52 protein-coding genes, 1 tRNA gene and 1 riboswitch (2 of these 54 cut by a window edge) are annotated in these 55,631 nt (G+C 71.9%); of the genes, 18 read left to right on the forward strand and 35 right to left on the reverse strand.

Annotation, left to right across the window (positions count from 1 at the left end; genetic code table 11):
* Positions 1–958: the 3' portion of an oligopeptide:H+ symporter gene (locus ACIQJT_RS35990; RefSeq protein ID WP_365451754.1), read on the forward strand. 539 nt of this gene lie to the left of the window's left edge; 958 of the gene's 1,497 nt are visible here — the last part of the coding sequence; the start codon falls outside the window, past its left edge; its stop codon occupies positions 956–958.
* Between the two features lie 96 nt (positions 959–1,054).
* Here ACIQJT_RS35990 and ACIQJT_RS35995 read toward each other — a convergent pair whose 3' ends face one another.
* The 5 genes from ACIQJT_RS35995 to ACIQJT_RS36015 form a co-directional block, all read right to left on the reverse strand.
* Complete coding sequence (locus ACIQJT_RS35995; RefSeq protein ID WP_402649948.1) at positions 1,055–2,371, reverse strand: hypothetical protein; 1,317 nt, start codon at positions 2,369–2,371, stop codon at positions 1,055–1,057.
* The gene (locus ACIQJT_RS36000) at positions 2,368–3,459 is read right to left on the reverse strand and encodes a hypothetical protein (protein ID WP_402649949.1); all 1,092 of its coding nucleotides are present in this window, start codon (positions 3,457–3,459) and stop codon (positions 2,368–2,370) included. Before ACIQJT_RS36000 ends, ACIQJT_RS35995 begins: the two co-directional genes overlap by 4 nt.
* 203 nt (positions 3,460–3,662) lie before the next feature.
* A complete protein-coding gene (locus ACIQJT_RS36005) occupies positions 3,663–4,361 on the reverse strand; it encodes an LPXTG cell wall anchor domain-containing protein (RefSeq protein ID WP_402649950.1) in 699 nt (232 codons plus the stop codon).
* Between the two features lie 157 nt (positions 4,362–4,518).
* Complete coding sequence (locus tag ACIQJT_RS36010; RefSeq protein ID WP_365451762.1) at positions 4,519–5,013, reverse strand: ATP-binding protein; 495 nt, start codon at positions 5,011–5,013, stop codon at positions 4,519–4,521.
* A gap of 225 nt (positions 5,014–5,238) precedes the next feature.
* On the reverse strand, positions 5,239–5,619 hold the full coding sequence (locus tag ACIQJT_RS36015) for an STAS domain-containing protein (protein WP_053851730.1): 381 nt from the start codon (positions 5,617–5,619) through the stop codon (positions 5,239–5,241).
* Positions 5,620–5,857: 238 nt separating this feature from the next.
* On the opposite strand from ACIQJT_RS36015, the gene ACIQJT_RS36020 reads away from it, so the two are divergent.
* Both ACIQJT_RS36020 and ACIQJT_RS36025 read left to right on the forward strand, forming a co-directional pair.
* Positions 5,858–6,772, forward strand: coding sequence for an RNA polymerase sigma factor SigF (locus tag ACIQJT_RS36020; protein ID WP_402649951.1), 915 nt, complete (start codon positions 5,858–5,860; stop codon positions 6,770–6,772).
* Between the two features lie 165 nt (positions 6,773–6,937).
* The gene (locus ACIQJT_RS36025; RefSeq protein WP_365451764.1) at positions 6,938–8,455 is read left to right on the forward strand and encodes a ricin-type beta-trefoil lectin domain protein; all 1,518 of its coding nucleotides are present in this window, start codon (positions 6,938–6,940) and stop codon (positions 8,453–8,455) included.
* A gap of 28 nt (positions 8,456–8,483) precedes the next feature.
* Here ACIQJT_RS36025 and hutI read toward each other — a convergent pair whose 3' ends face one another.
* The 4 genes from hutI to hutU all read right to left on the reverse strand — a co-directional run bounded on the left by hutI (position 8,484) and on the right by hutU (position 14,156).
* Positions 8,484–9,773, reverse strand: coding sequence for an imidazolonepropionase (gene hutI, locus ACIQJT_RS36030; protein ID WP_402649952.1), 1,290 nt, complete (start codon positions 9,771–9,773; stop codon positions 8,484–8,486).
* Entirely contained in the window at positions 9,770–11,131 is a 1,362-nt protein-coding gene (locus ACIQJT_RS36035) for a formimidoylglutamate deiminase (RefSeq protein WP_402649953.1), read from the reverse strand. The genes hutI and ACIQJT_RS36035 overlap by 4 nt, the downstream gene beginning before the upstream one ends.
* A complete protein-coding gene (locus ACIQJT_RS36040) occupies positions 11,128–12,330 on the reverse strand; it encodes an allantoate amidohydrolase (RefSeq protein ID WP_402650018.1) in 1,203 nt (400 codons plus the stop codon). The genes ACIQJT_RS36035 and ACIQJT_RS36040 overlap by 4 nt, the downstream gene beginning before the upstream one ends.
* Positions 12,331–12,491: 161 nt before the next feature.
* On the reverse strand, positions 12,492–14,156 hold the full coding sequence (gene hutU / locus ACIQJT_RS36045; RefSeq protein WP_402649954.1) for a urocanate hydratase: 1,665 nt from the start codon (positions 14,154–14,156) through the stop codon (positions 12,492–12,494).
* A gap of 123 nt (positions 14,157–14,279) precedes the next feature.
* On the opposite strand from hutU, the gene ACIQJT_RS36050 reads away from it, so the two are divergent.
* From ACIQJT_RS36050 to ACIQJT_RS36070, 5 genes are all read left to right on the forward strand, one after another.
* On the forward strand, positions 14,280–15,686 hold the full coding sequence (locus ACIQJT_RS36050; protein ID WP_402649955.1) for a diaminopimelate decarboxylase: 1,407 nt from the start codon (positions 14,280–14,282) through the stop codon (positions 15,684–15,686).
* Positions 15,687–15,855: 169 nt separating this feature from the next.
* A complete protein-coding gene (locus ACIQJT_RS36055) occupies positions 15,856–16,299 on the forward strand; it encodes a hypothetical protein (RefSeq protein ID WP_402649956.1) in 444 nt (147 codons plus the stop codon).
* Entirely contained in the window at positions 16,296–17,249 is a 954-nt protein-coding gene (locus ACIQJT_RS36060) for a hypothetical protein (protein WP_402649957.1), read from the forward strand. The genes ACIQJT_RS36055 and ACIQJT_RS36060 overlap by 4 nt, the downstream gene beginning before the upstream one ends.
* A 34-nt stretch (positions 17,250–17,283) precedes the next feature.
* On the forward strand, positions 17,284–17,805 hold the full coding sequence (locus tag ACIQJT_RS36065; protein WP_402649958.1) for a roadblock/LC7 domain-containing protein: 522 nt from the start codon (positions 17,284–17,286) through the stop codon (positions 17,803–17,805).
* A 20-nt stretch (positions 17,806–17,825) separates the two neighbouring features.
* Positions 17,826–18,200, forward strand: coding sequence for a hypothetical protein (locus ACIQJT_RS36070; protein ID WP_365451780.1), 375 nt, complete (start codon positions 17,826–17,828; stop codon positions 18,198–18,200).
* A 37-nt stretch (positions 18,201–18,237) separates the two neighbouring features.
* On the opposite strand, the gene ACIQJT_RS36075 is transcribed toward ACIQJT_RS36070, so the two are convergent.
* The 3 genes from ACIQJT_RS36075 to ACIQJT_RS36085 all read right to left on the reverse strand — a co-directional run bounded on the left by ACIQJT_RS36075 (position 18,238) and on the right by ACIQJT_RS36085 (position 21,317).
* Entirely contained in the window at positions 18,238–18,831 is a 594-nt protein-coding gene (locus ACIQJT_RS36075; protein ID WP_402649959.1) for a hypothetical protein, read from the reverse strand.
* An 84-nt stretch (positions 18,832–18,915) separates the two neighbouring features.
* On the reverse strand, positions 18,916–19,767 hold the full coding sequence (locus tag ACIQJT_RS36080) for a MurR/RpiR family transcriptional regulator (RefSeq protein WP_402650019.1): 852 nt from the start codon (positions 19,765–19,767) through the stop codon (positions 18,916–18,918).
* Between the two features lie 5 nt (positions 19,768–19,772).
* Positions 19,773–21,317, reverse strand: a complete 1,545-nt coding sequence (locus ACIQJT_RS36085; RefSeq protein ID WP_402649960.1) for an aromatic amino acid ammonia-lyase — start codon at positions 21,315–21,317, stop codon at positions 19,773–19,775.
* 201 nt (positions 21,318–21,518) lie between these two features.
* Here ACIQJT_RS36085 and ACIQJT_RS36090 point away from each other — a divergent pair, with 201 nt between their 5' ends.
* Positions 21,519–21,950 carry a hypothetical protein gene (locus tag ACIQJT_RS36090; protein ID WP_402650020.1) on the forward strand — a complete coding sequence of 144 codons (432 nt, stop codon included), beginning with the start codon at positions 21,519–21,521 and terminating at the stop codon, positions 21,948–21,950.
* Positions 21,951–21,958: 8 nt separating this feature from the next.
* Here ACIQJT_RS36090 and ACIQJT_RS36095 read toward each other — a convergent pair whose 3' ends face one another.
* Positions 21,959–22,723 carry an SDR family oxidoreductase gene (locus tag ACIQJT_RS36095; RefSeq protein ID WP_402649961.1) on the reverse strand — a complete coding sequence of 255 codons (765 nt, stop codon included), beginning with the start codon at positions 22,721–22,723 and terminating at the stop codon, positions 21,959–21,961.
* 151 nt (positions 22,724–22,874) lie between these two features.
* Between ACIQJT_RS36095 and ACIQJT_RS36100 the strand changes: the two genes are divergently transcribed.
* Positions 22,875–23,729, forward strand: coding sequence for a helix-turn-helix transcriptional regulator (locus ACIQJT_RS36100; protein WP_402649962.1), 855 nt, complete (start codon positions 22,875–22,877; stop codon positions 23,727–23,729).
* Positions 23,730–24,067: 338 nt separating this feature from the next.
* Here ACIQJT_RS36100 and ACIQJT_RS36105 read toward each other — a convergent pair whose 3' ends face one another.
* On the reverse strand, positions 24,068–25,456 hold the full coding sequence (locus tag ACIQJT_RS36105) for a cystathionine beta-synthase (RefSeq protein WP_053852639.1): 1,389 nt from the start codon (positions 25,454–25,456) through the stop codon (positions 24,068–24,070).
* Between the two features lie 162 nt (positions 25,457–25,618).
* On the opposite strand from ACIQJT_RS36105, the gene ACIQJT_RS36110 reads away from it, so the two are divergent.
* From ACIQJT_RS36110 to ACIQJT_RS36120, 3 genes are all read left to right on the forward strand, one after another.
* A complete protein-coding gene (locus ACIQJT_RS36110) occupies positions 25,619–26,671 on the forward strand; it encodes an SGNH/GDSL hydrolase family protein (protein WP_365451790.1) in 1,053 nt (350 codons plus the stop codon).
* 231 nt (positions 26,672–26,902) lie between these two features.
* Positions 26,903–28,123, forward strand: a complete 1,221-nt coding sequence (locus ACIQJT_RS36115; protein ID WP_402649963.1) for an acetyl-CoA C-acetyltransferase — start codon at positions 26,903–26,905, stop codon at positions 28,121–28,123.
* A 285-nt stretch (positions 28,124–28,408) separates the two neighbouring features.
* The gene (locus ACIQJT_RS36120) at positions 28,409–29,191 is read left to right on the forward strand and encodes a hypothetical protein (protein ID WP_365452546.1); all 783 of its coding nucleotides are present in this window, start codon (positions 28,409–28,411) and stop codon (positions 29,189–29,191) included.
* 15 nt (positions 29,192–29,206) lie between these two features.
* On the opposite strand, the gene ACIQJT_RS36125 is transcribed toward ACIQJT_RS36120, so the two are convergent.
* Complete coding sequence (locus ACIQJT_RS36125) at positions 29,207–29,518, reverse strand: hypothetical protein (RefSeq protein ID WP_402649964.1); 312 nt, start codon at positions 29,516–29,518, stop codon at positions 29,207–29,209.
* A 104-nt stretch (positions 29,519–29,622) separates the two neighbouring features.
* Here ACIQJT_RS36125 and ACIQJT_RS36130 point away from each other — a divergent pair, with 104 nt between their 5' ends.
* Positions 29,623–29,853, forward strand: coding sequence for a DUF4287 domain-containing protein (locus ACIQJT_RS36130; protein ID WP_020120819.1), 231 nt, complete (start codon positions 29,623–29,625; stop codon positions 29,851–29,853).
* 62 nt (positions 29,854–29,915) lie between these two features.
* On the opposite strand, the gene ACIQJT_RS36135 is transcribed toward ACIQJT_RS36130, so the two are convergent.
* From ACIQJT_RS36135 to ACIQJT_RS36160, 6 genes are all read right to left on the reverse strand, one after another.
* Positions 29,916–30,800, reverse strand: a complete 885-nt coding sequence (locus tag ACIQJT_RS36135) for a Bax inhibitor-1/YccA family protein (protein ID WP_402649965.1) — start codon at positions 30,798–30,800, stop codon at positions 29,916–29,918.
* Positions 30,801–30,947: 147 nt separating this feature from the next.
* The gene (locus tag ACIQJT_RS36140) at positions 30,948–32,123 is read right to left on the reverse strand and encodes a 4-hydroxybenzoate 3-monooxygenase (protein WP_402649966.1); all 1,176 of its coding nucleotides are present in this window, start codon (positions 32,121–32,123) and stop codon (positions 30,948–30,950) included.
* A 151-nt stretch (positions 32,124–32,274) separates the two neighbouring features.
* On the reverse strand, positions 32,275–32,952 hold the full coding sequence (locus ACIQJT_RS36145) for a hypothetical protein (RefSeq protein WP_402649967.1): 678 nt from the start codon (positions 32,950–32,952) through the stop codon (positions 32,275–32,277).
* Positions 32,953–33,329: 377 nt separating this feature from the next.
* Entirely contained in the window at positions 33,330–35,258 is a 1,929-nt protein-coding gene (locus ACIQJT_RS36150) for a hypothetical protein (RefSeq protein WP_402649968.1), read from the reverse strand.
* 302 nt (positions 35,259–35,560) lie between these two features.
* Positions 35,561–35,779 (reverse strand): hypothetical protein, encoded by a 219-nt coding sequence (locus ACIQJT_RS36155; protein WP_053848216.1) that lies wholly within the window; start codon positions 35,777–35,779, stop codon positions 35,561–35,563.
* A gap of 52 nt (positions 35,780–35,831) precedes the next feature.
* The gene (locus tag ACIQJT_RS36160) at positions 35,832–36,047 is read right to left on the reverse strand and encodes a hypothetical protein (RefSeq protein WP_234358534.1); all 216 of its coding nucleotides are present in this window, start codon (positions 36,045–36,047) and stop codon (positions 35,832–35,834) included.
* A 232-nt stretch (positions 36,048–36,279) separates the two neighbouring features.
* Between ACIQJT_RS36160 and ACIQJT_RS36165 the strand changes: the two genes are divergently transcribed.
* Both ACIQJT_RS36165 and ACIQJT_RS36170 read left to right on the forward strand, forming a co-directional pair.
* The gene (locus tag ACIQJT_RS36165; protein ID WP_365451804.1) at positions 36,280–36,657 is read left to right on the forward strand and encodes a helix-turn-helix transcriptional regulator; all 378 of its coding nucleotides are present in this window, start codon (positions 36,280–36,282) and stop codon (positions 36,655–36,657) included.
* 282 nt (positions 36,658–36,939) lie between these two features.
* Positions 36,940–37,200 (forward strand): hypothetical protein, encoded by a 261-nt coding sequence (locus ACIQJT_RS36170; RefSeq protein WP_365451806.1) that lies wholly within the window; start codon positions 36,940–36,942, stop codon positions 37,198–37,200.
* 49 nt (positions 37,201–37,249) lie between these two features.
* Here the strand turns inward: ACIQJT_RS36170 and ACIQJT_RS36175 are convergent.
* Positions 37,250–37,333, reverse strand: a tRNA-Leu gene (locus ACIQJT_RS36175).
* A 391-nt stretch (positions 37,334–37,724) separates the two neighbouring features.
* Between ACIQJT_RS36175 and ACIQJT_RS36180 the strand changes: the two genes are divergently transcribed.
* A complete protein-coding gene (locus ACIQJT_RS36180) occupies positions 37,725–38,495 on the forward strand; it encodes an ABC transporter ATP-binding protein (protein ID WP_402649969.1) in 771 nt (256 codons plus the stop codon).
* Positions 38,495–41,023 (forward strand): ABC transporter permease, encoded by a 2,529-nt coding sequence (locus ACIQJT_RS36185; protein ID WP_402649970.1) that lies wholly within the window; start codon positions 38,495–38,497, stop codon positions 41,021–41,023. Before ACIQJT_RS36180 ends, ACIQJT_RS36185 begins: the two co-directional genes overlap by 1 nt.
* 61 nt (positions 41,024–41,084) lie before the next feature.
* On the opposite strand, the gene ACIQJT_RS36190 is transcribed toward ACIQJT_RS36185, so the two are convergent.
* The 13 genes from ACIQJT_RS36190 to ACIQJT_RS36250 form a co-directional block, all read right to left on the reverse strand.
* Positions 41,085–42,374 (reverse strand): class I SAM-dependent methyltransferase, encoded by a 1,290-nt coding sequence (locus ACIQJT_RS36190; protein ID WP_402649971.1) that lies wholly within the window; start codon positions 42,372–42,374, stop codon positions 41,085–41,087.
* 144 nt (positions 42,375–42,518) lie between these two features.
* Positions 42,519–43,895 (reverse strand): NAD(P)/FAD-dependent oxidoreductase, encoded by a 1,377-nt coding sequence (locus ACIQJT_RS36195; RefSeq protein WP_078959856.1) that lies wholly within the window; start codon positions 43,893–43,895, stop codon positions 42,519–42,521.
* 432 nt (positions 43,896–44,327) lie between these two features.
* Positions 44,328–45,269: an exopolyphosphatase gene (locus tag ACIQJT_RS36200; protein WP_402649972.1), complete on the reverse strand. Its 942-nt coding sequence runs from the start codon at positions 45,267–45,269 to the stop codon at positions 44,328–44,330.
* Positions 45,266–45,802 (reverse strand): DUF501 domain-containing protein, encoded by a 537-nt coding sequence (locus ACIQJT_RS36205; protein ID WP_365451815.1) that lies wholly within the window; start codon positions 45,800–45,802, stop codon positions 45,266–45,268. The genes ACIQJT_RS36200 and ACIQJT_RS36205 overlap by 4 nt, the downstream gene beginning before the upstream one ends.
* 30 nt (positions 45,803–45,832) lie before the next feature.
* Positions 45,833–46,309, reverse strand: coding sequence for a septum formation initiator family protein (locus tag ACIQJT_RS36210; RefSeq protein ID WP_365451817.1), 477 nt, complete (start codon positions 46,307–46,309; stop codon positions 45,833–45,835).
* 111 nt (positions 46,310–46,420) lie between these two features.
* On the reverse strand, positions 46,421–47,707 hold the full coding sequence (gene eno, locus ACIQJT_RS36215; protein WP_007382562.1) for a phosphopyruvate hydratase: 1,287 nt from the start codon (positions 47,705–47,707) through the stop codon (positions 46,421–46,423).
* A gap of 295 nt (positions 47,708–48,002) precedes the next feature.
* Positions 48,003–48,686 (reverse strand): transglycosylase family protein, encoded by a 684-nt coding sequence (locus ACIQJT_RS36220; RefSeq protein WP_365451819.1) that lies wholly within the window; start codon positions 48,684–48,686, stop codon positions 48,003–48,005.
* A gap of 4 nt (positions 48,687–48,690) precedes the next feature.
* Positions 48,691–48,868: riboswitch (cyclic di-AMP (ydaO/yuaA leader) on the reverse strand.
* 205 nt (positions 48,869–49,073) lie between these two features.
* Positions 49,074–50,078 carry a transglycosylase family protein gene (locus tag ACIQJT_RS36225; RefSeq protein ID WP_365451821.1) on the reverse strand — a complete coding sequence of 335 codons (1,005 nt, stop codon included), beginning with the start codon at positions 50,076–50,078 and terminating at the stop codon, positions 49,074–49,076.
* A 190-nt stretch (positions 50,079–50,268) separates the two neighbouring features.
* Entirely contained in the window at positions 50,269–51,606 is a 1,338-nt protein-coding gene (locus tag ACIQJT_RS36230; RefSeq protein WP_402649973.1) for a cytochrome P450, read from the reverse strand.
* 257 nt (positions 51,607–51,863) lie between these two features.
* On the reverse strand, positions 51,864–52,868 hold the full coding sequence (locus tag ACIQJT_RS36235; protein ID WP_402649974.1) for a nucleoside triphosphate pyrophosphohydrolase: 1,005 nt from the start codon (positions 52,866–52,868) through the stop codon (positions 51,864–51,866).
* A 209-nt stretch (positions 52,869–53,077) separates the two neighbouring features.
* Positions 53,078–53,725 (reverse strand): SurA N-terminal domain-containing protein, encoded by a 648-nt coding sequence (locus ACIQJT_RS36240; RefSeq protein ID WP_365451827.1) that lies wholly within the window; start codon positions 53,723–53,725, stop codon positions 53,078–53,080.
* Between the two features lie 219 nt (positions 53,726–53,944).
* Positions 53,945–55,438, reverse strand: a complete 1,494-nt coding sequence (locus ACIQJT_RS36245) for a serine/threonine-protein kinase (protein ID WP_365452548.1) — start codon at positions 55,436–55,438, stop codon at positions 53,945–53,947.
* Positions 55,439–55,476: 38 nt separating this feature from the next.
* Positions 55,477–55,631 carry the end of a hypothetical protein gene (locus ACIQJT_RS36250; protein WP_365451829.1) on the reverse strand. It continues 463 nt past the right edge of the window, so 155 of the gene's 618 nt are visible here — the last part of the coding sequence; its start codon lies off the right edge, out of view; its stop codon occupies positions 55,477–55,479.

Below are 55,631 nucleotides of genomic sequence, written 5' to 3' on the forward strand. Positions count from 1 at the left end.
CGAGAACGTCAACTGGCACCTGGGCTTCGCGCTCGCCGCCCTCGGCATGGCCCTGGGGCTCGCCCAGTTCCTGATCGGCAGCCGCCACCTGGCCGACCGCTCCAGCGTCGTCCCGACGCCGCTGTCCGACGCGGAGAGGTCCGCCACCCTGCGCAAGGCCGCGATCTGGGCCGGCATCGCCGCCGTCTTCTACGCGATCGTCGGCTTCTCCGGCCACTACACGCTGAACTGGATCCTGGTCCCGCTGACCCTGCTCGGCGTGATCATCCCGGTGATGGTCCTGGTCAACATCAAGCGCGACAAGGACCTGGACCGCACCGAGCAGAAGTCGATGTCCGCGTACATCTGGTTCTTCGTCGCCGCGGCCGTGTTCTGGATGATCTACGACCAGGGCGGCTCGACCCTGTCGATCTTCGCGGACTCCTCCGCCGAGAACAGCGTCCTCGGCTGGACGTTCCCGGTCTCCTGGTACCAGTCGGTCAACCCGGTCCTGATCATGGCCCTGGCCCCGGTCTTCGCCTGGTTCTGGCTGGCGCTGAACCGCCGCGGCAAGGAGCCGGGCACGGCCGTGAAGTTCGCCTCCGGCCTGGTGCTCGTCGGTGCGTCCTTCTTCCTGTTCCTCGCTCCGCTGTCCATCGCGGACGGTGGTCACAAGGCCGCCGCGATGTGGCTGGTCGCGATCTACTTCGTGCAGACCGTGGGTGAGCTGATGCTGTCGCCGGTGGGTCTGTCGGTGACCACGAAGATGGCCCCCGCGAAGTACGCCTCGCAGATGATGGGCGTGTGGTTCCTCGCGGTCACCGCGGGTGACGCGACGACCGGGCTGCTCTCCATCGCCGGGGTCGACCTCAACAAGACCGGGATCGTCGCCCTGGAGGCGACGCTCGCCGTACTCGCCGGTGTCGCGGTGTGGATGTACCGCAACCGGGTCAAGGAGCTCATGGGCAGCGTGCGCTGACCCGACGAGCACCGGGCGCTGCAACCGCGGGGCGCCGGGATCCCGGTGGATCCCGGCGCCCCGTCCGTTTTCCCGCCGTGGCGGTTCCGCGCGCTCTCAGAGCCTCCTGCGGCCGGGCAGGAACGTGAAGACCGCGCCGCCCAGCAGCACCGCTGTCCCCGCCACCAGACCCAGAGCCTTCAGCGCCGCGTGGTCGTCCGCGCCCGTCGCCGCCAGGCCGCCGCCGGTCGACGTACCGCCCGAGCCGCTCGTCCCTCCGGAGCCGGCGGAACCGCCCGAGGCGCCGCCCTCCTGCTCCTCCGTGGTCAGGGTGAGGGAGACCGCCGTGCTGTCCGGCTTGCAGGTGGTCGTGGTGCCCAGTGCCTCGATCGTCAGGACCCCCGGCGACAGCGTCGACTCACCGGTCGAGCCCGGCTTGTACGTGCCCGTCATGTCGGGGATCTCTATGGGGTCGCCCGCCTTGATGGCCGCGGAGTTGGTCGGGCCCTCGACGTGGACCGACCCCGTGTCGTCGCCGCCCAGCAGCACCTCCATGGAGGGCTTGACCGAGTCCGCGGGGATGTCGGCGGGACTGTCCATCGGGGAGTTCTTGAACTGCACGGTGACGCCGTAACCGCCGCCGTCCTTCTTGGCGTTGATCTGGATATCGGAGGTCGCCTTCTTCTCACCGAGGGGCGACTGGCAGGTGTAGGGGATGGCGACGGCCTTGCCGGTGAAGTCGGTCTGGCCGCCGCCCGGGGACTGCGTGGGGCTGGGGGTGGGATCCGGGCTCCCGGTGTCGGTGGGGGTCGGCGTCGGGGTGGGGGTGTCCGTCGGGTCCGGGGTGGGTGTCGGCGTCCCGTCACCGGCCGCCACGGTCAGCGTCGCCGCCGTCGGCACCGTGCCCGTCGGCGTGCACACCGTGTTCGTGCCCATCGCGTTCACCGTGTACGCGCCCGGCGTCAGCGTCAGCTGCCCGGCCGCCGTCAGCTTCAGCGTGCCCTTCATGTCGGACAGCACCATGGCGCCGCCCTTGGGGATGGCCGGGTTCTCACGCGGTCCGGTCATCGCGATGTCGGCGCTCTGCGCTCCGGCCGCCTTCAGGGCGCCGGTCGGCTGGACCGAGTTCGCCGGCAGATCGATGATGTCCGGGTTCTTGGAGGCGGCCTGGGTGAACTTCCACACCACGTCGATCTCGTCGCCGACCTTCGCGGTGGCCGGTGCGGTGATCTGCACCTTGGTGGTGCCGTCGACGGGGTCGAGCCCGACGCCCGCGGGCGGCACGCACCGGGTCGCGAACGACACCTCCGCGGCCTGCGCGGGCCCGGCGGCGAGGCCGAGCACCACGCCCGCTCCGGCCAGCACCAGCGCGGCACCGGCCGCGCCCGCTCTTCTCGGCCCGCCGGCCGGGGGGACTCTCCTTCGCATGCTCACGTGGAACCCTCTCTGGTGGGAGTCGTGGGACTCGTCGGGCTGTCGTCGTGCGGTGCGGAGAGCCGGCCACCGGCCGCGCCCGGATCGGCGTCCGGGGTGAACCACGGCAGGGTGGACGTGGGAGGGGCCGCGTGCGCGGCCGTGGAGGGCTTGACCCCCGGAAGGCGCAGGGCGAGTTCGGGCAGTCGCAGTCCGCGGTGCCGGAGACCTCCGGCGGGCCGTGGCCGTACCCGGTCCACCACCGCCATGCCGATGCGGAACAGCGCCGCCGGCACGACCAGGAGGACCAGCGCCCAGAACAGGGTCACGCCCCAGGGCCGGCCCACGCCCCAGGGCTGCTCGGCCAGCACCTTGCCGCCGTACTTCAGCGAGACGGTGTACTCGCCGTGCGCGCCGCCGGTGAGTTCGACGGGCAGTTCGATCCGCGCCCTCCCGCCCGGCCGGATCGTGCCGCGCCACTGCTGTTCGTCCCACTGCGGGGCGAACACCCCGTGGGCGGTGCCGACCTGGAAGACGGGGTCCTTGACCGCGGAGGTGCCGACATTGCCGACGGTGAGGACGAGGGTGCGGGCGGGGGGTGCCCCGAACCAGGTCAGCAGGCCCCCCGAGCCGTCGAGCCGGGTGTCGGAGAGGACGGACAGCCGCCCGCCCTCGGTCTCGGCGGGCAACGGCTCCACGGCGTGCCCGGCCACCTGGAAGGTCGCGTCGGCCTCGGCCTTGGCCCCGGTCACCGTCGCCACGTGCACCACGCAGGGGCAGGGCACCGGGGGTTCGGCGACGGGCAGTTGCCTGCTGAAGCGTCCCTTGCCGTCCGTGGTGACGGCCCGGCCGTCCGCGTTGGCACAGGAGTCGGTGCCGCCCGGCACCCCGCGCGAGGGCACCGCCTGTCCGCAGACCAGGATCATCAGCAGTGCCCGCGCCCGCCAGCCGCCGCCGCTCACGGTGATCGAACCACCGGTCCCCGCCTGGGAATTGGACAGCTTCACACTCGGCCCGTCCGCCGCGGCCGCCGTCCCCGCCGTCGCGGTGAGCAGCAGCGCGCACACCGCCATCAGCACCGCCCACCGCACCCTGCCGCTCGGCCTCACGTCGTCGCTCCCGTCAACTCGGCTTCCGTACACGGGGATTCGGGCGCGGGTCCGGCCGTACGACACCGTGGACGCCGTACCGGAGGCCGTGCGACCGGTGGGGTCGGCCGACTCGGCCCGACCGGCGGGGACAGGCCAGGCGTGGGGGCCGGCACGGACGGCATGGGCGGCTCCAGCGGTCGTACGAGAGCGGGCCGGGCCGCTCAGCGGCGGGCGCGGGCCGCCTGGTCGCGCCGGGTGAGCCAGAGCGTGCCGGCCGCGCCCGCGAGCAGGACCGTGCCGCCGAGCGTGCCGAGGGCGATCGCCGAGTCCTCGGGTCCGGTCTGCGGGAGGGCCGCGGCGGAACCGCTGTCACTGTCGCTGCCGCCCTGGGTGCCGCCGGAGGAACCCGACGCGGCGGTGACCTCCAGGGTCAGGGAGGCACCGGGGCTGTTGGTCGGCGTGCAGGTGGTCGTCGTACCGAGCGCCTTGATGGTGAGGACGCCCGCGGTGAAGGTGACCTTGCCGGACTTCTCCGGGGTGTACGTGCCGGTCAGGTCGTTGATCTTGATGGGGGTGTTGGCGGGGACGACGGCCTGGTTGGCGGGGCCGGTCACGCTCATCGTCCCGCTGTCCGCGCCGCCCAGCCTGATGGTGGCGCTCGGGTTCATCGCGCCCTTGCCGAGGTCGACCGGGCTGGAGGAGACGCCCTTCTGCCAGGACATGGTGATCCGGTAGCCGCTGCCGTTCCTGACGCCCTGGATGTCGATGGGCGAGACGGCGCTCTTGTCACCGATGGGCGTCCTGCACTGGTAGTTGACGTTCACGACCTCGGCGCGGGCAGCGGGGGCGGCCATCAGCACCGCCGAGCCGGCCAGGGCCGCGACGGACGCGAGCGCGGCGGTTCGTTTCGGGTACGACACGGTTCCGCTCCCCTTACTCGTTCCTGACGGCACATCAGATCGGCCGTCAAGGTACGCCGGGGCACCGGAGGAAGGAAGAGAAAGTGAGTGTCGGAAGTGTGGGGGCAGCCCGGAACGCCACGGAAGACCCGCCGGAGAAGCGCCGGACGGGCGGGGGCTAGGCGGGTGCGCCGAGCTCCGCCCACACGGTCTTGCCGGCCACTCCGGGGGATCTGACGACTCCCCAGTCCAGGGAGAGCCGCTGCACGATGAACATGCCGTGTCCGCCGGGCCGGCCCGCCTGGTGCGGGGTGCGCGGCGCCGGCTGGCCGTTCCCCCGGTCGGAGACCTCGACGCGGATCACCTTGTTGTCACAGGAGATGCCCAACTGGTCCGGGCCCTCCGCATGGAGACAGGCGTTCGTCACCAGCTCGGAGACGACCAGCAGCACGTCCTCGGTCACGGCCCGCCGGTCCGCGGACGCCGCCGGCAGCCACCCCCACGCCTGCAACGCCTGCCGGGTGAAGTCGCGCGCGAGCGGGACGACCCCGCTCTCCCCCTCGAAGCTCAGCCGACGGACCTGCCGCTTCGTCGGCAGCTCGGCATCGCCGCCAGGCTCCACGCCGGGCTCCGGGTCACGGTCGCCCGGCGAGTAGGGCCGGGTGGTGCTCATCAGCGCTTCACCTCACCGATTCACCGGTTCACGATTCAAAACGTCACTGCATGGTCGCTCACCGAACAGTCAGTACGGATGTCTCCTGCCCGAGCGGACCGGGAGAACACCCCTCCATTCGGGACGTATGTCCGCCACGAGGGGTGTGACACCCGATGGAGACCGGTCGGAGGAGACGAACGGCACACGAACGGGGCCGCCGGGGCCGCCACCCGCACCGCCGCCTCAGCCGTCGGACTCGCCGGCCAGCGCCTCCTCCAGCGTGTCGTGCACGCTGAAGACCGCGTCGGCCCCCGTGATCTCGAAGACGCGCGCCACGACGGGCAGCATCCCCGCGAGATGTACGCCACCCCCCGCGGCCTCGGCCTTCAGCCGTGCCCCCAGCAGCACATTCAGTCCGGTGGAGTCACAGAACTCCAGCCGTGTGCAGTCGACGACAAGCCGGCTCTTCCCCTTGGCGAGGCACTCCTCGAGTGGCTCACGCAACAAATCGGCCGTGTGGTGATCCAACTCACCTGCTGGAGTCACGACGGCACTGGAGCCCTCTTGCCGCACCTCAACCAGAAGCCGGCCAGACTGTGCGCTGCCGACCGTCCCGCGGTCCATGCCGTCTCTCTCTCCCGACGTCGTGGCTGCTGATGACGCCCTCGAACACTACGCCTTCTCCACACCCTCCGACACCCGAACAATCACCCACAAACGGACATAACCGAACAGAACACACTTGCGGTCGTGTCGGGAAACCGGGTAGGGCTAGTAGAGACACGAACTCGACACGGCCGGCTTTGGAGGCGCCGCACACCGCAGTGCACGAACTGGCTTCGGCAGCCTTATGCCGAGAACGATGGAGGACATCATGTCACCCCGGCTCGACGCCTCGCATACCCATCAGGCGACGTCGACATCCCCCCCGGAACATCTGGATCCCATCGAGCAGGAAAGCGAAGGCGATGTGCTCGCCGGGCTTCCGGAGATCCCGCCCTTCGAAGAGGTGGGGGCCGTCGACGCGCGCGCCCTCTCGAAGACCCTCTTCGCACGGCTGGAGTCGCTGGAGGAGGGCACGCACGAGTACTCGTACGTCCGCAACACGCTCGTCGAACTGAACCTCGCCCTGGTCAAGTTCGCCGCCTCCCGCTTCCGCTCCCGCAGTGAGCCGATGGAGGACATCATCCAGGTCGGCACCATCGGCCTGATCAAGGCGATCGACCGCTTCGAACTCAGCCGTGGTGTGGAGTTCCCCACCTTCGCGATGCCAACCATCGTGGGCGAGATCAAGCGCTTCTTCCGCGACACGTCCTGGTCGGTGCGGGTGCCGCGCCGCCTCCAGGAGCTCCGGCTCGACCTGGCCAAGGCCGGCGACGAACTGGCCCAGAAGCTCGACCGCGCCCCCACCGTGGGCGAGCTCGCCGAACGCCTCGGGCTGTCGAAGGAGGAGGTCGTCGAGGGCATGGCGGCGTCCAACGCGTACACCGCCGCCTCGCTGGACGCCCAGCCGGAGGAGGACGACTCCGAGGGCGCGCTGGCCGACCGGATCGGCTACGAGGACCACGGGCTCGAGGGCATCGAGTACGTCGAGTCCCTGAAGCCGCTGATCGCCGAGCTGCCCTCCCGGGACCGCCAGATCCTCTCGCTGCGCTTCGTCGCGGGCATGACCCAGTCGGAGATCGGTGAAGAACTCGGGATCTCCCAGATGCACGTCTCGCGGCTGCTGTCGCGGACGCTGGTACGGCTCCGTAAGGGCCTGACCGTCGAGGAGTGACGGTCGGCATCACTGACCTGCGCGTGTGCCCGGTGTCCGGTGGGACACCGGGCACCGTGCGTCCGGGGCGCCGCACGGTTACTCGGAGAAACCCTTTCCCCCACGGTCCCCTTCCCTCACTATGGTCGCTCACAGACTGGCCGGTACGTCAGGAGGAGGGTGCGCATGACTCGCCCCGACGGGGCGTCCGACGCCCGGCTCACGGAGCTGCTGCGCTCCGACACGGCCACGGCGTACGCGGCCCTGCTGGAGCTCCGCGCCCGCCACCAGCCGGCGGTGCTGGCCTACGCCCGCCTGTGCACGGCCGGGGAGAGCGCCGCCCGGCAACTGGCCGCGCAGACCTTCACCCTCGCCGCCCGGGAGACGGCCCGCGGGGTCGACCCCGGCGTCCCGTGGCGCCACCGGCTCCTGCTGCTGACGGCCCGCTCGGCGGCGCAGTGGGCCGGGGACCATCGGGCGGCCGGCCTGGACCCCACGGTCCTGCTGCTCCTGAACACGGCGGGGCCCGGCGGCCCGGTGCCGCCCATGCTCACCGCCTTCGAGTCCCTGCCGGCCCGCACCCAGGGCCTGGTCTGGTACGGCGTGGTGGAGGGCGAGCCGGAGGCCCGCACCGCCGACCACCTGGGTCTCACCCGTGAGGACGTGGTCCACGGCACGGAGGGGGCCCTGCACACCCTGGCCCGGACGTGCCTGAGGTTCCGCCTCGGCGCCTCGGACGACCCCCGGTGCGCGGGCTTCGGCCGCCTCATCGAGGAGTCCGTAAGGCCGGACAACCCCCGTCCGAGCGCCGACCTGCACGCCCACATGGCCCACTGCCCGCACTGCGCGGCGGCCCACGAGGAGCTGTGCGCGGTGCGGGACGCTCCGCGGACGACGCTGGCCGAGGGGCTGCTGCCGTGGGGCGGGACGGCGTACGCGGCGCGGAGCACGCCCGAGCCCGAGGCGCGGCCGCGCACGGGGTCCCGGTCGCCGTCCGGCACCTGGCCGCGGCCGCGGCGGCTCGTCCTGGCCTCGGCGGCGCTGGGGGTGGCGGTGGTGCCGCTGCTGCTGTTCCTGGTGTCACAGGAGAGCGGCCCTCCGGCGGGCGCGTCGGCCACGGCCACGGCGGGAGCGGCAGGGGCGCTGCCGAGCCCGCCGCGGGTGACGGTCACGACGACGGTCTCGCCCTCCCCGTCCCCCACCGGCAAGACGCCGCCCCGCTCGGCCTCCCCCTCGGCCACCCCTTCGGCGACCCGGAGTCCGGCGCCTCCGCGCAGGACGAGTGCGCCCCCGTTCCGCGCGCCGGGAGGCTCCTACGCCCAGGTGGTCAACGTCTCCACCGGACGCTGCCTGGACGTCGCCGGCGCGTTCTCCGACGGCACGGACGTCGTCACGGCACCCTGCGCCGCAGCGGGCTCCCAGCGCTGGCGCGTCGATTCCGGCCGCGGTGTCGTGCAGTCCTACGCCGACCCCGACTTCTGCCTGGACAGCCGCGGCGACGTCGACAAGGGCCTCGGCATCTGGTCCTGCGACTCGGTCGAGGGGCGCAACGGCGACAACCTCCGCTTCACGGTGGACCCCGACGGGGTGATCCGCCCGGCGATCGCCATCGCCACGGGGGTGACGCCGGGCGACGGGGGCCGGGTGTCGCTGGAGCCGCTGACCGGGGGTGCGGCGCAGCGGTGGCGGGCGGGTCCGGCGTGACGCCCCCCGCCCGCGCCGGCGTGCGCCGTCAGACTGCGCGTACTCCGGCCCGCCACACCGCGCTGACCACCGGCACCCCCGGCCGGTAGGCCAGGTGCACATGGCTCGGGGCGTCCAGGAGGACCAGGTCGGCGCGGGCGCCCGGGGTGAGGCGGCCTACGTCCTCCCGGCGGAGGGCGGCCGCTCCGCCCGCCGTGGCCGACCAGACCGCCTCGTCCGGGGTCATCCCCATGTCGCGCACCGCGAGGGCGACGCAGAAGGGGACGGAGGAGGTGAAGGAGGAGCCCGGGTTGCAGTCCGTGGACAGGGCGACGGTGACGCCGGCGTCCAGGAGGCGGCGGGCGTCCGGCCACTCGGCGCGCGTGGAGAACTCCGCGCCGGGCAGCAGCGTGGCGACGGTACGGCTGTTCGCCAGGGCGTCGACGTCCTCGGCGGTGAGGTGGGTGCAGTGGTCGGCGCTGGCGGCGTCCAGTTCGACGGCCAGCTGCACTCCGGGGCCGTAGGTGAGTTGGTTGGCGTGGACGCGGGGGTGCAGGCCCTTCGCCTTGCCGGCCGTGAGGATCGCGCGGGCCTGGTCGCCGTCGAAGGCTCCCTTCTCGCAGAAGACGTCGATCCAACGGGCGTACGGGGCGCAGGCGTCGAGCATCTCGCCAGTGACGAGGGAGACGTAGCCTGCCGGGTCGTCCGCGTAGTCCGGGGACACGATGTGGGCGCCGAGATAGGTGACCTCGTCGGTGTGGGCGGCGGCGATGCGCAGGGCCCTCGCCTCGTCCGTGACGGTCAGGCCGTAGCCCGACTTGGTCTCGAAGGTCGTCGTGCCCTGGCGCAGGGCCTCGGCGAGGTAGCGCGTGAGGTTGCGTTCGAGTTCCGCGTCGCTCGCCGCCCGGGTCGCGGCGACCGTCGTGCGGATGCCGCCCGCGCTGTAGGCCCGCCCTGACATGCGGGCGTTGAACTCCTCGGTGCGGTCGCCCGCGAAGACGAGGTGGCTGTGGGAGTCGACGAAGCCGGGCAGGACCGCCCTGCCTTCCGCGTCGACCCGGTTGTCAGTGGCGGGTGCTTTGCTTTGATCACCGGTCCACACGACGCGGTCGCCCTCGATGGCGACGGCCGCGTCCCGGATCAGTCCGAGGGGGGTTCCGTCACCCAGGGAGGGGTCGTTGGTGACCAGAGCGGCGATGTTGGTGATGAGCGTGCTCGCGGTGCTCGCGGAGTGGGCGGGGCTGACGGTCGTCGCGTTGCTCATGGCGTCCTCGGTGGCCTGGTCTGCGGTGGGGGCGGGGTCGGGGGCGGGCCGTGGCGGCGGGCTGCCCGGGGTCATCCGTGCAGTGCGGCGACGGCTTCCGCGAGGGCTCGCGGCACGTCCGGCACCAGCGCGTGGACCCCGTCGCGCACCACGTGCCGACCTGCCACGACCGTGTGCGACACGTCCGCTGCCGACGCGGCGAATACGGCCGTCTCGGCCCCGAGCCGCGGAGGCGGCCCTGCCGTCCTGACCGAGTCGAGCCTGATGGTGGTGAAGTCGGCGAGCGCGCCGGGCTCCAGGGTGCCCGCGCCGTCCCAGCCGAGGGCCGCGTGGCCGTCGGCCGAGGCCGCCCGCAGCAGGGCCGCCGCCGTCCAGTGCCCGCGGGTGCGGGTGCGCAGGCGCTCGTCGAGCTCCATCGCGCGGGCCTCTTCGAGCAGGTCGATGACGGCGTGGCTGTCGGAGCCGAGGCAGAGCGGTGAGCCCGCCCTCTGGAGGGCCACCGCGGGTCCGATGCCGTCGGCGAGGTCCCGCTCGGTCGTCGGGCACATGCAGGTGCCGGTGCCGCTGCCGCCGATCAGCGCGATGTCCTCGTCGGTGAGGTGGGTGTTGTGGACACCGGTGGTGCGCGGCCCGAGGACCCCGTGCTCGGCCAGCAGCCGGGTCGGCGTGCAGCCGTGGGCCTCGCGGCAGGCGTCGTTCTCGGCGGTCTGCTCGGACAGGTGGACGTGCAGCGGGGCCCTCCGCTGTTCGGCCCAGCGCGCCACGGTCGCCAACTGGTCGGCGGGCACGGCCCGTACGGAGTGGATCGCCGCCCCGATCCTCGCGTGGTCCCGGTCCTTGAGAACCGAACAGCGTTCGGCCCAGGCGTCCGCGCTGCCGTCGGAGAAGCGGAGCTGGTGGCTGGTGGGCGGCTGTCCGAAGCCGGAGGAGAGATAGGCGGTGTCGAGGAGGGTGATGCGGATGCCGGCGTCGGCGGCGGCCTCGATCAGCGCCTCGCCCATGGCGTTGGGGTCGGCGTAGGGGGTGCCGCCGGGGGCGTGGTGCAGGTAGTGGAACTCCCCGACCGCCGTGATGCCCGCCAGCGCCATCTCCGCGTACACGGCACGGGCGAGGTCGCGGTAGGTGTCCGGGGTGAGCCGGGCGGCGGTGGCGTACATGACCTCGCGCCAGGTCCAGAAGGTCCCGGAGCCGACCTGGACGGTGGAGCGCAGGGCCCGGTGGAAGGCGTGCGAGTGGGCGTTCGCCAGCCCGGGGAGGGTCAGTCCGCGCAGGATCTCGGCGCCGGGCGGCGGGGTGCCGGTGCCGGTGCGGACGGCGGTGACGCGGCCGTCCGCCCCCGCGCCGGAGCCGCCGGTCGACACCGTCAGTGCCACGCCCGGCTCGACGTGGGTGCCGAGCCAGGCGTGCTCCAGCCAGTAGGTCTTCGCTGTCACCTGCAGGCCAGCCCTTCCAGTACGTCGGCGAGCGCGAGGACCCCGGCCACGCAGTCGTCCTCGGCGGCGGACTCCGCCGGGGAGTGCGAGACACCGGTGGGGTTGCGCACGAACAGCATGGCGGTCGGGATGTGTCCGGACAGGATTCCGGCGTCGTGTCCGGCGCCGGTGCCCAGGGCGGGCACCTTCAGGTCGGTGCGGGTGCCCAGGATGCGGGCGAGTTCGTCGCGCAGGGCGTGGTCGAACTCGACGACGGGGGTGAAGGACTCCCGGACCACGTCGAGGTCGACGCCGTGCGCCCGCGCGTACTCCCTGGCCGCCTTCTCGACACCGCCGACCACCTGGTCGAGGCCTTCCTGGTCGGCGGCGCGGGAGTCGAGCCAGCCGCGCACCAGGGAGGGGATGGCGTTGACGCCGTTCGGCTCCACGGCGATCTTGCCGAAGGTGGCGACCGCACCGGCGAGTTCGGCCTCGCGGCGGGCGGCGAGCACGGTCTCGGCGTACGACAGCATGGGGTCGCGCCGGTCCACGAGCCGGGTGGTGCCGGCGTGGTTGGCCTCGCCGCGGAAGTCGAACCGCCAGCGGCCGTGCGGCCAGATGGCACTGGCGATGCCGATCCGGTCGCCGGACAGGTCCAGGGCCCTGCCCTGCTCGACGTGCAGTTCGACGAAGGCGCCGATGCGGGCGAGCCGTTCCGGGTCGGCGCCGATGCCGTCGGGGTCGTACCCCGCCGCCTCCATGGCCTCCGGCAGGCTGATGCCGTCCCCGTCGGTCAGCAGGTGCGCCTGCTCGGGGGTGAGCGCGCCCGCGGTGAGCCGGGAGCCGACACAGGCGAGCCCGAAGCGGGCGCCCTCCTCGTCGCCGAAGTTGACGAGGGCGAGGGGTTTGGTGAACTCGGCCCGTCGTGACCGGAGTTCGTCGAGGGCGGCGAAGGAGGACACGACTCCGAGGGGGCCGTCGAAGGCGCCTCCGTCGGGGACGGAGTCGAGGTGCGAGCCGGTGACGACGGCGTCCCCCCGGGCGGGGTCGCCGAGCCAGGCCCACTGGTTGCCGTTCCGGTCGACCTCGTAGGCCAGTCCGCGGTTCTCGGCCTGCTCCTTGAACCACGCCCGGCACTCGCTGTCGGCCCCGGTCCACGCGAACCGGCGATAGCCGTGCGAGCCGGGGTGCCGGCCGACGGGAAGCAGCTCGCGCCACATCTCGTGGAAGGAGGACCCGCGGTGCCGCGCGCCCGGTCCGGGCCGTGCGCCCTCCCGCCCCGCACCCGGCTCGGGCCGTCCGTCCTCCCGAGCCGCGCCCGGCCCCGATCCCGCGGGCGGCGTCGGGTCCGCCGCCCGCACCGGGGAGTCGCCGCGTCGCCTCACGCCGGGTCACCCTCGCGCATCGGGACCCGCACGCCCCGCTCGTCGGCGACGGCCTCCGCGATGTCGTACCCGGCGTCCACATGACGGATGACGCCCATGCCGGGGTCGTTCGTCAGCACGCGCCGGACCTTCTCGCCGCCCAGTCGCGTGCCGTCGGCCACCGTCACCTGTCCGGCGTGGATGGACCGCCCCATGCCGACGCCGCCGCCGTGGTGGAGGGAGACCCAGGAGGCGCCCGAGGCCACGTTGACCATCGCGTTCAGCAGCGGCCAGTCGGCGATCGCGTCGGACCCGTCGAGCATGCCCTCGGTCTCCCGGTAGGGGGAGGCGACGGACCCGGCGTCCAGGTGGTCCCGCCCGATCGCCAGCGGTGCCGCCAGCTCCCCGCTCGCCACCATGTCGTTGAAGCGCTCACCGGCCTTGTCGCGCTCGCCGTACCCGAGCCAGCAGATGCGCGCGGGCAGGCCCTGGAAGTGCACCCGTTCCCCGGCCATCCTGATCCAGCGGGCCAGGGACTCGTTCTCCGGGAACAGGTCGAGGATCGCCTTGTCGGTCTTGGCGATGTCGGACGCCTCGCCCGACAGTGCGGCCCAGCGGAAGGGGCCCTTGCCCTCGCAGAACAGGGGGCGGATGTAGGCGGGGACGAACCCGGGGAAGGCGAACGCCCGGTCGTACCCGGCGAGTCGGGCCTCGCCGCGGATCGAGTTGCCGTAGTCGAAGACCTCGGCGCCGGCGTCCATGAAGCCGACCATGGCCTCGACGTGCCGGGCCATCGACTCACGGGCGCGGGTGGTGAAGCCGGCGGGATCCTTGGCCGCCGCGTCCGCCATGTCCTCGAAGGCCATCCCGGCCGGCAGGTACGCCAGCGGGTCGTGCGCCGAGGTCTGGTCGGTGACGATGTCGACGGGCGCGCCTTCCGCGAGCATGCGCGGCAACAGCTCGGCGGCGTTGCCCAGCAGGCCGATGGAGAGCGGGCGGCGGGCGTCACGAGCCTCGACGGCGAGCTGGAGGGCGTGCTCCAGGCTGTCGGCCTTCACGTCCAGGTAGCGGTGCTCGATGCGCCGCTCGATGGCGCGGGGGTCGCAGTCGATGCAGATGGCCACGCCGTCGTTCATGGTGACCGCGAGGGGCTGGGCGCCGCCCATGCCGCCGAGGCCGGCGGTGAGGGTGATCGTCCCGGCGAGGGTGCCGCCGAACTTCTTCGCGGCGACGGCCGAGAAGGTCTCGTAGGTGCCCTGGAGGATGCCCTGGGTGCCGATGTAGATCCAGGAGCCGGCGGTCATCTGGCCGTACATGGTCAGACCGAGGGCCTCCAGGCGGCGGAACTCCTCCCAGTTGGCCCAGTCGCCGACGAGGTTGGAGTTGGCGATCAGGACGCGCGGCGCCCACTCGTGGGTCTGCATGACGCCGACGGGACGGCCGGACTGCACCAGCATGGTCTCGTCCTGCTTGAGGGTGCGCAGGGTGCGGACCATGGCGTCGAAGGAGCGCCAGTCACGGGCGGCCTTGCCGGTGCCGCCGTAGACGACGAGCTTGTCGGGGTGCTCGGCGACCTCGGGGTCCAGGTTGTTCTGCAGCATCCGCAGGGCGGCTTCCTGCTGCCATCCCAGGGCGCTCAGTTCCGTACCGCGCGGCGCTCGGACGGGGCGGGGTCCTGACATGGTCTGCCTCCTGCGGCTCTGCTGCGGATTGTTGACGTCGATATTCACATCTTGGCTTCCTGAATAGAACTAGTCAATACGTTCTCGCGTCAGCCTCCACAGGGCAGGAATGTTTCGCTGGACATGCGAGACGCGAACGAGGACGGGACGGCAGACGTGGTGGACGAGTACGGCAACACCGGCGAGGAGCGGGCCGCCCGCCGGGACGAGGCGGTGCGCGCGGCCGTGGAGCAGGGCCTGCTGGGGCCGGACTCCCCCATCGTGGGGCTGCTCGACGCCACCGGCATCCGGGAGTCGGCGGCGGAGCTCCGCGCGGCCTTCGACGAGGTCACCGCGCCGGGCACGCCGGTGCTGCACGCCTTCGCGGTGAAGGCGAGCCCGCTGGTACCGGTGCTGCGGCTGCTGCGCGAGGAGGGCATCGGCGCGGAGGTGGCGAGCCCGGGCGAACTCGCGCTGGCGCGGGCGGCGGGCCTGTCGCCGGCCATGACGGTCCTGGACTCGCCCGCCAAGACCCCGGCCGAGCTCAGGGAGGCGCTGGCGCTGGGGATCGCCGTCAACGCGGACAACCCGCAGGAGCTGGACCGCCTGGACGGCCTCATGCGGTCGGCCGTGAGCCGCTCCCCGCTCGGCATCCGGGTCAACCCGCAGGTCGGCGGCGGCACCATCGGGGCGACCTCCACGGCCACGGCGACCTCGAAGTTCGGGGTGGCGCTGCGGGACGAGGGGGCGCGCGAGTGGGTGGTGCGCGCCTACCTCGACCGGCCCTGGCTCTCCCGGCTGCACGCCCACACCGGCTCGCAGGGCATCCCGCTCTCCCTGATGACCCAGGGGGTCGCGGAGACCTACGCGCTGGCCGAGGAGATCAACCGGCGCATCGGGCGGCCGCAGATCGACACGATCGACATCGGCGGCGGGCTGCCGGTGAACTTCGCCTCGGACGCGACGACACCGACGTACAGCGCGTACGCGCGGGCGCTCAGGGAGGCGGTGCCGGGGCTGTTCGACGGGCGGTACGGGCTGGTCACCGAGTTCGGCCGGTCGCTGCTGGCCAAGCACGGCACCGTCGTGGCCCGGGTGGAGTACGCCAAGACGGCGGGCGGGCGGCGGGTCGCGGTGACGCACGCGGGCGTGCAGGTGGCGACGCGGACGGTGTACGCACCGGAGTCGTGGCCGCTGCGGATCGCGGTGTACGACGGCAAGGGACGGCCCAAGAGCGGGCCCGAGGAGGTGCAGGACGTGGCGGGTCCGGCCTGCTTCTCGGGCGACCTGCTCGCCGAGGGGCGCACGCTGCCGCGGCTCGACCAGGGCGACTACGCGGCGGCGCTGGACACCGGCGCGTACTACTTCGCGCACCACTACGCCTACAACTCGCTGGCCCGGCCGGGCATCTACGGTTTCGCCCCCGACCCGGCCGGGGGCGTCCGCTTCGCCACCGTGCGGGACCCCCAGACGCTCGCCTCGATCGTGGCCGAATCCGGAGGGGCGCACGCCGGTGCGCTCACCACCCTGCGCACACCTGGGAGCCGTTGACACGCCCCGGCGCATCCGTCGATCAATGTGCCCGTGAACAAGGCAAGTTGACCCACTCTAGCCACTCGGAGCATGTTCCACCGGAAAATGCCAGATCCCTCACTCCTCGCGCACACGTTGCGTAGTTTCGGCGTCACTCAGCCGAACCCCAGGCGGGAGGGGAGCCACGGTGCAGGGAATCGACGAGTGCCTGCTGGAAGCCATGCGACTGCCGGGCGCGCGAGGGGCCGCCCTGGTCGACTGGACGAGCGGGCTGGCCCTGGGTGCCGTGGGGGAATCCCCCGGCGGCGACCAGGAGGCGGCCGCCGCGGAGGCGGCCGAGCTCGCCCGGCTCGCCGCCGAGCAGCGCGCCTTCGCCTCCGCGGGCTCCGAAGCGGCCGGGGGCGCCGGCGGCCTCGGCGGCTCATCGGCAGGGTCCGCGGGGGACGGGACCGAGCCGCCGGTCGAGGACCTCATCCTCAGCAACCGGGACAGCTACCACGTGCTGCGGTTCGTGCCGACGTCCTTCGACAGCAGCGTCTTCCTGCACCTGTGGCTGACCCGCGCGGAGGGCAACCTCGCGCTGGCCCGGATCCGGCTCGGTGAGATGGCCGGACGGCTGGAGCTCGGATGACGACGGTGCGCACCACGCCCGCCACCCCGCCGCCCCGGCTGCCGGTGCGCGACAAGGCGGCCGCCCTGGGCCGCGGCTGGGGCGGAGTCTCGCCGATGCTGACCCGGCTGGCCGCCGAGCGGGCCACCGGCGTCCTGGTGCGCGAGCGCGGCACCCTGCACCTGGCCGACGGCCAGGTGGTGCACGCCGAGAGCCCGGCCGCTCCCGGCGCCGACGTCCTCCTCGCCGCCCACGGCACGCTGGACGCCGACGTCTGGCGGCAGGCCCTGGCCGAGAGCGTCGCGAGCACCGGGAGCGCCGGCACCGGGGCCCGCCGCCTCACCGGCGCCGAGGCCGTGCACCGGGCGGGCCGCCGGCTGGTCGCGGGCGGGCTGCTCACCCCCGGCGCCCTGGAGATGTGCCGGCTGACCGCGCTGTACGACGCGGCGTACTTCGCCCTCGCCCCGAGCAGCACCCCGGGCCGCTTCCGCTACGGCGGCGAGGACGGCCCCGACGAACCCGGCGGCCTGTCGTCCCGGGAACCCGAGGGCACGCCCGGCGTCCCGCGCCCCGTGCCGGTCGCCGACCTGGAGCGCGAGACCCTGCGCCGCCGGGACCTGCTGCACCGCATCTGGCCGGACGCCCTGCCCGACGAGGTGCCGCTGACCCGGGAGCACCGTCCCGCGGCCCCGTCCCTCCCGGCCCGGCGGCAGGCGGTGCTGGCCCGCGTGGACGGCGTCCGCACGGCGTCGGAGATCGCCCGCGAGCTGGGCCGCCCGGCCTTCCACACCCTGGTGGACGTACGGCGGCTGGTGGCGGCCGGGGTGGTCTCGCCCTGCCCGCCGCCGTCGTTCACCGAGCCCGAGCCGCTGCCCGTGCCCGGTCCGCCGGGCGCCGGTCTCCCCGTCGAGCCGGTCGATCCCCACATCACCTTGCTGAAGAGGCTCAGGGATGCGCTGGAGGCCCTTTGAACGGCAGCGGACCCGCGCCGAGAGGAGAGACCTGATGGCAGCGGTTCAGGACGCGATCCTGGAGGAGCTGCGCCGGCTCAGAGCCCGGGTGCCCCAGCTCACCGGCGCCCTCGCGGCCGACACCGACGGTCTCGTCCTGGCCCAGGACACCCCCGGCGTCGATCCGCAGACCGTGGCCGCGCTCACCGGCACCACCCGGGCGCTCGCCGCCCAGCTCGCCGACGAGACCGGCCAGGGGGACCTGCGCGAACTGCTCGTGCGGGGCGTGTACGGCTACGTCGCCACGTACGCGGCGGGCGCCGGGGCCGTCGTCACGCTGCTCGCACAGGACCGGGTGAACGTCGGCCGCCTCCATCTGGAGGGCCGTCGGGCGGGCGCCCGGATAGCGGAGCTCGTCGACAGCGCGGTCACCGAGCCCACCGAAGCCATCACGAAGGCGCCCGCGAAGCCCGCTCCGGCCCGTGCCAGAGCGGCCCGCACGTCCCGGGCGAAGCCCGTGGACTCCCGCGCCGCGGCCACCGCACCGACGGCGGCCCGCACCACCACCGAAAGTTAGACAACCGAGGAGACACAGTCATGGCCAACACCGAAACCGCGCTCAAGGAGGCCCTCGCCTCCATCGAGGGCGCCACCGGCGTGGCGCTCGTCGATTACACCAGCGGCATGGCGCTCGGCACCATGGGCGGCAGCAAGGGCTTCGACCTGAACGTGGCCGCCGCCGGCAACACCGACGTGGTCCGCGCGAAGATGCGCACGATGGAGCACCTCGGCCTCAAGGCCCAGATCGAGGACATCCTGATCACCCTGTCCGACCAGTACCACCTGATCCGCCTGATCAGCGGACGCGGGGGCAACGGCCTCTTCCTCTACCTGGTCCTGGACGCCAAGCGGTCCAACCTCGCGATGGCCCGCCACCAGCTCAGGCAGATCGAGAACGACCTGGAGGTGTGACCGGACCCCTCCGGGCCCGACCGGCCCTGAACGGGTCCTAGACCAGTGCCGCGGTGCGGCGGCGCGCTCCTCCCGGGGCCGCGTCGCCCGCCGCGACACCCGTGCTGCGGTACGCCTTGACCGCCTTGCCGGCCGGGCGTCCGCCGTTCCCGGCGAGCCAGTCGACCCGCACCCACAGCAGCACGTCCTCGGCCCGCTCCAGCCGCCCGAGCCAGGCGGCCTTCAGCCACAGGCCGACAGCGCACCCGGCGAGCAGCATGCCGCCCGCGACGGGCACCGCGAACGAACTCAGCAGCGCGACCAGCCAGGCCAGCAGCAGCCACCAGCGGTGCCCGCGGCGCCAGTTGCGCACACTGACCGCCCGGTCCTGGAGCACGTCGTGCTTTCCCGCGCGTGCGGCGGCCCGCCCCAGCGTCCGGTAGCGCCGGCGGCGGCCGTACGCCACCACGGCGACCGCCACGACGAACAGCGCCGCGCCCGCCATCACCCCGATCCGGCGCCCGGTCAGCCCCGGGATCAGCAGTCCGACGCCCGCCGCGAACACCCCGAGCCACCACAGGGGTGCGGCCCCTGCGCGCACCACGACGGCCACCCGAGCCAGCCCCTGAGCCCTGCGATCTGCGCGTGCCACGTCCCGCCTCCTTGTCGTCCTGGCACTGTCCTGCCGGTCGGGGAGGGTAGCGGGCGAATGTGAGACCAGTCTGAAAAAAGCGCCCTACTCCACGAAGAGTCCGCGGGCCGCGGCCCGCGCGTCGAACTCCTCCAGGCGGGCCTGCGCGTCCGGCAGGTCGTCGCACATCGCCTCGAGGAGCACCCGGCCGAGCAGCATCGGCGCGCAGGCGGTGTCGAAGGCGAGGCCGGTGCCGACGGCGGCGGGCAGCAGCAGGTCGGAGACCTTGGCCACCGGGGCGAAGGCGGAGTCGGCGACCGTGACGACGCTCAGGCCCGCCTGCCTGGCGTAGGCGAGGGTGTCGACGACCTCGCGGGGGTGCCGGGGCAGCGCGAAGCACAGCAGGGTGGAGGCGCCCGCGCGGACGGCGGCGTCGATCCGGTCCTGGATCATCGTGCCGCCCTCGTGGAGCAGCCGTACGTCCGGATGGACCTTGGCGGCGAAGTAGGCGAAGCCGTACGCCTGGGAGGCCGCGGCCCGCAGCCCGAGCACCGGCAGCGGGCGGGAGGCGGCGAGCAGCCGGCCCGCCTTCTGCACCGGGCGCGGGTCGGCGAGGGCCTCCGCCAGGTGCCTGAGGTTCTCGATCTCCGCCTCGACGGCCTGCTGGTACTCGTTGTACGACGCGGAGGCGGCCGTCTGCTCGGCGGGCGCGACCTCCCGCAGGTGCCGGCGCAGGGCGGGGTAGCCGTCGAAGCCGAGGGCGACGGCGAAGCGGGTGACGGAGGGCTGGCTGACCCCGGCCAGCTCGGCGAGCTCGACGCTGGACAGGAACGGCACGTCGGCGGCGCGCCGCACCATGCTGTGCGCGATGCGCCGCTGGGTCGGTGTGAGCCGGTGCCCCTCGAACAGTGTCTGAAGCCGTCCCGCGGGAGTGTCCGCCCCACCCGCCACGCCCATGTCGCTCATGCCTCGCTCCCCCTCCAGATGTCCGTGAACCGGTCGAGCAGCGCGGCCGCGGCCGTCACGTCGCCCGTGAGCGGCCGGTCGGCCGGGTCCGCCGCCAGCACCGCCTCGGCGAGTTCCAGCGCACGGCCCACCGGGAGCCCGGGGTCGGGCCGGAGGTCGCGCTGGCGCAGCGCCCGGACGGCGGCGACGAGTTCGCAGCCGACGACGAGACGGTACGCGCCGCACGCGCGCAGTGTCTGACGGGCGGCGAGCGAGGCGAAGCTGGCCTGTTCCTCGACGCCCCGGGAGAGTACAGCGTGGCCGAGCGAGGCGGGCGCGGAGAAGGCCCGCAGGTCGCCGAGGGCGGCTCCGGCGGCGTACTCCAGGATCATCACGCCGGAGGAGGCGGGCTCGTGGTCGGCGAGGAAGGGTCTGAGGCGGGTGAAGGCGGGCTCGTTGAGCGTGGAGAGCCGGGACGTGGACAGCCGGGCGACCTGGGTGAGGGCGAGCCTGAAGTGGTCCAGCGCGAGGGCGAGTTGGGCCTGGTAGAAGCCGCCGTGGTGGTAGGCGGCCATGTCCTCGGGGGAGATGAGGGGGTTCTCGGCGGCCGCGTTGATCTCGATCGTGAGGACCTCCTCCAGGGCGTCGGCGGCGTCCTGGGCGGGTCCGTGGATCTGGGGCAGGCAGCGGAAGCCGTACGGGTCCTGGATCCTTCCGAGGGGCGGGGTGGGCCGGTCCTCCGCCCCGATCAACTCCCGCATCCGCCGCGCCACTTCGGCGGAGCCGCGGTGCGGGCGGGCCGCGTGCACGGGAGCGGCGTACGCCTCGTGCGACCCGTCCACGGCCAGCAGTGACAGCGCCCCGACGACCTGCGTGGCCTCGACCAGCCCGCGCAGTTCGTGCAGGGCGAGGGCGGCCTGCCCGAGCGTGAGGGCGTTGCTGCTGATGAAGGCGAGCGCGTCGTTGTTGTCGAGGGGCTGGGGCTCGGGGGCGGCCACGCCGGAGCGCACCCCGGCGTCGTCGGGCCCCCGCCAGGGATGCTCCCCCGCCAGTGCCAGTCCCGCCTGGGCCAGCGCCGCGATGTCGCCCGTCCCCACCGAGCCGAACTCGTTGACGACCGGGTGAGCGCCGCTCTCCAGGGCCTCGCACAGGGCCGTGACGACGGTGGGCCGCAGTCCCGCGCCGCCCGCCAGGAGCTGGTTGGCCCGTATCGCGAGCATCGCGCGGACCTGCCGGGCGGGCAGTTCCGCGCCGATCGCGCCGGCGTGGCTGCGCAGCAGCCGCAGACCGTGCTCGGCCGCCGCCTCGGTGGGCACGTCCTCGTTCCGGTTCGCGCCGACCCCGGTCGAGCGGCCGTAGACGCGGCCGGTCGCGGCGATCTGCCGGGCGGCGTCCCAGGACTCCGTCACCCGCTTCATCGCGTCGGTCCCGGGCACGGCTCGCGCGCTCCCGTCGGCGAGGCGGACGACGTCCGCAACACCGAGCCCGATCCCGTCGAGGACCACCAGACCGGTGTGCCCGGCGGTGACGGGATCCGGCGCGTCCATGATCCGAGACGACATCACGCCCAAGCTCCCCTCACACGGACACCGAACCGTTGCCAACATATTCAACTCACGAGAACTCTGCATGCCGCTATGCAGCCGGGCAAGAGACGTCTCATGATGCGGTGCGGCGCCCTGCGACGGACCCCCGCAGCAACAGGGGGGCTAACCCCAGTGCAGGGTGCGTTCCCGCTGCCTAGCGTGGATCCCATGACCGGAATGGATGCGCGGGACCCCGAGCTCAAGAAGGAACTCGACGCCACCTTGCAGGCCCGCAGGGAACTGGGCGAGGAGTACGAGTCCGCGCTGGTCGACTCGTTCCTGGAGAAGGTCGACCAGCGGATCGACGGTGCCGTGGACCGCCGCCTGCGCCGGCAGCTCGCGGAGCAGCAGATGGTGACGGCCCGCGGAGCCCGCTCCCCGAAGCCCACCGACTCCTTCGGCGAGCGCTTCGGCTTCGGGATCGTCTCCCTGGTGCTGGCCATCCCGCTCTCCGCGATCGGCGGCGGCATCGGCCACCTGCCCGGCCTGCTGGTCTCCTGGGTCGGCATCGTCGGCGTCAACGCCTTCCAGGCCCTGCGCGTCAACCCGGACCTCTTCCGCGGCCGGCGCGCGAAGCCGTCCTCCCAGAGCGGCGACTGGGAGGCCTGACCCGGCGCTCACACCTGCCCGGTCGGCAGCACCATGACCTGGCGCAGGTTGACGTGCCGGGGCCGGCTGGTGACGTAGGCGACGAGGTCGGCGACTTCCGCGGCCGCCAGTGTGCCCATCGCCTCGGCCATCCCGCCGACCTGCTCCCGCAGCCCGTCGTTCTCGATGTGCGTGGCCAGTTCGGACTCCGTCAGCCCCGGCTCGATGTTGGTGACCCGCACGCCCTGCGGCCCGAACTCGTTCCTCAGCAGTGCCGACAGATGGGTGACCGCGGCCTTCGTCGCCCCGTACACGGCGTAGTTGGTGAAGCCGGTGATGTGCGCGCCGATGGACGAGACGTTCACCAGGTCCGCGCTGCGCCCCTGCGCGGCCGCCGCGTTCAGGTCGCCGGCGAGGGCGCCGATGACGCGCAGGACTCCGGTGACATTGGTGTCGATCATCCGCTGCCACTCGTCGACGCGGGCGTCCGCGATCGGGTTCGGCAGCATCACGCCCGCGTTGTTCACGACCAGGTCGACGTTCCCGTAAGCCGCGTGGACGCTCTCCACGGCGGCGGCCACGGACGCGTCGTCGGTGACGTCGGCGACCACCGCCAGCGCCTGTCCGCCCTCGGCCCGGATCTTCCCGGCGACCGCCTCCAGCCGCTCCCCGCGCCGGGCGAGCAGCGCGACCCGCGCCCCCCGCTCGGCCAGCAGGACGGCCGTGGCCTCGCCGATGCCGCTCGCCGCCCCGGTGACGACGGCGGTACGTCCGGCCAGATTCTCGTACGACATCGATGTGCTCCTCGGTGCGATGCGGGCCGGGGCGACTCCCCGGCCTCGTCCACCACCCTGCGGCGTCCGGGCCGCCCTACCCAGGGATGCGCTTTTCCTGGGTCTGCCAGTACCAGGTTCGGCACCCGCCGCCTCGCCTACGATCGAACCCATGGACGGGGACCTCGGAGATTTCCTGCGCTCGCGCCGCGCCCGCATCCGGCCCGAGGAGGTGGGGCTGCCCTCGCACGGGCGGCGCCGCGTGCCCGGTCTGCGCCGGGAGGAGGTGGCGCAGTTGGCCGGAGTGAGCGTCGACTACTACATCCGGCTGGAGCAGGGCAGAGGACCCGGCGGCCCCTCCCGGACCAAGTCCGGCGGAGTGTCCGACGCCGTCCTGGACGCCGTCGCGCGCGTGCTGCGCCTGGACGAGACCGAACGCGCGTACCTCCACGCGGTGGCCCGTCCCCGCAGACAGGCCCGGCGTCCGGACCGGCCCCGCGTCCGCCCGGCCGTCCAGCTCATGATCGACGCCATGGACCGCAGCCCGGCCTTCGTCCTGGACCGCCGGATGACCGTCCTGGCCTGGAACCCGGTGGCCGACGCGGTGTTCGGCTACAGCCGTGCGACGGACGAGGCACGCAGCATCCCGCGGTACGTCTTCCTCGACCCCGCCGCCCGTGACTTCTACCCGGAGTGGCCGGCGGTGGCCGCCCAGAGCGTGGCCCATCTGCGCATCCTGGCGGCCCACCACCAGGAGGACCGCGAACTGACCTCGCTGGTCGGTGAACTCTCCCTCAAGAGCGAGGACTTCCGCCGCCTGTGGGCCGACCACCAGGTCAAGGAGTGCGCCTACGGGGTGAAGCGGCTCCAGCACCCGGTGGCGGGCCTGCTCGTCTTCCCGTACGAGACCCTCACCATCCCGGGGGACGGCGACCAGAGCCTGCTCGTCTACACCCCGGAACCGGGGTCGGAGACGGAGGAGCGGCTGGCCCTGCTGGGCAGCTGGGCATCGAGCCCCGCCCGCTGAGACCGCCCGGGAAAAGGGATATCGCGGGGACCGCCGCACCCCCGTGAACGGGGGGCGGGACGACGGCGGTCCCCGCGAGGGACGTCGACCGGGTCAGGCCAGGTCTCACGTCCGGCGTCCATGGAGGTCCGGGAGCCGCTCCGGAGGTCCTTGGACGTTCGGCGCCGGCCGGGGCGGGGAGCCGCTCCCGCCCTGCCGACATCCACCAATGTGCCGGACGCGTGTTAAGCGTGTGCTGCGCGGACGTGACGCCCTCGTACCAGTTCCGCGAAGTCCACCCTTTCGGTAGGAAACCGCAAGTCCGGCGCCGGCACCCGGTGTTCACCGGACGTTTGCCGTCACTTCCCGCCCTTGGCGAGGAAGGCCAGCAGGTCCTGGCGGCTGATGACCCCGGTGGGCTTGCCCTCCACGAGGACGATCGCCGCGTCCGCCGCGCCGAGGACCGACATCAGGTCGCCGACCGGTTCGCCGGAGCCGACCTGGGGCAGCGGGGCCGACATGTGCTTCTCCAGCGGGTCCTCCAGCGAGGCCCGCTTGGCGAACAGGGCGTCGAGCAGCTCGCGTTCGACGACCGAGCCGACGACCTCCGCGGCCATCACGTCCGGGTGACCCGCGCCCGGCTTGACGATCGGCATCTGCGAGACGCCGTACTCCCGCAGGACCTCGATGGCCTCGCCGACCGTCTCGTCCGGGTGCATGTGGACGAGGGAGGGGATGGCGCCGTGCACCTTGTCGCTGAGGACGTCGGCGACGCGGGCGCTGGGGCCCTCGTCCTCCAGGAAGCCGTAGTCGGCCATCCACTCGTCGTTGAAGATCTTCGAGAGGTAGCCGCGTCCGCTGTCCGGGAGCAGGACCACCACGACGCCGTTCTCGTCCAGGCGTTCGGCGACCCGCAGGGCCGCGACGACCGCCATGCCGCAGGAGCCGCCCACCAGCAGGCCCTCCTCCTTGGCGAGGCGGCGGGTCATCTGGAAGGAGTCCTTGTCGGAGACGGCGACGATCTCGTCGGCGACGGTCCGGTCGTAGGCGGTCGGCCAGAAGTCCTCACCGACGCCCTCGACCAGGTAGGGGCGGCCGGAGCCGCCGGAGTAGACCGAGCCCTCCGGGTCGGCGCCGATGACCTTGACCTTGCCGTCGCTGGCGTCCTTCAGGTACCGGCCGGTGCCGGAGATGGTCCCGCCCGTGCCCACGCCCGCCACGAAGTGGGTGATCCTCCCCTCCGTCTGCTCCCACAGCTCGGGGCCGGTGGAGTGATAGTGGGAGAGCGGGTTGTTGGGGTTGGAGTACTGGTCGGGCTTCCACGCGCCGGGCGTCTCGCGCACCAGCCGGTCGGAGACGTTGTAGTACGAGTCCGGGTGCTCCGGGTCGACGGCGGTCGGGCAGACCACGACCTCGGCGCCGTACGCCCGCAGCACGTTGATCTTGTCCGTGGACACCTTGTCGGGGCACACGAAGATGCACTTGTACCCCTTCTGCTGCGCCACGATGGCGAGCCCCACCCCGGTGTTGCCGCTGGTCGGCTCGACGATCGTGCCCCCGGGCTTCAGCGCCCCGCTCTCCTCCGCCGCCTCGATCATGCGCAGGGCGATGCGGTCCTTCACGGAGCCGCCGGGGTTGAAGTACTCGACCTTGGCCAGGACGGTCGCCTTGATGCCCTTGGTCACGCTGTTGAGCCTCACCAGCGGGGTGTTGCCGACGAGGCTGATCATCGAGTCGTGGAATTGCACCGTTGTCTCCGGATGCTTGCAAAAGAAGTGGTCCTAGTGGTCCAGCCAGCCTATGGCCTGTTCGGGCGCCATGACGGTCGTTCACTCCCCGTTGGGATTGGGCCACGGTCCGTGCGGGGCAAGGAGTGGGTGTAGCGGGTACGACGGAGGTGGCGGCGACGTATGACGAGCATGTCGAGGGCGAGGACGGCCAGGCGGATCGCGGCCGGCGCGGCGTACGGCGGCGGCGGGATCGGTCTGGTCGGCGCGGCGGCCATGGGTCTGCTGCTGGCGGAGGTGCGGCTGGCCAGACGGCAGGTGGGCAACGGCACGGCGCCGCACGTCCCGCAGGCCGAGGGCCGGTACGGCCATGTGTACGCGGCCGCGGGCGAGCCGCCCCTGCGTCTGACGATGCTGGGCGACTCCACGGCCGCCGGGCAGGGGGTGCACCGGGCGGGCCAGACACCGGGTGCGCTGCTGGCGTCCGGGCTGGCGGCGGTGGCGGAACGCCCGGTGGAACTCCGCAACGTCGCCCTCCCCGGGGCCACCTCGGACGACCTGGACCGCCAGGTGGCGCTGACGCTGGCGGACCCCGAGCCGGTCCCCGACATCTGCGTGATCATGATCGGCGCGAACGACGTCACCCACCGGATGCCGGCCACGCGGTCGGTGCGCCACCTCTCCTCGGCGGTACGGCGGCTGCGCACGGCCGGTGCCGAGGTCGTCGTCGGCACCTGTCCCGACCTGGGCACGATCGAGCCGGTCCAGCAGCCGCTGCGGTGGCTGGCACGCCGGGCCTCGCGCCAGCTGGCCGCCGCGCAGACGATCGGCGCGGTGGAGCAGGGCGGCCGTACGGTGTCGCTGGGCGACCTGCTGGGCCCGGAGTTCGAGGCGAACCCGCGCGAGCTGTTCGGCCCCGACAACTACCACCCCTCGGCGGAGGGCTACGCGACCGCGGCGATGGCGGTGCTGCCGACGGTGTGCGCGGCCCTGGGCCTGTGGCCGGCCGACGAGGACCGCCCGGACGTCTCCCGCCGCGAGGGCTTCCTGCCGGTGGCCCGCGCCGCGGCGGAGGCCGCCTCGGAGGCGGGCACGGAGGTCGCGGCGGCGATGCCGACGGGCCCGACGGGACCCTGGGCCCTGCTCAAGCGCAGGCGGAGGCAGCGGGTCCGGGCGACGGAACCGAATCCTGCGGTGAATGCCGGTCCAGGCGATTCCAGCCCGTCCGGCGTCTGAGGACGAGGCCCTTCGGGCCGATGGGGGTCTGGGGACGGATGGGGGTCTGGGGACGCAGCTCCCAGGAATCGCACCCCCACCGGCCCGCGGCCGTGTCGGCTCAGCCGCCGCAGGCCCAAGCAAGCGCTTAGACATAGGTCACACCGCCGCCCCCGTGACCCAGGCCATACGTACGGGTAACTTCCCAAGGAGCCCAGTCGGAAGAAACCCCCGTACGCCCATGGAGCCGTGATGCCCGAAGCCGTGATCGTCTCGACCGCCCGCTCCCCCATCGGCCGCGCCGTCAAGGGCTCGCTCAAGGACCTGCGCCCCGACGACCTCACCGCCACGATCATCCAGGCCGCTCTCGCCAAGATCCCCGAGCTGGACCCGCGCGACATCGACGACCTGATGCTCGGCTGTGGCCTGCCCGGCGGCGAGCAGGGCTACAACCTGGGCCGCATCGTGGCCGTGCAGATGGGCATGGACCACCTGCCGGGCTGCACGATCACCCGTTACTGCTCCTCCTCGCTCCAGACCAGCCGCATGGCCCTGCACGCCATCAAGGCCGGCGAGGGCGACGTCTTCATCTCGGCCGGTGTCGAGATGGTCTCCCGCTACGCCAAGGGCAGCTCGGACGGCCTCCCGGACACCACCAACCCGATCTTCGCCGAGGCCCAGGCCCGCACCGCGGCCACCGCCGCCTCCGAGGGCTCGACCTGGCACGACCCGCGCGAGGACGGCCTGCTCCCCGACCCGTACATCGCGATGGGCCAGACCGCCGAGAACCTGGCCCGTCTCAAGGGCGTCACCCGCCAGGACATGGACGAGTTCGGCGTCCGCTCGCAGAACCTCGCCGAGGAAGCCATCAAGAGCGGCTTCTGGGAGCGCGAGATCACCCCGGTCACGCTCCCCGACGGCACCGTGGTCAGCAAGGACGACGGCCCCCGCGCCGGAGTCACCCTGGAGGGCGTCCAGGGCCTGAAGCCGGTCTTCCGCCCCGACGGCCTGGTCACCGCCGGCAACTGCTGCCCCCTCAACGACGGTGCCGCCGCGGTCGTGATCATGTCCGACACCAAGGCGCGCGAGCTCGGCCTGACCCCGCTCGCCCGCATCGTGTCGACCGGCGTCTCCGGCCTGTCCCCCGAGATCATGGGTCTCGGCCCGGTGGACGCCTCCAACCAGGCGCTGCGCCGCGCCGGTCTCACGATCGACGACATCGACCTGGTCGAGATCAACGAGGCGTTCGCCGCCCAGGTGATCCCCTCCTACCGCGACCTGAACATCCCGCTGGAGAAGCTGAACGTCAACGGCGGTGCCATCGCCGTCGGCCACCCCTTCGGCATGACCGGCGCCCGCATCACCGGCACGCTCATCAACTCCCTCCAGTTCCACGACAAGCAGTTCGGTCTGGAGACCATGTGCGTGGGCGGCGGTCAGGGCATGGCGATGGTCATCGAGCGCCTGAGCTAGCCTCAACTCTCCGTGTCCGCACGGGAACCCAGCGTCACTCTTTGGCCCAGAACCGGCGAAACTCCAAGGTTCTGGGCCGATTTGTGATCCAATCTCCCCCAGGATGTGACCTATCTCCCTTCGCAGAGGGATCTGTGCAGCTCAGGGCCGTTTCACCACCAACCCCCGGACCCAAAGTCCTGTCCGATTCGTGACGTTACGCACTGACAGCGGGATAGTCCGCCCTTCAAGCTGATGTAGGAAGTCGGGGGTCGACTTTGAACCGGGAGTACGTCAGTGAGCGCCATGCCGATCGCCTTGCTGGTCACCACGGCCGCCACGGGCGCCGTGGGCGTCGCCGTCCTGCGCACCCTCTTGGTGCTGCGCCGACAGGTCGCCGCCCTGCACACCGAGCTCGCCAGGAACACCACCACGCCCGCGCGGGGTCTCGTGCCGGCCGCTCGTCCCGCCGCTGACGTCGACGAGATACGCGCCGCCGTGGCCGAGGCCCTCGCCGAGGAACGCGAGCGCGAGCTCGCCGAGGCGCGGGCCTTCTGGGCCGCCCAGGAGTCCCGTGACGCCTCCGACGCGCCCTCGCTGCTCGGCCTGCCCGACAGCGAGCTGTTCCTGCCCCGGCAGGCCGATTTCGTGGGCCTGGAGCCGCTGGAGCCGGTCTCGGAGCCCTCGGCCGAGGCCGATGAGTTCGCCGGCGACAGCCCGGAACTGGCCGCGGCCCGCCGCCGCCACCCCTCCCACCCGGACTTCGTGCCGGTCGGCTCACCCGCCGTGGGCGACCATGAGCGCACGGTGGCCACGCTGGAGGAACTGGCCGCGTCCGGCACCGAACTGGCCGACGTCCGCCCGGGTCCCCTCGGCACCCTCGACGTCTACGTCTTCGCGGACGGCACGACCCTGTGCATGACCCCGGGCCACCGCGAGACGGCCGAACGCCTGGCGGCCGCGCTGCGCGCGGGCGAGACCCCGGTCCTGCTGGGCGGCTCGGGCGTCTCGGGCGCGTACACGCTGACGTTCGCGTGCGGCGAGGAGAACGTCTACATCCTGGCCGACCGGGTCATAGCGTCCCTGTAGGCGTCCCGGCGGGAATCACACGCCGGCCCGCCGCTGGGCCTGCGCCACCAGCTCCAGCGCTTCCTCCACTTGGCCCTCGTCCGTCAGGACGAGGGCCAAGTCCTGCACGGCCACGGTGATTTGGTCGGCGGCGGCGAACATGCCCGCGTCCGGCATCTCGCGTAGCGGGGTTCCCGGCTCCTCCAGGACCTGCGTCCGGCGGGCGAACTCGCGGGCCAGTCCCAGCGCCTCGGCGGCCGCGCCCCGTTGCAGCCGGCTCTGCGGCGCGGCCCGCAGACGGTCGGCGAAGTGGTCCACAGCCCGGGTCAGACGCGAAGTATCAGCCACCGGGCAACCGTACGCGTCCCACCGGGACTGTTGCCAACAGGCGAACGCTCAGGCACGGTGACCTGAAGGACCGGCTTACATCCCCTTTGCGTCCGGAGGCGCCGATGTCCCACGTCCTCTCCGAGGAGACCCACCGCAACATGCTCGCCCGCATTCCCCACTGCACCGGTCGTGAAGTGTCCGACTGGCTCCGCACCGTCGACGAAGGCCCGGCCCTCTTCCGCTTCGAGGAGAAGGTGAGCTGGCTCCGCCACGAACACAACCTCGCGTACGGCCACGCCAAGGCGATCATCCACGAGTACGACCTGAGGAGGGCCGCGCGCAGGTACTTCTAGCCGCGCACACGGGAAAGGGCCCCGGGTGGGAACCCGGGGCCCTTTCACCTTCCGCGTGACTGCTAGTCGTTGCTGTTGAGGATCGCGACGAGCCGCAGGAACTCCATGTAGATCCACACCAGCGTCAGCGTGAGACCGAAGGCCGCCAGCCAGGCCTCCTCCTTCGGCGCGCCGTAGGCGATGCCGTCCTCGACCTGCTTGAAGTCGAGGGCGAGGAAGCACGCGCCGAGCAGGACGCCGATGACGCCGAACAGGATGCCGAGGCCGCCGCTGCGGAAGCCGAGACCGTCACCGCCGCCGAAGACGGCGAACAGCATGTTGACGACCATCAGCAGCAGGAAGCCGAGCGCGGCCGCCATCACGAAGCCGTAGAACCGGCGGTTGACGCGGATCCAGCCGGCCTTGTACGCCACCAGCACCGCGGCGAAGACCGCCAGGGTGCCGATCACGGCCTGCATGGCCGCGCCGCTCGCGATGCGGTTGTCGACGACGCTGGAGACCACGCCGAGGAACACGCCCTCGAACGCGGCGTACGACACGATCAGCGCGGGCGAGGCCGTGCGCTTGAAGGACTGCACGAGCGCCAGGACCATGCCGATCAGCGCGGCGCCGATGCCGATGCCGTACGAGCGGCCGATGTTGGCGTCGTCGACGGGCAGCAGCGCCCAGGCGAGGGCGGCCGTGACGATCAGTATGCCGAGGGTGGTGCCGGTGCGCATGACGACGTCGTCCATCGTCATCCGGCCGGTGGTCACCGGGGCCTGCGGCGGCGCGCCCTGCTGCTGGGCATAGGGGTTGGTCGCGTACGGGTTGCCCTGCGGCTGCGCGTAGGGGCTGGCCTGCGTGCCTACGGCTGCGCCCCCGGCCTGCGGCGCGGTGTTGAAGCCCGCGTAGCCGTTGTCGCGGCTGAACCCCCGTCGCGAGAAGACCGGGTTGCTGCTCCTCATTTCACTCCTCCATGGCCACCGTGTGTGGGCCTTGCCTCAAGAGTAATGGGTAGGCAAAGGAATGACCCTAGTGCTTGGGGAGGATCTTCCCTCGATGTCCTGCGCAACACGCTACGCGCACGCCTGATTCCCGGCGCCGGAGGGACCTCACCCGAAGGGGAAGCCGGTGTACCCCTCGGCGAGATCGGTCTCGGCGGCCCGCGATCCGGCGATCCGCTCCAGCCTGGCGAGCTGCATGCGGTCCTCGAAGGGAGTGGCGTCGGGCGCCCGGTGCAGCAGGCTCGTCATGTCGTAGGAGAACCGCTCGGCCTGCCACACCCGCCGCAGGCAGGTCTCGGAGTAGGCGTCGAGGCGCTCGGCCGAACCGGTCTCCTTCAGGTGCGTCAGTGCCCTCGCGAAGGTCACGACGTCCCCCACGGCGAGGTTGAGGCCCTTGGCGCCGGTGGGCGGGACGATGTGCGCCGCGTCGCCGGCCAGGAAGAGCCGCCCGTACCGCATGGGCTCGTGGACGTGGGAGCGCATGGGGGTGACGGACTTCTGGGTGATCGGACCCCGGTCCAGCTTCCAGTCGTCGTCCGTCTCGAAGCGCCGCTCCAGCTCGTCCCAGATCTCCTCGTCGCCCCAGCTCTCCGCCACCGTGCCGGTGGGGACCTGGAGGTAGAGGCGGGAGACGGACGGGGAGCGCATGGACAGCAGGGCGAAGCCGCGGTCGTGGCGGGCGTAGACGAGTTCGTCGTGCGAGGGCGGGACGTCGGCGAGGATGCCCAGCCAGGCGAAGGGGTACGTCCGCTCGAACACCCGGGTCAGTTCGGCGGGGATCGCCTTGCGCGCCACCCCCCAGAAGCCGTCGCAGCCGACCACGTACGCGCACTCCAGGACGTCCTCGCGGCCCTCGTGCCGGAAGCGGACGCGCGGGGTGTCGGTGTCGGCGCCCTCCACGGCCAGGGCCTCCGCCTCGAACAGCAGCGGGCCGCCGTCCTGGAGCTGGAGCGCGATGAGGTCCTTGCAGACCTCGGTCTGGGCGTAGACCATCACGGAGCGGCCGCCGGTGAGGGCGGGGAAGTCGACGCGGTGGCGCTTCCTGTCGTAGTGCAGTTCGATGCCGTCGTGCGGGAGTCCCTCGCGGTCCATGCGCTCCCCGGCGCCGGCCGCGCGCAGCACGTCGACCGTGCCCTGCTCCAGGATCCCGGCGCGCTGGCGCTGCTCGACGTAGGCGCGGTCGCGGCTCTCCAGGACGACCGAGTCGATGCCGGCGCGGTGGAGGAGCCGGGCGAGGAGGAGGCCGGCGGGGCCGGCTCCGATGATGCCGACGGTGGTACGCATCGGGCGTTCCCTTCGGAGACGACTGCGTTCGCACAGTGAAGTTCTCTTCACTTGAGTGTGCCGAGTCTGCGCCGAGGGTCTGCCGATGTCAACGGTCTCCGCGCGGCGGTCCGGCCCGCGGTGGCTTCCGCGGGCCGGACCGCCGGCCGGGTCAGCGGCCGGGCCAGCCGTCCAGGTGGCGGCGCATGGTGACGTCCTGCTGCGCGTCGCCCTTCGGCGCGCGGGCCACGGCGTCCTTGAGGACGGCGTCGACCTCGGCGGCGAGCGAGTCCGCCCGCGTGCGCAGGTCGGTCGCGGGGATGTCGGAGCGGGTCAGGGCGTCCAGCCGGCGGTGGATGTCGTCGAGCTGTCGGCGGTGGGCGGAGTCGAGGGTGAGCGGGGCGGGCGTGGACACCACGAACTGGTAGGCACCGGCCAGGGTCTGGCAGCCGGTGCAGCTCTTGTTGGTGGCGTCGCTGAGGTTCACCGCGTTCAGGCGGGTGTGCTCGCCCGCCACGGTGACGATCTGGAAGGACAGCGCGACCGACCGGCAGGCGTCGTCGGCGGTGCAGCCCGACGAGACGGCGTTGGCCTGGTTGCGCACGGATGCGGCGTTCACCTTCCCGAACTGCCGGATGGTGAACGAGTCCTTCTCCTCGGTGTGGTCGCGGCGGTCGGCGTGGCTGAAGACATGGTCCGAGGCGACGGCGACCTTGGCGGCGGTCCCGCCGGTGGCCGCCTGCGCCGGCACGGCGGTCGCCACACCGGCGACACCGGCGGCGAACAGCCCCACACGGACGGCACGGCGGGTGAGCGGGCTGGGGGTACGGGGTTTTCGGTGGCTGTTCAAGGGATCTCCCTGGGTGGATGGATGCGTACGGATGTGGGGGGCGGCGGAGACGGGCTGCGGAGGGCCCGGGGTGCGCACGGAACGGGGGCCCTCGGTGCGCACGAAGGCTGGGAGGAGGGCCGGGGTGGTGCGACGGATCACCTGCGGGTCCGGCGCCGGCCTGGCGGCCGTGGACGGGAGGACCGGGTGGACCGAGAACCCGGTGCACCCGGTGGACCCGGAGGACCCGGAGGACCCGGAGGACCCGGAGGACTCAGTGAGGGCCACGGTCCGCCGCTGCCCTCACCTCCCCTCCGCCCGCTACCGCCCGCCGTCCAGCCGTCTCCCCGTCCAGCCGTCTCTGCGCCCCGCCCTCTCCGGAAGCGGACGGCCGACCCTCAGGACGCCCCCGGCGAACCGCTGGCCGGTGGCGGGGAGGCCGTCTCGGTGGGTGACGCCGGGATGCTCTCCGACGGAGTCGGAGGCGTGGCGGGGGCCGAGGGGCCCGTGCCCGGTGACGACGGTTCCGGGCCCGCCGACGTGCCCTGCGTCGGGGAGGCCGGCCCGCGGGAGGAATCCCCGCCGGCCGGACCCCGGGCCGTCGCCGACGACGCCGGTGCCGAGGACACCGAGGCGCCGGAGGACGTGCCGGGCGAGGACGCGTCCGAGCCCGGGGAACGGCCCGCCGCCGTGGGCGCGACCGCGCCGGAGCCCGGGTCCGCCGGGTCGTCCGGGGTGTCCTCGTCCGAGGTCGAGGAGTCGCCGTCCGGAGTGGTGGCCTGCCGGGGCTGGGGCTCCTCCGTCGACACGCCGGGCTGGAGGATCGGCGCGATCGGGGGCTTCTTCGGGAGCGGCTGGGGCGTCAGCCCCGACGTCCACGCGTAGCTGAGCCCCGCCAGTCCGGCCAAGACCACCGCGCACAGCGCCACCCGCAGCCGGGGCCGCCCCGCCGTGGACCGCTTCGCGGCCCGCAGGAGTCGTCCGCCGATCTTCACGGAGAGGTAGACGACACCGCCCATGGGGATCAGCAGCATCAGACAGCCCAGCACCCCGACGAGCCCCTCGACGACCTGGCCGTCCGCGAAGGCCGCGCCGGTGCCGGAGAACTGCTCGACCATGGACCGGGTCATCGTGGCGATGATCCGCGGCAGGTTCCACAGCGCGTAGCCCATCTCGCCGATGATCAGCGGCACCATGGTGAGCACCCACGTGGCCACGATGGTCCGCGCCGACTTCTTCAGCCCGGCGACCTCCTTGCGGGCCGCCCGCCCCTTCCTGCCCGGCACCAGTCCGAGCAGGATCGGCTTGATCTTGCCGTAGAGGTCGGGGACCCCGGCGAGGTCACCGAGGATGTAGTAGCCGTCCAGGCGTACCGCCGGCATCAGCTGTTCGAGGATCTCGAAGTGCCCGAGGTACACCGCGGCCAGGAAGAAGGGCTCCCCCGTGGCGAAGTACAGCCCGGCCATGCCGAGCATGAAGACCACGTTGAAGTAGACCCCGCCCAGATCTGTCCTGATCCGGCCGCCGCGTCCGATCCGGTACACGTCCGTCACATCCGTGTACATCGACGGCCAGATGAGGAAGATCCCGCAGCCGATGCACCCGGGCCGGGCGCCCCCGTACCGGCACGCGGACGCGTGGCCGAACTCGTGGAAGACGAGCGAGGCCACGGTCAGGGCGAAGACGATCAGGATCAGCACCGGCTGGTCGAGGACCTCCAGGACCGGCTCGATCGCCCCGAAGAAACCGAACAGCCATACGTCCATGGCCACGGCCGCGAGCAGCACCGACGTGACCACGACCGGCCGGTGCAGCCAGGCGAACAGCCGGGCGATCCGGGCGGTGCGCCGCTCGTCGAAGATGACCCGGTGGCCCTTGAGGGCGAGCAGCAGGTCGGAGCGGGGTGCGTCGACCTCGTCGCTCTCCTGCCCCTCGGGGACCGTGACCCCGAGCGGTTCGAGCTTCTTCTCCACGAGGAAGCGGATGTTCTCGCCGCTGACCTCGCGGCCGAAGCGCGCGCTCACCCGGTGGGCGATGGACTCGGTGTCGCGTTCGCCGTCGACGGAGGACGCCACCAGGTACAGCAGCCGCGAGAGCTGTACGACCTGCCCGTCCCCCCGACGGGCGATGTACTTGGGCTCGGTGAAGCCCGATCCCTGGTACTCGCCGTGCAGTCGCAGTCCCGCGCTGAGCCGCGGCACGAGCCGCTGTTCGACGACCGGCAGGCTGCCCGTCGCCACCTGCTCGTACGTCACCGGCCAGCCGCCCGGCCCGGGCACCGGGCCCGGGTCGTACAGCGTCGGGGGCCCGTCTCCGAGCACTGTCATATGTGGTCTCCCCCCACGTCCTCCCCGTTTCCCCCCTTGCATGGCCGTGGGGGGGGGGGGGCCCCCCCGGGGGGGGGGGCCCCCCCCCCCCCCCGCGGGGGCCCCCCCCCCCCCGGGGGGGGGGGTGGGCGGGGCGGGGGGGGGGGGGGGCCGGGGGCGTCCCGCGGGGGGGCCCGGCCTCCTAGACCTGTAATTTGGGGCCCCCCCCCCCGCCCCCCCCCCCCCCCCCCGGGGGGGGCGGGGGGGGGGCCCCCCCCGGGGGGGCGGGGCGCCCCCCCCCCACGGCCGTGGTCACACCGGCGCTACTGCTTGACGGTGATCGACTGCGAGGCCTGCGACTCGGCGACCGAGTAGGAGGAGTGGTCGTTCAGCGCCGCGGACTGGTTGTCCGCCTGGATGTTGGCGATGTGCTTGGTGACGTTGGTCGTCTTGTTGAAGCTGAACTTCAGACGGCCGAGGGCCTCCCGGCCCGGCAGCAGCTCGGCGGACTCGGTCTCCAGCTCGTGCATGTCCATGCTCATGACGGACGTCCTTTCAGGTGGTGTGGATCGGGTTCGAGGTGGTGCGCGGGTGTTACTGGGTGACCGTGATGCTCTGGCCGGCCTGCGAGGCGGCGGCCGAGGCGAAGGAGTGGTCGTTGACGGCCATGGACGAGTTGTGGGCCTCGACGTTGGCGATGTGCTTGGTGACGTTGGTCGTCTTGTTGAAGCTGAACTTCAGACGACCGAGGGCCTCGCGGCCCGGCAGCAGTTCCGCGGACTCGGCCTCGAGCTCGTGAGCGTCCATCATGATCAATTCCCCCTCAGGGATGGGCATTTCCGGTCGGACCGAGTCAGGTTCCCCCCGGACTCTGTCCGACTTGGTCGGACGGACTGTCCAACGAGATTGGACACTAGGGCCTCGCGGGGCCACCGCGCAACCCGTTCGGGGAATCACCCTTCCGGCGGCAGGTGGGGCCGCCCGTAGAATCGGCCCCGACATGGACGGTTCAGCCGAGCGGCGAGCAGGAAGTGACCCACCCGTGGCCAACGCACTCCAGCAGTTGATCCGTGAGCGCCTGGACCGCAAGGGCTGGTCCTACGGCGACGTGGCGCGCCGCGGTGGCGTCCCGCGCTCCACCGTCCACCACCTGGCGACCACCGACCGTGTCGTCCGCATGCCCCAGTCGGCGACGCTGGAGGGACTGTCCAAGGGACTGGAACTCCCGTTGGACACCGTCCGCCGCGCCGCCGCGGAGGCCTGCGGCATCCACGTGTACGGCAGCCCGCAGGGCCAGGACGCCGAGGCCGACCCCGAGGTGGACCTTCTGATCGCCAGTGTCCAGAAACTCTCGGCCGACGACCGCCGCCATGTCGCTGCGCTGGTGGAGTCCCTGCTGGACCGCACGCCCAAGCAGTAGTCGGTCGACTGCGGACCAGTCGGGGCCGGCGGGGACCGGTCGCGAAGTTCCCCGTGCCCCTGATGCCTGCGGCGGCGTGCGTGGCCGTGCCCGCACCGCCCGCCCCGGAAGTGACCGGGCGGACGTCGGGTCACGGCGGTCCACGATCGGGGATGTTCACTCTTCCGTGGAGTCGGAAAAAAGAATTCGACTGTGCCCGAAAGCGCCGCACCGCCCCGCTAGTCTCTCGTCCTCCTGCCCGAGGAGCGAGAGCCGCACGACCCCGGGCTCCCAGGGGGGAATGTGTTGTTCGTGCATGGCGGGCCGACCACGGCCGTGGTCCGTGGGCCCGCCGGAGAATCCGTCGTTCTGCTCTCCGGCGAGCTGCCCGAGGTACTGACCGACCAGTCGATGACCGAACTCGTGGAACTGGCCGCCGCCGTCCTGGACACGGCCGAGCTGCCCCTGTTCCACGCCTGTCTGAGAACCCTGCGCCGGGACGGCCTGCGCGCCGGCCGCAGGATCGAGATCGACGGTGCCGTACTGACCGTTTACGAAGGGTGACGAGAGGACGCCGGCCCACGCGTGCGTACTCGTCGCGTGGGCGGGAAAGTGCCCGGAGCCGGACTTGAACCGGCACGCCCGCGAAGGGGCAGCGAGGTTTAAGCTCGCCGTGTCTGCATTCCACCATCCGGGCAGGTCATGGCTCCGCGTTTGAGGTCCCGAGCCTATCGGGACGCATCCCCCGAACAGTGGGCGGGCGAGCCGATGTTGTCTTATTTTATTGACGTCTGAGGGTGCATCAGACCATGGAACAGGCCATCCGCACTTGCCAATAGCCTTACGCGGGGCACCCGGCCACGCATACGGAATGACGGAATTTCACCGCCCGAACGAGGACGCTCCACCTGTTCTCCGCGCACCCCTCTGATCAGGGGCCGCCGTCATCCCCAGGTATGACACCGAGCGGCTCGGTCCCTCCGAAGTCTGCCCCCGGAACCAGGACTGCGGCTGACTACACGACGGCGTCCGGCCACCACGATGGAAGACGTCCTTCAACGACGTCGTCCCGCTAGGAGTTCCATCCCGTGACCACCACACCGATCGCCGGCCGGGCCACCTCCGTGGCCGCACGCGCCGCGGATCTGTCGAAGATCTACGGACAGGGCGAGACCCAGGTGGTCGCCCTCGACCGGGTCACCGTCGAGTTCCGGCAGGCCGAGTTCACCGCGATCATGGGCCCCTCCGGTTCCGGCAAGTCCACGCTGATGCACTGCGTGGCCGGCCTCGACACCTTCTCCTCCGGGTCGGTCCGCATCGGCGACACCGAGCTGGGCTCCCTGAAGGACAAGCAGCTCACCAAGTTGCGGCGCGACAAGATCGGCTTCATCTTCCAGGCGTTCAACCTGCTGCCGACCCTGACGGCCCTGGAGAACATCACGCTCCCCATGGACATCGCGGGCCGCAAGCCGGACAAGGAATGGCTCGACTCGGTCATCCGGATGGTCGGCCTGCGGGACCGGCTCAGCCACCGCCCCGCCCAGCTCTCCGGCGGTCAGCAGCAGCGCGTCGCCGTCGCCCGGGCCCTCGCGTCCAAGCCCGACATCATCTTCGGCGACGAACCGACCGGAAACCTCGACTCGCGCTCCGGCGCCGAGGTCCTGGGCTTCCTGCGCAACTCCGTACGGGAGCTCGGGCAGACCGTCGTCATGGTGACCCACGACCCGGTGGCCGCGGCGTACGCGGACCGGGTGGTGTTCCTCGCGGACGGCCGGATCGTCGACGAGATGTACAAGCCCACCGCGGACAACGTCCTCGACTTCATGAAGCAGTTCGACGCGAAGGGCCGCACGAGCTGATGTTCCGCACCGCCCTGCGCAACGTACTCGCGCACAAGGCCAGGCTGCTGATGACCGTGCTCGCCGTGATGCTCGGCGTGGCCTTCGTGTCCGGCACCCTCGTCTTCACCAACACCATCTCCGAGGCCTACCAGAAGAGTTCGGCCAAGGGCTTCGACCAGGTCGACGTCGCCGTCACCCCCGACTGGGACGAGGACAAGGGCAACACGATCGGCAAGCGCCACGAGCTGACCCAGGCCCTGCTCGACAGGAGCGCCGAGGTCCCCGGGGCGTCGAACGCCATCGGTGTCGTCAGCGGCTTCACCGCCATCGCCGACAAGCAGGGCAAGCTCATCGGCGGCGGCTTCCAGTCGCAGGGCGGCAACTACTACGGGGACAAGGACCCCCGGTACCCGCTCGCCGAGGGCACCGCACCGCACGGCGCGAACCAGGTCGCCATCGACTCGGAGACCGCGAAGCGGGCCGGCTACAAGATCGGCGACACCGTGCGCATCTCGGTCGACGGCCCGGTCCTCGAGCCGGTCGTCACCGGCATCTTCACCACCGACGACGGCAATGTCGCGGCCGGCGGCAGCCTCGCGCTGTTCGACACGGCCACCGCCCAGAAGCTGTTCGGCAAGCCGGGGACGTACGACGAGATCGACGTGAAGGCCGCCCCCGGCACCTCCCAGGCCGCACTGCGGGCCGCCCTGGACAAGGCGCTCCCCGCAAGCCAGGTGGAGACCGAGACCGGCAAGGAACTCGCCGACCGGCAGGCCGAGATGATCGCGGCCTCGATGAGCGGTCTCAAGCAGGGCCTGCTGGTCTTCGCCGGCATCGCGCTGTTCGTCGGCACCTTCATCATCGCCAACACCTTCACCATGCTGGTCGCCCAGCGCACCAAGGAGCTGGCCCTGCTGCGGGCGGTCGGCGCGTCCCGCCGCCAGGTCACGCGGTCGGTGCTGATCGAGGCGTTCGTGGTGGGCCTGGTGGCCGCCGTGACCGGTCTCGTGGCCGGCATCGGCATCGGCGCCGGGCTCCGGTCCCTGATGGGCACGTTCGACGCGACCGTCCCCGACGGCCCGCTGGTCATCACGCCGGGCACGGTCGGCGCGGCCCTCGCGGTCGGCGTCCTGATCACCATGCTGGCGGCCTGGCTGCCGGGCCGCCGGGCCGCGAAGATCCCGCCGGTGGCGGCGATGAGCAGCGTGCACGCCAAGGCGACGACCAAGTCGCTGGTGCTGCGCAACACGCTGGGCGCGCTGTTCAGCGGCGCGGGTGTCGCCGTCGTCCTGGCGGCCACGACGATGGAGGGCTCGGACGGCCAGGCCCCCATGGGGCTGGGCGCGGTCCTGCTGATCATCGGCGTCTTCATCCTCACCCCCCTGCTGTCCCGCCCGCTGATCGCGGCGGCGGCCCCGCTGATGCGCGTCTTCGGCATCTCCGGGAAGCTCGCCCGTCAGAACTCGGTGCGCAACCCGCGCCGTACGGCCGCCACCGCCTCCGCGCTGATGATCGGCCTCACCCTCATCACCGGCATGACGGTGATGGCGGGCAGCCTCCAGAAGTCCATCGACAAGATGGCCTCGGCGGCCGTCAAGGCGGACTACGTCGTCTCCATGGCGAACGGCAACGAGCTCTCCGCCGACGTGGAGCGGAAGCTGGCGAAGGCCGAGGGCGTCACCGCCGTCAGCCCGCTGCGCAACGCGCCCTCCCGCATCGACGGCGAGACCGAGTACCTGACAGGCGTCAACGGCCCGGCGATCGGGAAGCTGACCGACCTCAAGGTCGACAGCGGCGCCTTCGAGGTCGGCGGCGCGCGGGTCGTCGTGGACCAGGACACCGCCAAGTCCCACGGCTGGAAGGCGGGTTCGGCCTTCACCGTGCACTACGAGGACGGCAAGGCACAGAAGCTCACGGTCGCCGGGATCTACGAGGGCAACGAGCTGATCCACGGCATCATGGTCGACACCGCCACGCTCGACCCGCACCTGAGCGACGTGTCCGACATGCAGGTCATGCTGAAGACGTCCGGCGGGGCCTCGGACGCCACCAAGGACAGGCTGGAGAAGGTGCTCGGCACCAACCCGGCCATCAAGGTCCAGGACAAGAAGGACCTCTCCGAGTCCATCGCGCAGATGTTCACGCTGATGCTGAACATGCTCTACGGCCTGCTGGCGATGGCGGTGATCGTCGCGGTCCTCGGGGTCATCAACACACTGGCCATGTCGGTGTTCGAGCGCTCCCAGGAGATCGGCATGCTCCGCGCGATCGGCCTGGACCGCAAGGGCATCAAGCGGATGGTCCGCCTGGAGTCCCTCGTCATCTCCCTGTTCGGCGGTGTCCTCGGCATCGGACTGGGCGTCTTCTTCGGCTGGGCGGCCGGTGAGCTGCTCGGCTCGAAGATGGCGACGTACGAACTGGTCCTGCCCTGGGCCCGGATGGCCGTCTTCCTGCTGCTGGCGGCGACGGTCGGCATCCTCGCCGCGCTGTGGCCGGCCCGCCGGGCGGCCCGCATGAACATGCTGGCCGCCATCAAGGCGGAGTAGCGGAGCAGGGCTACGGCATCGGGGCCCGTCACGGAGGGGGTGGCGGGCCCCTTCCGTGCGCTCAGTTCCAGGTGCGGGCGCGCAGCGGCATCCCGGACCGGCCGGACTCGGGGGTGCGGACGGCCAGGACCTGGTTGACGCCGAGGTGGTTGCGTTCGAAGCCGAGGGCGCACGCGGCCATGTAGAGGCGCCAGACCCGGGCCCGGCCCGGACCGGCCAGCCGGACCGCACGCTCCCAGCCGGACTCCAGGTTGGCGACCCAGCGGCGCAGGGTGAGCGCGTAGTGCTCACGGATCGACTCGACGTCCCGCACCTCGAACCCGGCCCGCTCCAGCTGGGTCACCGTGGTGCCGACGGGCGCGAGCTCGCCGTCGGGGAAGACGTAGGCGTCGATGAACTCGTCGAGGTCGTAGGCCTCTTCGTCGGACAGCGGGCGCCGGGCGATCTGGTGGTTGAGCAGCCGACCGCCGGGCGCGAGCAGCCGGTACAGGTCCTCGGCGTACTCCAGGTACTTCTCCGAGCCCACGTGCTCGGCCATGCCGATGGAGGAGATCGCGTCGTACGGCCCGTCGGCCACGTCGCGGTAGTCCTGGACGCGGATCTCGACCCGGTCGGTCAGCCCGGCGTCGGCGACGCGCTTGCGGGCGTAGGCGGCCTGCTCCTGGGAGAGGGTGATGCCGACGACGCTCACGCCGTACTCGCGGGCGGCGTGGATCGCCATCGAGCCCCAGCCGCAGCCGACGTCGAGGAGCCGCTGTCCCGGCTGGAGCGCCAGCTTGCGGCAGACGAGGTCGAGCTTGTCGTGCTGGGCCTGTTCGAGAGTGCCGTCCGGACTCGGCCAGTAGGCGCAGGAGTACACCATGGACGGGCCGAGGACGGTCTCGTAGAAGCCGTTGCCGACGTCGTAGTGGTGGCTGATGGCGCGCTTGTCGCTGCGTCTGGTGTGCAGATGGCCCCGGGTGCGGCGGACCTCCTCGCGGGGCGGGGCCGGGGGCAGCGGCAGACCGGCGAGCCGGACGAGTCCGAGCAGCGCGGCGCGGGTCTGCGGGTCACGCAGGACCTGGAGCGCGGAGCGGGTGTCGTCGCGCTCCCAGACCAGGCCGGAGAGCAGGCCGAGGGCGGCGTAGAAGTCGCCCTCGATGTCGAGGTCCCCGGCGACCCAGGCGCGGGCCAGGCCCAGTTCGCCCGGCTTCCACAGCAGTCGGCGCACGGCGCGGCGGTTGCGGACGAACAGGGTGGGCGCGCCGGGCGGCCCCGCCTGTGAGCCGTCCCAGGCCCGGATCCGAACCGGGAGCTCGGCTCCCAGCAACTGTTCGAGCAGACTCTTCAGCCGCAGTGCGGCATCCGCCATGGCCCACACCTCCGTGACGAGGATCCCGGATTTGTCCACCCGGGTAAACAACCGAAGGGTCATGGTCAATCCCGGAAAACCCCGAAAGGCCCCCTGCACCACGGATGGCAGGGGGCCCTTCGGTTCGTTCGGCGACCGGGAGGGTCAGGAGGCCTTCGCCTCGGTCTTCTTCGGCTCGGCGGCCGGCACCGGACGCGCGGCCTCGTAGAACTCCTCGCGCGGGTTCTCCATGGCGCCGAGGGAGACGACCTCGCGCTTGAGGAACATGCCGAGGGTCCAGTCGGCGAAGACGCGGATCTTGCGGTTCCAGGTCGGCATGGCCAGACCGTGGTAGCCGCGGTGCATGTACCAGGCGAGACGGCCCTTGAGCTTGATCTTCATCTTGCCCATGACGATCATCGCGACGCCCTTGTGCAGGCCGAGACCCGCGACAGCACCCTTGTTGGAGTGGCTGTACTCCTTCTGCGGGAAGCCCCGCATGCCGGAGATCACGTTGTCGCCGAGGACCTTGGCCTGGCGCAGCGCGTGCTGGGCGTTCGGCGGGCACCAGGCGTTCTCGACGCCGGCCTTGCGGGCGGCGACGTCCGGGACCTGGGCGTTGTCGCCGGCGGCCCAGATGTAGTCGGTGCCCTGGACCTGGAGGGTCGGGGCGGTGTCCACGTGGCCGCGCGGGCCCAGCGGGAGGCCGTAGCGGGCGAGGACCGGGTTGGGCTTGACGCCTGCGGTCCACACGATGGTGCTGGAGTCGACCTCCAGGCCGTTCTTGAGGACCACGTGACCGTCGACGCAGGAGTCCATCGAGGTGGAGAGGTAGATCTCCACGCCCCGGCTCTCCAGGTGCGCCTTGCCGTACTGGCCGAGCTTGGGGCCGACCTCGGGGAGGATCTTGTCGGCGGCGTCGACGAGGATGAACCGCATGTCCTCGCGCGAGACGTTGGTGTAGTACTTGGCCGCGTCGCGGGCCATGTCCTCGACCTCGCCGATGGTCTCCGCACCCGCGAAGCCACCGCCGATGAACACGAAGGTGAGCGCCTTGCGGCGGATCTCCTCGTCGGTCGTGGAGTCGGCCTTGTCGAGCTGCTCAAGCACGTGGTTGCGCAGGCCGATGGCCTCCTCGATGCCCTTCATGCCGATGCCCTGCTCGGCGAGGCCGGGGATCGGGAAGGTGCGGGAGACCGCGCCGAGCGCGATCACCAGGTAGTCGAAAGGCAGCTCGTACGCCTCGCCCACCAGCGGGGCGATCGTGGCGACCTTGCGGTCCTGGTCGATGGTGGTGACCCGGCCGGTGAGGACCTCCGCCTTGGGCAGCACGCGTCGCAGCGGGACGACGACGTGGCGCGGGGAGATGTTGCCGGCGGCGGTTTCGGGGAGGAAGGGCTGGTAGGTCATGTACGACCGGGGGTCGACGACCGTGACGGTCGCCTCGCCGTAGCGCATCTTCTTGAGGATGCGCCGAGCTGCGTACAGGCCTACGTACCCACCGCCTACTACGAGGATCCTGGGACGCTCCGTGGTGCTCATGCCATCGAGTATCCACCCGCCCCAGGGGGGTCGCTCGTGCGCCCCTTCACAAGCTCTTCCAGGGGGTGTGCTATCCTCCGCGGCCCGCGTGACTCAGGTCATGGCGCGGAACGGGAACCACGGTACAGGGATCTCCGTTGTCAATGCCGCGTGAGCTGCCTCTCCGTGCCGGAAACGGCCCCGTGAGGGGTGCTCACGGGACCCTCGTGCACCCCTCCCCCGAGGTCCGCATCCCACCGTTTTGAACGTGTTCACACGGGTGTTGAGGCCCCGGAAGGGTCAACCGGACCACATTCGTCGTCCGACAGGACCCAATTCCTTGTGAAGAACTTCACGAACTTTCCGGGCGGCACGGCGAAGAGGGGCCCCGAAGGGCCCCTCAGAGATGCTCATACGTTGTTCTGCCTGCTCAGCAGAGGTGCCCGGCGGGGCCTACGCAATGGACCACGCGATCCCGTCGAGGATGTCGTGCTCACTCACCACGACCTCCCCGGCACCGATCCGCTCCATGATCGACAGGAGGACGAGGGCTCCGGCGGCGATCACGTCGACGCGGCCCGGGTGCATGCTGGGCACAGCCGCGCGCTGTTCGTGGGTGGCCTTGAGGAGGGCGTCGCTGATGCCCTTGACCCGGTCGCGGCCGATCCGTGAGTGATGGATCCTCGCGGAGTCGTACTCGTCCAGTCCCAGCGCGATCGCCGCGACCGTCGTGACCGAGCCGGCCAGGCCGACCAGGGTCCGCGCCTCGCGCAGCGGCACGGTCTCCTCGGCCAGATCGAGAGCGGCCTCGATGTCGGCACGCATCGCCGCGACCTGCTCCGCGGTGGGCGGGTCGGTGACCTTCCCGTCCACGACCAGGTGCCGCTCGGTCATCCGTACACAGCCGACGTCCACGGACCGCGCGGCCCGCACCCGGTCGTCGCCCACGACGAACTCCGTCGAGCCGCCGCCGATGTCCACCACCAGATACGGCCTGTCCAGGTGGTCGCTGCCCTTGAGCTCCTTGGTCGCCCCGGTGAAGGAGAACTCGGCCTCCTGGTCCCCGGAGATGACCTCGGGCTCGACGCCGAGGATGTCCAGGACGCCCCGGACGAACTCGTCCCGGTTCTCCGCGTCGCGGGAGGCGGACGTGGCGACGAACCGCAGCCGCTCGGCCCCGTGCTCCTTGACGACCGCCGCGTACTCCCGGCATGCGGCGAAGGTCCGCTCCAGGGCCTCGGGCGCGAGCCGCCCGGTCCGGTCGACTCCCTGGCCCAGCCGCACGATCGTCATGCGCCGGTCCAGGTCGACCAGTTCACCGGTCTCCGGGTCGCAGTCCGCGACGAGGAGACGGATGGAGTTCGTACCGCAGTCGATCGCGGCGACCCGGGTCACTGGGCCTCCTCCTGCCGCTCGGAGACGGTCACGCACGCGCCCTTGCGCCACCACTCCGGCAGCATCGCGATCGCCTCGTCGCCCAGCGGGTTGACGCCCGGGCCCGCGGCCAGCGAGTGGCCGACCAGGACGTGCAGGCACTTCACCCGGTCCGGCATGCCGCCCGCGCTCGGGAAGCCCTCCAGGACCTCGATGGCGTCACGCCGGGCGATGTAGTCCTCGTGCGCGGCCCGGTAGGCGGCGGCGAGCTCCGGATCGGTCTGCAGCCGCTCCGTCATCTCCTTCATGACGCCGTTCGCCTCCAGGGTGCCGATCGCCGAGGCGGCGCGCGGGCACGTCAGGTAGTACGTCGTCGGGAAGGGCGTGCCGTCGGGGAGGCGGGGGGCCGTCTCCACCACGTCCGGCTGACCGCAGGGGCAGCGGTGCGCGATCGCGCGCAGACCGCGCGGCGGCCGGCCGAGCTGCTGCTTGAAGGCCTCGACGTCCGCGTCGGTAGGCTCGGTGCGCGGAGTGGAGGGCGGAGGCGTTTCCATGCCTGTCTTTCTATCGGTCCATCGGTCGGTTCACTGGTCGGAGGCGTCGGACTTGTCGACCCCGTCCCAGACGTTCGCGTACCAGGGGCGGTCGGCCGCGCCCAGGTCGCTGCGGGACTGCTTCGCGGCGTCCGGGTCGACGACGACGAACCCCGTCTCACCCGGCATCACGTAGTGCAGCCGCTGCCGGATCTGCTGCTCCGCGTACGCGTCGTCCTGCCAGCGCGCCTTGAGGTCGCGCAGCTTCTCGACCCGTTCGGCGGCCTGCTCCTTCTCCCGCTGGAGATCGGCGATCTCGGCGCGCTGCGAGACGTACTGCCTTATCGGGTACGCCAGCGCCACCACCAGCGTGCACAGCACCAGGGCGAGCAGCGCGGCCCGGCCGGTCAGCCGGGAGCGGCGGGCCTGCCGTCTGGTCTGGGAGCGGTAGACACGGGCCGCGGTCTGCTCGCCGAGCAGCCTGATCCTCGTCGTCGTGGAGAAACGGTCCCGGTCCTTCACGGCCATCGGCTCTCCGCCTCCCCTTCTACGTGCGTACGTCCCCGCACACGGTACGGGACCGGTACGGGGACGTACGTACGACTGGCTAAGGCTTGACCCCGGAAGGGCCAGCCGGTGTCAGCCCTTGAAGCGCGGGAACGCGCTGCGGCCGGCGTAGACCGCGGCGTCGTCGAGGATCTCCTCGATGCGCAGGAGCTGGTTGTACTTGGCGACGCGCTCGGAGCGGGCCGGGGCGCCGGTCTTGATCTGGCCGCAGTTGGTGGCGACGGCCAGGTCGGCGATGGTGACGTCCTCGGTCTCGCCGGAGCGGTGGGACATCATGCACTTGAAGCCGCTGCGCTGGGCGAGCTCGACGGCGTCGAGGGTCTCGGTGAGCGAGCCGATCTGGTTCACCTTGACGAGCAGCGCGTTGGCGGCGCCGTCCTCGATGCCGCGGGCCAGGCGCTCCGGGTTGGTGACGAAGAGGTCGTCGCCGACGATCTGGACCTTGTCGCCCAGCTTGTCGGTGAGGACCTTCCAGCCGGCCCAGTCGTCCTCGAACAGCGGGTCCTCGATGGAGACGAGCGGGTAGGCCGCCACGAGCTCCTCGTAGTATTCCGTCATCTCGGCGGCCGAGCGGTCCTTGCCCTCGAACTGGTACTTGCCGTCCTTGTAGAACTCGGAGGCGGCGACGTCGAGCGCCAGGGCGACCTGCTCGCCGGGGATGTAACCGGCTTCCTTGATCGCCTCGAGGATGAGGTCCAGGGCGGCGCGGTTGGACTCCAGGTTCGGCGCGAAGCCGCCCTCGTCGCCGAGGCCGGTGGACAGGCCCTTGCTCTTCAGGACCTTCTTGAGGGTGTGGTAGACCTCGGTGCCCCAGCGCAGCGCCTCGGAGAAGGACTCCGCGCCGATCGGGGCGATCATGAACTCCTGGATGTCCACGTTGGAGTCGGCGTGCGAGCCGCCGTTCAGGATGTTCATCATCGGCACCGGCAGCAGGTGCGCGTTCGGGCCGCCCAGGTAGCGGAAGAGCGGGAGGTCGCTGGCCTCGGAGGCGGCGTGGGCGACGGCGAGGGAGACGCCGAGGATGGCGTTGGCGCCGAGCGAGCCCTTGTTGTCGGTGGCGTCCAGGTCGAACATCGCCTGGTCGATCAGACGCTGCTCGGTGGCGTCGTAGCCGACGAGCTCCGGGCCGATCTGCTCGATGACCGCGAGGACGGCCTTCTCGACACCCTTGCCCTGGTAGCGGTTCGGGTCACCGTCACGCAGCTCGATGGCCTCGAAGGCGCCCGTGGAGGCGCCGGACGGGACGGCGGCACGACCGGTGCTGCCGTCGTCGAGGCCGACCTCGACCTCGACCGTGGGGTTGCCTCGGGAGTCCAGGATTTCCCGGGCTACGACGACGTCGATGGACGGCACGAGCATCTCCTTCTTGGGATGTGACACGGTCCGCCGGGACCGCGGTGGGTTCTGCGAGACCGAGCCTAACCGGCTCCGGGGGATCGGCCACCGTGTGGACCGACCCATGGACAGAACCGAGAGTAAATTGTTTCCGAACTGAACAAAGACGGGCCGGCACCCGCGCATGAAAAGGCCCCGCCCCGGTGCGTACGGGGGAACACGCACCGGAGCGGGGAGCCCGTGGGGACGGGGGGGTGACCCTCACGAGGTCTTCAGTATGAGGACCACGCCTGTGAGGGCACTGTGGTTCAGCGAGGTGTCACTTCAGGTGGAGCTGCTGGCCCGGGAAGATGAAGTCGGCATCGTCGATGATGTCCTTGTTCAGCTTGAACAGCTTCTGCCAGCCGCCCTTGACCTTGTGCTTCTCGGCGATCGAGCTGAGGGTGTCACCCTTGACGACCTTGTACTCGCCGTCGCCCTTCTTGACCTTCTTGCCGGTCGGCGTGGTGACGGTCTTCTTGGCGGCCGGACGGTCGGAGGAGCGGGAGGCGCTCTGCTCCTCGGTCGAACGGGTGCTGGTGCCCGAGTTCGAGGAGCCGGCGGAGGACGAGCTGCCGCCACCGTTGTAGGCGGCGCTGGACAGGCCCGTGCCGCAGACCGGCCAGGCACCCTTGCCCTGGGAGGCGAGGACCTTCTCGGCGACGGCGATCTGCTGGGCCTTGCTGGCCTGGTTGGCCTGCGCGGCGTACTGCGTGCCGCCGTACGCGGCCCAGGTGGAGGCGGAGAACTGCAGACCGCCGTAGTAGCCGTTGCCGGTGTTGATGGACCAGTTGCCGCCGGACTCGCACTGGGCGACGGCGTCCCACTCGGAGGCGGTGGCGGCGGAGGCGTTGCCCGCGGCCATCAGCGGGGCGGCGATGGCGACACCGGTGACGCCGGCGAGCGCGGCGGCGCGGGTGGCCTTGGACGGACGACGGTGCTTGCCCTTGCCGGAAAACAGCATGGATCGATCCCCTCACCGACGCCTGCGAGGTGAGCTGTCGGGTTCGGGCCGGTTGAGTTGCCCGGTCGCGCCCGGCGCCTTGCGGCTCCTAGCGCGACTTCACCCCTAGCCGGTCCAGCGTGAACTGCTGGGTCCGGCACTTACCTTGGGTCCCCCGCTCCTGCCTACGGCGCTTGACGCGACGACTGTTCCCGTACGGCCGCTGGCAGGATTCGGCGTTGCGGCAGACGGGGCTCGGGTTGCCGAGCGGTCACGACCGTAGACATGCGTTCGGCGGAATTTCAAAGACGATCAGGGCTTCTGAGACTCATCCCACACTTTCACCAAAGTGGACATTCAGTGCGAAGTGTGACGTGAACTCCCGCTGTTTTTCAGGTCTTTTCGACCCTATTCAGCCCCTGTGTCGAGCGTCTGACCGGCAACGATGTTGCTCGGGTCGGTCCCGATGCGGTCCTTGTTCTCCGCGTAGAGGGCGCGCCATCCGCCGTCGAGACCAAGGGAGTCGGCGATGGAGACGAGGGAGTCGCCCTCCTGGACCGTGTAGGTGGCGGCGGCATGCCGGCCGGCCGTGGGGGAGGCCGCGCTCTTCGTCACACTCTCCTCGGCACTGTCGCCGCGATGCTTGCCGGAACCCAGGGCACCCACGTCCACGAGGGCCGAAGAGCCGCCCTCCTGCCATGACTTGTCCGCTTCATCCTCTTCTGCGCTCACCACGGGCGAGCTGTCGGACGGCTGCGCGTCCCGCTGTGCGGAACCCTCGGATACCGAAGAGTTCTTTTTGTCCGGCTTGGCGGAACTGTCATCGCCGGAGGGAGTGGCCGAGGGCGAGGGCGTCCCGGACGATCCGTCCAGCGCGTCGAGCAGACCGGAGGACTTCTCGGAACCCGACGAGTCGGAGGAACCGGACGAAGAGGAGGAACCTTCGGAACTGGACGAGCCGGACGATCCGGATGAGTTGGACGCCGAGGCGGAGGGCGTGCCGCTTCCCACGCCCGTGTCGACGTCGGCCGAACTCGCGTCCTTGCTGAGACCGCCGAGCAGCCCGCAGGTCGGCCAGGCGGCGATGCCCTGGTCCGCGAGCAGCTTCTCGGCCACGGCTATCTGCTGGTTGCGGCTGGCCAGGTCCGCGGTCTCGGCGTACTCGAGGCCGCCGTACTTCTCCCAGTTCTCCTGGGACATCTGAAGGCCGCCGTAGAAGCCGTTGCCGTCGTTCGCGCTCCAGGAGCCACCGCTCTCGCACTCCGCGACCCGGTCCCACGTGGTGCCGGTGGCGGCGCTCGCCCCGGTCGCCCCGAGCAGTGGGATCGCGATGGCGGATCCCGTCACACCGGCCGCCACGAGGAGAGCCGGAGCCTGACGGGGGCGACGGTGACGACCGTTCCCGGAGAGCATGGAGGGACCTTTCCCGAGACAGCAAGTACCCGCGCGGCAGTGGTACGGGGACCGCGCTGGTCCGTGAACGTATAGGGATTCGATCACTTGTCACAAGTTAATGCCGCGTAGATCACGTGAAGATCACAGACTTGAGGGCGTGTCATGTTTACGCGGCATCCTCCCGGGATACCCCGGACCCCTCGGTCGATTACCGGACGGGCGTGAACTCCACGGGCAAAGTACGCAGTCCACGCATGATGAGTCCGCCACGCCAGCGCAAATCAGCCGAATCCACCGCGAGTTGAAGGTCCGGGAGCCGGGTGAGGAGGGTGGCGAGCGCGGTCTGGCCCTCCAGCCGGGCCAGCGGGGCACCGAGGCAGTAGTGGATGCCGTGGCCGTAACCGAGGTGCTGATTGTCACGGCGGGACAGATCGAGCACGTCCGGGTCGGCGAACCGCTCCGGATCCCGGTCCGCGGCCGCGAGGACGACGAGCACCGGGTCCCCGGCCGCGATGTCCTGCCCGCCGATCCGCAGGGGCTGGGTGGCGAACCGCCAGGTGGCCAGCTCGACCGGGCCGTCGTACCTGAGGAGTTCCTCCACCCCGGTCTCCAGGAGGCCCCTCTCCCCGTCGGCGAGGGACCTCTGCAACCGGTGCCGCTGCTCGGGGTGGGTGAGAAGCGCGTACACGCCGTTGCCGATCAGGTTGACCGTGGTCTCGAAACCCGCGAACAGCAGGATGAAGGCCATGGCCGCGGCCTCGTTCTCGGTGAGGTGCTCACCGTGGTCGGAGGCCCGGATGAGCCCGGAGATGAGGTCCTCACCGGGGGCGGCCTCGTCCGGCAGCGCCTGCCGCTTCCGGTGGATGAGGTCGGCGAGATAGCCGCGCATCTTCTTCACGGACCGCGCGACACCGCCCCGCGGCCCCCCTCCGTGCCGGATCATCATGCCCGCCCAGTCCCGGAAGTCGTCCTGGTCCTCCCGCGGGACGCCGAGCAGGTCGCAGATCGCGTAGATGGGGAGCGGGAAGGCGAACTCGTGGATGAGGTCGGCGGTGCCGCCGGCCGCGAACCCGTCGATGAGACGGTCGGTCAGCTCCTGCACGCGCGGCGCGAACTCGGCGACCCTCCTGGGCGTGAACGCCTTGCTGACGAGCCGTCGGAGCCTCGTGTGGTCCGGCGGATCGATGTTCAGCAGATGCGTCATCAGCTCCGCCTTGCGCTCCCCCGGGATGCCGGTCTTGCCCTTGGCGTGCGCGGGCTCGTCATGGTGCGCGGGGTTCTTGCTGAGCCGCTGGTCGGCGAGGGCCTGCTTGGCATCGACGTAACGGGTGACCAGCCACGCCTCCACCCCACTGGGCAACCGGGTCCGGTGCACGGGGGCGTGCTCACGGAGCCAGGCGTAGGCGGGGTAGGGGTCGGTGGCGAATTCCCAGGTGAAGAGGGTGGGGGCCGCGGGGGTGGGGGTCACGGGGGCGGGAGCCGTGGGGCCGGGGGTCGCCGGGGCGGGAGCCGTGGGGCCGGGGGTCACGGAGGGCTGGTCGGTCACGCCTTGACGGTATCCGGGTATGACCGGCGGCCCTCAGGGAGGCGGGGCGTCCATGTACGGGAAGGTCGCGGGGGCACCGGCCGCCCTTTGGGGGCCGGGCGGGCTGCTCGGGCGCGGACCCTGGTGTGGGTCCGGCCCCGGCCGCGTCTGGATGGGGCTGCCCCTGTGTGTTGGGGGCGGCTCGCTCCGGCGGGAGCGGTGTCGCCGCCATGTTTTCGTGCCATCCGCTCGCCCGCGGCCGCGGCCGTCGTTGATGCTCAGCCTCCGCTCTCCACCCGGCGGACCGCATCCCTATACGCCCGGGCCGCTGCTCTCAGGGCCGCCTCGGGGTCGACGCCCTCCGCCTCGGCGCGGGTGGCCAGGGCGAGGAGTTCGTAGCCGATGCCCTCGGCCTTCGGGAGGGGGACGTCCAGGCCCGCCGTGCGCACGCGGGACGCCAGTTTGGCCGCGAGGGCCAGGCCGGGCTGGCCGAGGGGGATGCCGTCGGTCACCGAGGTGCGCTGTTTCTCCATCGCCTTGGTGCGCAGCCAGTGGGCCTTGACCTCTTCAGGGGTGTCGGCTGTCTCGTCGCCGAAGACGTGGGGGTGGCGGTGGATGAGCTTGGCGACGATGCCGCCGGCGACGTCGTCGACGGAGAAGGGGGCGTCCGGGTCCTCCTCGGCGATCCGGGCGTGGAAGACGACCTGGAGCAGGACGTCACCGAGTTCCTCCCGCAGTTCGTCGCGGTCGCCCTCCTCGATGGCCTCGACGAGTTCGTACGCCTCCTCGATGCCGTACTTCGCGAGGCCCTTGTGGGTCTGCTGGGAGGACCAGGGGCATTCGTCGCGGATGCGGTCCATGACCTGGACGAGATCGAGGAGCCGGGCGCCGGGCAGGTCGTAGGAGGCGGGGAGCAGTTCCAGCTCGGGCATCCGCAGGCGGCCGGATCCGGCGAGGCGGGCCAAGCCGTCGGTGAGGGCCGGCTCGCCCTCGCCCGTGGCGACGACGACCACGGTGTGCCCGCCCGCGCAGGCTCCGACCACCTCCTCCGCGGTGGGGGACGTCTCGTCGACCTCTATGCCGGCTTCCCGCAGGTACGGGAGCTGGGGATGGGCGCCGTCCGCGCACAGGACACGGTCGGCCGCGTGCAGCGCCTGCCAGGCGGGCCAGGACAGCAGGCCGGGAGCGACGCGGTGGCTGGTGGTGAGCAGGACGATGCGGCCGGGGTCGGACGCCGTGGCGGGGTCCTGGTCGGGGGCGGGCTCGAAGCCGGTTGCGTTCACGGTTCGAAGCTAACGCACGGTGCCGACGGCGCGATCAGGGTTGTCCACAGGCAGGGGGCGGCGGGGTGATCGTACGATCATCCACCCACGCTGTGGATCGTCCCGCCGATCGCCCCGCGTTCCTGCCAGGGGCTCTGCCGGCTGCAAGGCCGCCAGGCCCGTTGAGCCTGCCGGATGCGGCCAAGCCCGCCGAGCCCGCGCCGGGCCCGCTACGCGCTCTGCTTGGAGCCTGCCGCCGTGACCTCGCGTACCCACGGGGTCTTCGCGTCGACGCGGGTGCTCTTCGCGACGTCCCAGGTGCCGTAGCGCGGGTTGAGGTCGACGTGGAGCTGCTTGGACGCCTTGCTCAGAGCGTTCCAGAAGGCGGGGTCGCTGGTGTCGGTGCCGAGCTTCCCGGCGAGTTTCTGGGCCTCGAGCTGGAGGCGGAGGTTCTCGTCGAGGCGTTCGGGTGCGATGCCGTACTGCTGGAGCCAGGCGGTCTCCAGGCCCTTGGCGCCGCCCGCCTGCTCCTCCAGGCCGGACCGCAGCTCCTGGACCTCCTTGCGGGTCACGGTCACGCCCGCGTCGGCGGCCGCCCGGTGCAGCACCCGGTCGAGGACCATGCCGTGCAGGACGTCACGGGTGAGGGTGCCGGTCTTGGCGATGGCCTGCTTGTACTGCGTCTCGTCCGTGACGGCGGCCCGCTGCGCGTCACGCACCTCGGTCACCCGGTTCTCCAGTTGGGAGACGGTGATCCGCTGCCCGCCGACCACGGCCGCCGCGCCGGGGTGCGCGTCGTTTCCGCAGGCGGTGAGCAGGGGTGCCGCGGCGGCGAGCGCGGCGGAGAGGACGAGCGCGGTGCGACGACGGCGGTGCAAGGAGGCCTCCCGAGGAGATGGTGAAGACAGGTGCGCCGCGCAGCGGCTCGTTGCGGGGCGGTGGTCGGGTGACGGGCGGGCGCACAAGGTCTTGCGGTGATCGATGTTAGGCAGGGGACAGGCTCTGGCCAACCCATTCGACCAACGATTCACCAGGACTTCCGGCACCGCCGCGCTCCCACCGCCCGCACGCGCGTGTGCCGGGGTCAGCCGGTGGGTCTATCCGCGGACCTGGCCCAGCCACTGGAGGGTGCGGCGGATCTCCGTCGCGAGCGGGTGGGCGGGTCCCTGGAGTCGTTCCACGTCGTGCAGGAGCCGGACGAGGGTCTCGTGGGCGGCGGCGCGGTCGCCGAGGGCGAGCAGGAGGTGGCCGATACGACGGCGGACGTCGTGGGCGAGCTGGGGGTCGCCGGCCACGTACTGGTTCTCGTAGTACGGCAGCAGGGAGCGGTACTCGGCCAGTGCAGCCGCGGGTTCGCCGAGTTGTTCGAGGCATTGGGCGGCGTCGTAGCGGAAGCGCAGGGACTGCGGGTCGGCGTGGCCGGCCTCGGTCGCGCGTTCGTCGGCCAGGCGGCGCAGCTCGGGCAGGGCGCGCCGGTACTGGCCGTCGTCCATGAGGGTGGCGGCGTACTGCTTGCGCAGGGTGCGCACCACCGGGGAGTTCGCGCCGTGCTGTTCGGCCGCCGCGGGCAGGATGGCGCCGAGGATGTCGACGGCCTGGGTGATACGGCCTTCGCCGAGGAGCCGCTTGACCTCGTCGACCGCGCGCGCGACGTCCGGTTTCCCGGTCTTCTCGGGGGCCGGTGTGACGGGGGCGGGCTGGGGCGCGGGGGTGCGGGCGCGGTCCGGCCAGGGGGCGTGCGGGCGCAGGAAGGGGCGGGTGGGGTCGAGGGGTGCTCCGGTGGGCATCCCGCGCGCGGGCAGGAGCAGCGCGAGGTCCTCGTAGACGTCCTGTGCGGAGGCCGGGCGGTGCTGCGGGTCCTTGGCGAGGAGCCGCAGGACGAGGGTCTCCAGGGCCTCGGGGACTTCGGGGCGGGTGCGGCGCACGGGCAACGGGGGCTCGTACAGGTGCCGGTGCAGTACGCCCAGTGCCGTGGAGCCGGCGAACGGGACGTCCCCGCTGAGCAGTTCGTGCAGGAGCACACCGAGTGCGTACAGGTCGGTGTACGGGCCGACCGCGCCTCCCATGGCCTGCTCGGGTGCCATGTAGGCGGGCGAGCCGATCGGTGAACCGGTGTGGGTGAGGCGGGTGGTGTCGGTGTCCATGACCGAGGCCACGCCCAGGTCCAGGACGGTGACCGTGCCGTCCTGCTTCACCATGACGTTGCGCGGCTTGAGGTCGCGGTGGACGATCGGCACGGCGTGCACGGCGCTGAGCACGGCGCACAGTTGCGCGGCGACGGCGACCGCCCACTGCCAGGGGTACGGGTCGTGCTCGGCGAGGTGGTCGGAGAGGTCCGCGCCGTCGACGTACTGCATGACGAGGAACAACTCCTCGCCCTCGCTGCCCGCGTCGTGCACGGTGACGAGCCCGGGGTGGTCGACCTGCGCGGTCACCCGGCACTCGCGCACGAACCGGCGGCGCAGTTCGTCGGCCTCCTGTCCGGCCACCTTGTCGGGGCGCAGCAGCTTCACCGCCACGCGCCGGTCGAGGCGCCGGTCGTAGGCCGTCCACACCTGGCCCATGCCGCCCTGGCCGATGAGCGTGGACAGTTCGTAGCGGGCGGCGACGACGCGTCCTGTCGTCACGGTCACCTGCCGCTCTCGGTGTTGCCGCCGTCGTGCTTGCGCAGGTAGTCGCTGAGTTCGTCGAGTTCGGCGCGCACCTGCTCGATACGGGCGGGCGCGGGGCGCTGCGGCGGGGGCGGTACGGCACCGGGGGCGGGGACCGGAGGAGTGGACGGCT

Source organism: Streptomyces sp. NPDC091972 (assembly GCF_044756385.1).
Lineage (GTDB): Bacteria > Actinomycetota > Actinomycetes > Streptomycetales > Streptomycetaceae > Streptomyces.

What these genes read in the sequence shown, in the direction of transcription:
- ACIQJT_RS36010 (WP_365451762.1), bottom strand. Translation starts at nt 5,013, where the DNA reads ATGAGCACCACCCGGCCCTACTCGCCGGGCGACCGTGACCCGGAGCCC.
- ACIQJT_RS36015 (WP_053851730.1), bottom strand. Translation starts at nt 5,619, where the DNA reads ATGGACCGCGGGACGGTCGGCAGCGCACAGTCTGGCCGGCTTCTGGTT.
- ACIQJT_RS36020 (WP_402649951.1), top strand. Translation starts at nt 5,858, where the DNA reads ATGGAGGACATCATGTCACCCCGGCTCGACGCCTCGCATACCCATCAG.
- ACIQJT_RS36025 (WP_365451764.1), top strand. Translation starts at nt 6,938, where the DNA reads ATGACTCGCCCCGACGGGGCGTCCGACGCCCGGCTCACGGAGCTGCTG.
- hutI (WP_402649952.1), bottom strand. Translation starts at nt 9,773, where the DNA reads ATGACCCCGGGCAGCCCGCCGCCACGGCCCGCCCCCGACCCCGCCCCC.
- ACIQJT_RS36040 (WP_402650018.1), bottom strand. Translation starts at nt 12,330, where the DNA reads ATGTGGCGCGAGCTGCTTCCCGTCGGCCGGCACCCCGGCTCGCACGGC.
- hutU (WP_402649954.1), bottom strand. Translation starts at nt 14,156, where the DNA reads ATGTCAGGACCCCGCCCCGTCCGAGCGCCGCGCGGTACGGAACTGAGC.
- ACIQJT_RS36050 (WP_402649955.1), top strand. Translation starts at nt 14,280, where the DNA reads ATGCGAGACGCGAACGAGGACGGGACGGCAGACGTGGTGGACGAGTAC.
- ACIQJT_RS36060 (WP_402649957.1), top strand. Translation starts at nt 16,296, where the DNA reads ATGACGACGGTGCGCACCACGCCCGCCACCCCGCCGCCCCGGCTGCCG.
- ACIQJT_RS36065 (WP_402649958.1), top strand. Translation starts at nt 17,284, where the DNA reads ATGGCAGCGGTTCAGGACGCGATCCTGGAGGAGCTGCGCCGGCTCAGA.
- ACIQJT_RS36070 (WP_365451780.1), top strand. Translation starts at nt 17,826, where the DNA reads ATGGCCAACACCGAAACCGCGCTCAAGGAGGCCCTCGCCTCCATCGAG.
- ACIQJT_RS36080 (WP_402650019.1), bottom strand. Translation starts at nt 19,767, where the DNA reads ATGGGCGTGGCGGGTGGGGCGGACACTCCCGCGGGACGGCTTCAGACA.
- ACIQJT_RS36085 (WP_402649960.1), bottom strand. Translation starts at nt 21,317, where the DNA reads ATGTCGTCTCGGATCATGGACGCGCCGGATCCCGTCACCGCCGGGCAC.
- ACIQJT_RS36090 (WP_402650020.1), top strand. Translation starts at nt 21,519, where the DNA reads ATGGATGCGCGGGACCCCGAGCTCAAGAAGGAACTCGACGCCACCTTG.
- ACIQJT_RS36095 (WP_402649961.1), bottom strand. Translation starts at nt 22,723, where the DNA reads ATGTCGTACGAGAATCTGGCCGGACGTACCGCCGTCGTCACCGGGGCG.
- ACIQJT_RS36100 (WP_402649962.1), top strand. Translation starts at nt 22,875, where the DNA reads ATGGACGGGGACCTCGGAGATTTCCTGCGCTCGCGCCGCGCCCGCATC.
- ACIQJT_RS36110 (WP_365451790.1), top strand. Translation starts at nt 25,619, where the DNA reads ATGACGAGCATGTCGAGGGCGAGGACGGCCAGGCGGATCGCGGCCGGC.
- ACIQJT_RS36115 (WP_402649963.1), top strand. Translation starts at nt 26,903, where the DNA reads ATGCCCGAAGCCGTGATCGTCTCGACCGCCCGCTCCCCCATCGGCCGC.
- ACIQJT_RS36120 (WP_365452546.1), top strand. Translation starts at nt 28,409, where the DNA reads ATGCCGATCGCCTTGCTGGTCACCACGGCCGCCACGGGCGCCGTGGGC.
- ACIQJT_RS36130 (WP_020120819.1), top strand. Translation starts at nt 29,623, where the DNA reads ATGTCCCACGTCCTCTCCGAGGAGACCCACCGCAACATGCTCGCCCGC.
- ACIQJT_RS36135 (WP_402649965.1), bottom strand. Translation starts at nt 30,800, where the DNA reads ATGAGGAGCAGCAACCCGGTCTTCTCGCGACGGGGGTTCAGCCGCGAC.
- ACIQJT_RS36140 (WP_402649966.1), bottom strand. Translation starts at nt 32,123, where the DNA reads ATGCGTACCACCGTCGGCATCATCGGAGCCGGCCCCGCCGGCCTCCTC.
- ACIQJT_RS36150 (WP_402649968.1), bottom strand. Translation starts at nt 35,258, where the DNA reads ATGACAGTGCTCGGAGACGGGCCCCCGACGCTGTACGACCCGGGCCCG.
- ACIQJT_RS36155 (WP_053848216.1), bottom strand. Translation starts at nt 35,779, where the DNA reads ATGAGCATGGACATGCACGAGCTGGAGACCGAGTCCGCCGAGCTGCTG.
- ACIQJT_RS36160 (WP_234358534.1), bottom strand. Translation starts at nt 36,047, where the DNA reads ATGATGGACGCTCACGAGCTCGAGGCCGAGTCCGCGGAACTGCTGCCG.
- ACIQJT_RS36185 (WP_402649970.1), top strand. Translation starts at nt 38,495, where the DNA reads ATGTTCCGCACCGCCCTGCGCAACGTACTCGCGCACAAGGCCAGGCTG.
- ACIQJT_RS36190 (WP_402649971.1), bottom strand. Translation starts at nt 42,374, where the DNA reads ATGGCGGATGCCGCACTGCGGCTGAAGAGTCTGCTCGAACAGTTGCTG.
- ACIQJT_RS36195 (WP_078959856.1), bottom strand. Translation starts at nt 43,895, where the DNA reads ATGAGCACCACGGAGCGTCCCAGGATCCTCGTAGTAGGCGGTGGGTAC.
- ACIQJT_RS36205 (WP_365451815.1), bottom strand. Translation starts at nt 45,802, where the DNA reads ATGGAAACGCCTCCGCCCTCCACTCCGCGCACCGAGCCTACCGACGCG.
- ACIQJT_RS36210 (WP_365451817.1), bottom strand. Translation starts at nt 46,309, where the DNA reads ATGGCCGTGAAGGACCGGGACCGTTTCTCCACGACGACGAGGATCAGG.
- eno (WP_007382562.1), bottom strand. Translation starts at nt 47,707, where the DNA reads ATGCTCGTGCCGTCCATCGACGTCGTCGTAGCCCGGGAAATCCTGGAC.
- ACIQJT_RS36220 (WP_365451819.1), bottom strand. Translation starts at nt 48,686, where the DNA reads ATGCTGTTTTCCGGCAAGGGCAAGCACCGTCGTCCGTCCAAGGCCACC.
- ACIQJT_RS36225 (WP_365451821.1), bottom strand. Translation starts at nt 50,078, where the DNA reads ATGCTCTCCGGGAACGGTCGTCACCGTCGCCCCCGTCAGGCTCCGGCT.